This is a genomic window from Actinacidiphila sp. bgisy167, assembly GCF_057707665.1.
The window spans coordinates 1-46,014 of the sequence record NZ_JBYIQP010000054.1 but is presented as its reverse complement, the minus strand read 5'-3'; the positions used below and the strand labels follow the sequence as shown (position 1 = coordinate 46,014).

40 protein-coding genes are annotated in these 46,014 nt (G+C 71.8%); 10 read left to right on the top strand and 30 right to left on the bottom strand.

Features of this window, described 5'->3' with window-relative positions:
* Positions 1–78: 78 nt before the first annotated feature.
* The 4 genes from dnaE to AC3ET4_RS20415 form a co-directional block, all read right to left on the bottom strand.
* Positions 79–3,636: a DNA polymerase III subunit alpha gene (gene dnaE, locus AC3ET4_RS20430; RefSeq protein ID WP_431951410.1), complete on the bottom strand. Its 3,558-nt coding sequence runs from the start codon at positions 3,634–3,636 to the stop codon at positions 79–81.
* A 224-nt stretch (positions 3,637–3,860) separates the two neighbouring features.
* Entirely contained in the window at positions 3,861–4,667 is an 807-nt protein-coding gene (locus tag AC3ET4_RS20425; RefSeq protein WP_431951409.1) for a DsbA family protein, read from the bottom strand.
* A gap of 55 nt (positions 4,668–4,722) precedes the next feature.
* Positions 4,723–5,367 carry a hypothetical protein gene (locus AC3ET4_RS20420; protein WP_431951408.1) on the bottom strand — a complete coding sequence of 215 codons (645 nt, stop codon included), beginning with the start codon at positions 5,365–5,367 and terminating at the stop codon, positions 4,723–4,725.
* A gap of 72 nt (positions 5,368–5,439) precedes the next feature.
* Positions 5,440–6,756, bottom strand: coding sequence for a DUF2252 domain-containing protein (locus AC3ET4_RS20415; RefSeq protein WP_431951406.1), 1,317 nt, complete (start codon positions 6,754–6,756; stop codon positions 5,440–5,442).
* 139 nt (positions 6,757–6,895) lie between these two features.
* On the opposite strand from AC3ET4_RS20415, the gene AC3ET4_RS20410 reads away from it, so the two are divergent.
* From AC3ET4_RS20410 to AC3ET4_RS20400, 3 genes are all read left to right on the top strand, one after another.
* Entirely contained in the window at positions 6,896–7,432 is a 537-nt protein-coding gene (locus AC3ET4_RS20410; protein WP_431951404.1) for a VldE C-terminal domain-containing protein, read from the top strand.
* An 84-nt stretch (positions 7,433–7,516) separates the two neighbouring features.
* Entirely contained in the window at positions 7,517–7,777 is a 261-nt protein-coding gene (locus AC3ET4_RS20405) for a hypothetical protein (RefSeq protein ID WP_431951402.1), read from the top strand.
* 44 nt (positions 7,778–7,821) lie between these two features.
* Positions 7,822–8,229: a hypothetical protein gene (locus tag AC3ET4_RS20400; protein WP_431951400.1), complete on the top strand. Its 408-nt coding sequence runs from the start codon at positions 7,822–7,824 to the stop codon at positions 8,227–8,229.
* On the opposite strand, the gene AC3ET4_RS20395 is transcribed toward AC3ET4_RS20400, so the two are convergent.
* Positions 8,156–8,608, bottom strand: coding sequence for a hypothetical protein (locus tag AC3ET4_RS20395; protein WP_431951398.1), 453 nt, complete (start codon positions 8,606–8,608; stop codon positions 8,156–8,158). The genes AC3ET4_RS20400 and AC3ET4_RS20395 overlap by 74 nt on opposite strands.
* 51 nt (positions 8,609–8,659) lie before the next feature.
* Positions 8,660–9,268: a dienelactone hydrolase family protein gene (locus AC3ET4_RS20390; protein ID WP_431951396.1), complete on the bottom strand. Its 609-nt coding sequence runs from the start codon at positions 9,266–9,268 to the stop codon at positions 8,660–8,662.
* 52 nt (positions 9,269–9,320) lie between these two features.
* On the opposite strand from AC3ET4_RS20390, the gene AC3ET4_RS20385 reads away from it, so the two are divergent.
* Positions 9,321–10,430: a mechanosensitive ion channel family protein gene (locus tag AC3ET4_RS20385; RefSeq protein WP_431951416.1), complete on the top strand. Its 1,110-nt coding sequence runs from the start codon at positions 9,321–9,323 to the stop codon at positions 10,428–10,430.
* 16 nt (positions 10,431–10,446) lie between these two features.
* Here the strand turns inward: AC3ET4_RS20385 and AC3ET4_RS20380 are convergent, their stop codons facing one another.
* The 5 genes from AC3ET4_RS20380 to AC3ET4_RS20360 form a co-directional block, all read right to left on the bottom strand.
* Complete coding sequence (locus AC3ET4_RS20380; protein ID WP_431951394.1) at positions 10,447–12,042, bottom strand: Na+/H+ antiporter; 1,596 nt, start codon at positions 12,040–12,042, stop codon at positions 10,447–10,449.
* Positions 12,043–12,078: 36 nt separating this feature from the next.
* On the bottom strand, positions 12,079–12,519 hold the full coding sequence (locus AC3ET4_RS20375) for a GNAT family N-acetyltransferase (RefSeq protein WP_431951392.1): 441 nt from the start codon (positions 12,517–12,519) through the stop codon (positions 12,079–12,081).
* A complete protein-coding gene (locus AC3ET4_RS20370) occupies positions 12,512–13,447 on the bottom strand; it encodes an RluA family pseudouridine synthase (RefSeq protein WP_431951390.1) in 936 nt (311 codons plus the stop codon). The genes AC3ET4_RS20375 and AC3ET4_RS20370 overlap by 8 nt, the downstream gene beginning before the upstream one ends.
* Before the next feature lie 58 nt (positions 13,448–13,505).
* Positions 13,506–14,066, bottom strand: a complete 561-nt coding sequence (lspA, locus tag AC3ET4_RS20365; RefSeq protein ID WP_431951388.1) for a signal peptidase II — start codon at positions 14,064–14,066, stop codon at positions 13,506–13,508.
* A 167-nt stretch (positions 14,067–14,233) separates the two neighbouring features.
* Entirely contained in the window at positions 14,234–14,728 is a 495-nt protein-coding gene (locus AC3ET4_RS20360; RefSeq protein WP_431951386.1) for a TraR/DksA family transcriptional regulator, read from the bottom strand.
* Positions 14,729–14,732: 4 nt separating this feature from the next.
* Here AC3ET4_RS20360 and AC3ET4_RS20355 point away from each other — a divergent pair, with 4 nt between their 5' ends.
* Positions 14,733–15,557, top strand: a complete 825-nt coding sequence (locus AC3ET4_RS20355) for a hypothetical protein (RefSeq protein WP_431951384.1) — start codon at positions 14,733–14,735, stop codon at positions 15,555–15,557.
* 528 nt (positions 15,558–16,085) lie between these two features.
* Positions 16,086–19,214, top strand: a complete 3,129-nt coding sequence (ileS, locus tag AC3ET4_RS20350) for an isoleucine--tRNA ligase (protein WP_431951382.1) — start codon at positions 16,086–16,088, stop codon at positions 19,212–19,214.
* A gap of 371 nt (positions 19,215–19,585) precedes the next feature.
* On the opposite strand, the gene AC3ET4_RS20345 is transcribed toward ileS, so the two are convergent.
* The 17 genes from AC3ET4_RS20345 to mraZ all read right to left on the bottom strand — a co-directional run bounded on the left by AC3ET4_RS20345 (position 19,586) and on the right by mraZ (position 38,548).
* Positions 19,586–20,758, bottom strand: coding sequence for a DivIVA domain-containing protein (locus AC3ET4_RS20345; protein WP_431951380.1), 1,173 nt, complete (start codon positions 20,756–20,758; stop codon positions 19,586–19,588).
* A gap of 46 nt (positions 20,759–20,804) precedes the next feature.
* Positions 20,805–21,095: a YggT family protein gene (locus AC3ET4_RS20340; RefSeq protein WP_431951378.1), complete on the bottom strand. Its 291-nt coding sequence runs from the start codon at positions 21,093–21,095 to the stop codon at positions 20,805–20,807.
* Positions 21,096–21,157: 62 nt separating this feature from the next.
* Positions 21,158–21,739 carry a cell division protein SepF gene (locus AC3ET4_RS20335; RefSeq protein ID WP_431951376.1) on the bottom strand — a complete coding sequence of 194 codons (582 nt, stop codon included), beginning with the start codon at positions 21,737–21,739 and terminating at the stop codon, positions 21,158–21,160.
* 63 nt (positions 21,740–21,802) lie between these two features.
* Positions 21,803–22,564, bottom strand: a complete 762-nt coding sequence (locus AC3ET4_RS20330; RefSeq protein WP_431951374.1) for a YggS family pyridoxal phosphate-dependent enzyme — start codon at positions 22,562–22,564, stop codon at positions 21,803–21,805.
* The gene (gene pgeF / locus AC3ET4_RS20325) at positions 22,536–23,276 is read right to left on the bottom strand and encodes a peptidoglycan editing factor PgeF (RefSeq protein ID WP_431951414.1); all 741 of its coding nucleotides are present in this window, start codon (positions 23,274–23,276) and stop codon (positions 22,536–22,538) included. The genes AC3ET4_RS20330 and pgeF overlap by 29 nt, the downstream gene beginning before the upstream one ends.
* A gap of 15 nt (positions 23,277–23,291) precedes the next feature.
* Positions 23,292–24,545 (bottom strand): cell division protein FtsZ, encoded by a 1,254-nt coding sequence (gene ftsZ, locus AC3ET4_RS20320; RefSeq protein ID WP_431951372.1) that lies wholly within the window; start codon positions 24,543–24,545, stop codon positions 23,292–23,294.
* Positions 24,546–24,791: 246 nt separating this feature from the next.
* Complete coding sequence (locus AC3ET4_RS20315) at positions 24,792–25,565, bottom strand: cell division protein FtsQ/DivIB (RefSeq protein WP_431951370.1); 774 nt, start codon at positions 25,563–25,565, stop codon at positions 24,792–24,794.
* 179 nt (positions 25,566–25,744) lie between these two features.
* Positions 25,745–26,836 carry an undecaprenyldiphospho-muramoylpentapeptide beta-N-acetylglucosaminyltransferase gene (gene murG / locus AC3ET4_RS20310; protein ID WP_431951368.1) on the bottom strand — a complete coding sequence of 364 codons (1,092 nt, stop codon included), beginning with the start codon at positions 26,834–26,836 and terminating at the stop codon, positions 25,745–25,747.
* A 6-nt stretch (positions 26,837–26,842) separates the two neighbouring features.
* The gene (gene ftsW / locus AC3ET4_RS20305) at positions 26,843–28,243 is read right to left on the bottom strand and encodes a putative lipid II flippase FtsW (RefSeq protein WP_431951366.1); all 1,401 of its coding nucleotides are present in this window, start codon (positions 28,241–28,243) and stop codon (positions 26,843–26,845) included.
* 40 nt (positions 28,244–28,283) lie between these two features.
* Positions 28,284–29,693, bottom strand: a complete 1,410-nt coding sequence (murD, locus tag AC3ET4_RS20300; protein WP_431951412.1) for a UDP-N-acetylmuramoyl-L-alanine--D-glutamate ligase — start codon at positions 29,691–29,693, stop codon at positions 28,284–28,286.
* 80 nt (positions 29,694–29,773) lie between these two features.
* The gene (gene mraY, locus AC3ET4_RS20295) at positions 29,774–30,838 is read right to left on the bottom strand and encodes a phospho-N-acetylmuramoyl-pentapeptide-transferase (RefSeq protein ID WP_431951364.1); all 1,065 of its coding nucleotides are present in this window, start codon (positions 30,836–30,838) and stop codon (positions 29,774–29,776) included.
* Positions 30,838–32,262, bottom strand: a complete 1,425-nt coding sequence (locus AC3ET4_RS20290; RefSeq protein WP_431951362.1) for a UDP-N-acetylmuramoyl-tripeptide--D-alanyl-D-alanine ligase — start codon at positions 32,260–32,262, stop codon at positions 30,838–30,840. The genes mraY and AC3ET4_RS20290 overlap by 1 nt, the downstream gene beginning before the upstream one ends.
* Complete coding sequence (locus tag AC3ET4_RS20285) at positions 32,259–33,854, bottom strand: UDP-N-acetylmuramoyl-L-alanyl-D-glutamate--2,6-diaminopimelate ligase (RefSeq protein ID WP_431951360.1); 1,596 nt, start codon at positions 33,852–33,854, stop codon at positions 32,259–32,261. The genes AC3ET4_RS20290 and AC3ET4_RS20285 overlap by 4 nt, the downstream gene beginning before the upstream one ends.
* Before the next feature lie 169 nt (positions 33,855–34,023).
* A complete protein-coding gene (locus AC3ET4_RS20280; RefSeq protein WP_431951358.1) occupies positions 34,024–35,994 on the bottom strand; it encodes a peptidoglycan D,D-transpeptidase FtsI family protein in 1,971 nt (656 codons plus the stop codon).
* Between the two features lie 517 nt (positions 35,995–36,511).
* Positions 36,512–36,967, bottom strand: coding sequence for a cell division protein FtsL (ftsL, locus tag AC3ET4_RS20275; RefSeq protein WP_431951356.1), 456 nt, complete (start codon positions 36,965–36,967; stop codon positions 36,512–36,514).
* Positions 36,964–37,932, bottom strand: a complete 969-nt coding sequence (gene rsmH, locus AC3ET4_RS20270; RefSeq protein ID WP_431951354.1) for a 16S rRNA (cytosine(1402)-N(4))-methyltransferase RsmH — start codon at positions 37,930–37,932, stop codon at positions 36,964–36,966. The genes ftsL and rsmH overlap by 4 nt, the downstream gene beginning before the upstream one ends.
* Before the next feature lie 154 nt (positions 37,933–38,086).
* Positions 38,087–38,548: a division/cell wall cluster transcriptional repressor MraZ gene (gene mraZ / locus AC3ET4_RS20265; RefSeq protein ID WP_431951352.1), complete on the bottom strand. Its 462-nt coding sequence runs from the start codon at positions 38,546–38,548 to the stop codon at positions 38,087–38,089.
* 203 nt (positions 38,549–38,751) lie between these two features.
* Here mraZ and AC3ET4_RS20260 point away from each other — a divergent pair, with 203 nt between their 5' ends.
* The 4 genes from AC3ET4_RS20260 to AC3ET4_RS20245 all read left to right on the top strand — a co-directional run bounded on the left by AC3ET4_RS20260 (position 38,752) and on the right by AC3ET4_RS20245 (position 44,283).
* Positions 38,752–39,291, top strand: a complete 540-nt coding sequence (locus AC3ET4_RS20260; RefSeq protein ID WP_431951350.1) for a beta-class carbonic anhydrase — start codon at positions 38,752–38,754, stop codon at positions 39,289–39,291.
* 108 nt (positions 39,292–39,399) lie between these two features.
* Positions 39,400–40,377 carry an AAA family ATPase gene (locus AC3ET4_RS20255; protein WP_431951348.1) on the top strand — a complete coding sequence of 326 codons (978 nt, stop codon included), beginning with the start codon at positions 39,400–39,402 and terminating at the stop codon, positions 40,375–40,377.
* A gap of 34 nt (positions 40,378–40,411) precedes the next feature.
* A complete protein-coding gene (locus AC3ET4_RS20250) occupies positions 40,412–41,755 on the top strand; it encodes a DUF58 domain-containing protein (RefSeq protein ID WP_431951346.1) in 1,344 nt (447 codons plus the stop codon).
* Positions 41,752–44,283: a transglutaminase TgpA family protein gene (locus AC3ET4_RS20245; protein ID WP_431951344.1), complete on the top strand. Its 2,532-nt coding sequence runs from the start codon at positions 41,752–41,754 to the stop codon at positions 44,281–44,283. Before AC3ET4_RS20250 ends, AC3ET4_RS20245 begins: the two co-directional genes overlap by 4 nt.
* Before the next feature lie 259 nt (positions 44,284–44,542).
* On the opposite strand, the gene AC3ET4_RS20240 is transcribed toward AC3ET4_RS20245, so the two are convergent.
* Positions 44,543–44,944, bottom strand: coding sequence for a DUF3040 domain-containing protein (locus AC3ET4_RS20240; RefSeq protein ID WP_431951342.1), 402 nt, complete (start codon positions 44,942–44,944; stop codon positions 44,543–44,545).
* 236 nt (positions 44,945–45,180) lie between these two features.
* Positions 45,181–45,951 carry a methyltransferase domain-containing protein gene (locus tag AC3ET4_RS20235; protein ID WP_431951340.1) on the bottom strand — a complete coding sequence of 257 codons (771 nt, stop codon included), beginning with the start codon at positions 45,949–45,951 and terminating at the stop codon, positions 45,181–45,183.
* Between the last annotated feature and the right edge of the window lie 63 nt (positions 45,952–46,014).

Below are 46,014 nucleotides of genomic sequence, written 5' to 3'. Positions count from 1 at the left end.
GGGGGCACCCCTTCCGGATGGGGTGCCACCCTCGGCACATGTCACGGCTCGCGCGGCGAGTGATCGGCGCGGCGGTGATCAGCTCGCCTGCTGCTGGGCGGTGGCGAGGCAGGCGGGGCCGAGGAGGGCCTTGAGGTCGCCGAAGAGCGCCGGGTCGGGAGTGACCCGGTGACGGTCGAGCCTCAGCACCGTCGTCTTGCGGGCGCCCTGCAACCGCACCCGGACCTCGGTGCTCCCCTTGTGGCTGGCGAGGACTTCACCGAGCCGGGCGACCAGCGGCGGCGTCACCTTCACCGTCGGGATGGAGATGGTCACCGGGGCGTTGGTCCCGGCGTCCGTGAGATCGGGGACCATCAGCTCCATGGCCACCAGGCGCGGCACGTCCTCGCGCTTGTCGAGCCGGCCCTTGACGAAGACGACGGCGTCCTCGACGAGCTGGGTCGAGACCAACTGGTAGGCGGCCGGGAAGAACATGCAGTCGATGGAGCCGCCGAGGTCCTCGACGGTGGCGATGGCCCACGCGTTGCCCTGCTTGGTCATCTTCCGCTGCAGACCGGAGATGATGCCGCCGATGGTGACGATCGCGCCGTCGGAGTAGTCGCCGGCCAGGGCCGACACGGAGGCGTCCGCCTTGTCGTCGAGGACGTGCTCGATGCCGAAGAGCGGGTGGTCGGAGACGTACAGTCCGAGCATCTCCCGCTCCTGCGCGAGCAGGTACGTCTTGTCCCACTCGATGTCGGAGAAGGTGACGTCGAGGCCGAAGCCCGGTTCGTCGCCCCCGGTCTCGTCGCCCATGCCGCCGAAGAGGTCGAACTGTCCCTCCGCCTCCTTGCGCTTGACCGCCACCACGTTGTCGATCATCGACTCGTAGTGCTCGGTCAGGCCCCTGCGGGTGTGGCCCATCTCGTCGAACGCGCCGGCCTTGATCAGCGATTCCACGGTGCGCTTGTTGCAGACCACGGCCTCGACCTTGTCCAGGAAGTCCGGGAAGGAGGTGTACTTCCCCTTGGACTTGCGGCAGCGGATGATCGAGTCCACCACGTTCTGGCCGACGTTGCGGACGGCCGTGAGGCCGAACAGGATGACGTCGTCGCCCTGCGCCGTGAAGTTGGCGTCCGACTCGTTCACGTTCGGCGGGAGCACCTTGATGCCCATGCGGCGGCATTCGTTGAGGTAGATCGCCGACTTGTCCTTGTCGTCGCGCACCGAGGTCAGCAGCGCGGCCATGTATTCGGCCGGGTAGTTGGCCTTGAGGTAGGCCGTCCAGTAGGAGACCAGGCCGTAGGCGGCGGAGTGCGCCTTGTTGAACGCGTAGCCGGCGAACGGCACCAGGACGTCCCACAGCGCCTGGATCGACTCGTCGCTGTAGCCATTCTTCCGGGCGCCCTCCTGGAAGATGGTGAAGTTCTTCGCCAGTTCCTCGGGCTTCTTCTTGCCCATGACGCGGCGGAGGATGTCGGCCTCGCCGAGCGAGTACCCGGCGATGATCTGCGCGGCCTTCTGCACCTGCTCCTGGTAGACGATCAGGCCGTAGGTGACGTCGAGGACCTCCTTGAGGGGGGCCTCGAGCTCCGGGTGGATCGGGGTGATGTCCTGCTGCTTGTTCTTGCGCAGCGCGTAGTTGATGTGCGAGTTCATGCCCATCGGGCCCGGCCGGTAGAGGGCCGAGACGGCTGAGATGTCCTCGAAGTTGTCGGGCTTCATCATGCGCAGCAGGGAGCGCATCGGGCCGCCGTCGAACTGGAAGACTCCGAGGGTGTCGCCGCGGGCGAGCAGGTCGAAGGTCTTGGGGTCGTCGAAGGGCAGGGACAGCAGCTCGATGTCGACGCCCTTGTTGGCCTTCACGAGCTTGACCGCGTCGTCCATGATCGTGAGGTTGCGCAGGCCGAGGAAGTCCATCTTCAGCAGGCCGAGCGACTCGCAGCTCGGGTAGTCCCACTGCGTGATGGTCACGCCGTCGGAGTGCCGCACCCAGACCGGGGCGTGGTCGACGATCGGCTCGCTGGACATGATCACGCCCGCGGCGTGCACGCCCATCTGCCGGACCAGGCCCTCCACACCCCGGGCGAGGTCGATGACCTTCTTCGCGTCGGGCTCGTTCTCGTACATCGAGCGGATCTCGCCGGCCTCGCTGTAGCGCGGGTGCGAGGGGTCGGTGATACCGGAGAGCGGGATGCCCTTGCCGAGGACGTCGGCGGGCATCGCCTTGGTGAGGCGGTCGCCGACCGCGTACGGGTAGCCGAGGACGCGGGCCGAGTCCTTGATCGCGTTCTTGGCCTTGATGGTGCCGTAGGTACCGATCATGGCGACCTTGTCGGCGCCGTACTTCTCGGTGACGTACCGGATCACCTCGGCGCGCCGGCGCTCGTCGAAGTCGATGTCGACATCGGGCATGGAGATGCGCTCGGGGTTGAGGAAGCGCTCGAAGATCAGGCCGTGGTCGATCGGGTCGAGGTCGGTGATGCCCATCGCGTACGCGACGATCGAGCCGGCCGCGGAGCCGCGGCCGGGGCCGACGGCGATGCCGTTGTTCTTGGCCCACATGATGAAGTCGGCGACGACCAGGAAGTACCCCGGGAACCCCATCTGGATGATGGTGTCCATCTCGTACTCGACCTGCTTCATCCGGTCGTCCGGGATGCCTCCGGGGTAGCGGCGTTGCATGCCGCGCATGGTCTCCTCGCGGAACCAGGTGACCTCGGTGTAGCCCTCGGGGACGTCGAACTTTGGCATGAGGTCCCGCTTGACGAACATGCCGTCGGTCTCCACCTGCTCCGCCACGAGCAGCGTGGTGTTGCGGCAGCCCTCCAGCCAGGCGTCGGAGGAGTCGACGGCGAGCATCTCGTCGGTCGACTTCAGGTAGTAGCCCGAGCCGTCGAAGCGGAAGCGGTCCGGGTCGGAGATGTTCTTGCCGGTCTGGATGCACAGCAGGGCGTCGTGGGCCTCGGCCTCGTGCGCGTAGGTGTAGTGCGAGTCGTTGGTGACGACCGGGGGGATGCCGAGCTTCTTGCCGATCTCCAGCAGTCCGTCGCGGACCCGGCGCTCGATCTCGATGCCGTGGTCCATCAGCTCCAGGAAGTAGCGCTCCTTGCCGAAGATCTCCTGGTACTCGGCGGCGGCCTTCAGGGCCTCGTCGAACTGGCCGAGGCGGAGCCTGGTCTGCACCTCGCCCGAGGGGCAGCCAGTGGAGGCCATCAGGCCCTCCGACCACTGGGCGATGGTCTCCTTGTCCATGCGCGGGTACTTCGTCAGCCAGCCCTCGGCGTAGGCGTCGGAGGAGAGGCGGAAGAGATTGTGCAGGCCCGTCGCGTTGGCCGCCCAGATGGTCTTGTGCAGGTAGGAGCCGGAGGCCGAGACGTCGTCGCGCTTCTGGTGCGGCTGGCCCCAGGTGACCTTGCGCTTGTTCCGCCGGGACTCCGGCGCCACATAGGCTTCGATGCCGATGATCGGGGTGATCCCGGCGCCCTTGGCCTGGTGGAAGAAGTCGTACGCCCCGTGCAGGTTGCCGTGGTCGGTCATGGCGATGTGCGTCATGCCCATCTCACCGCAGGCCTTGAACATGTCCTTCAGCCGTGCCGCCCCGTCGAGCAGGGAGTACTGGGTGTGGACATGCAGGTGGGTGAACGGCGTGGTCACGGGAAGCGACACCTCCGGCGTCGGTCGTCATCTGGCGGCGTTGGAATCCTACGCCGGGGGTCCGACAGCCGATGCCATTCCGTCCCTCCGGCCGCGTCCGTCCCTCCACCGCCGACGGCCGGCAACCGCGGCGGCCGAACCGGCGGGAGGCGGTCCGGCGCGGTCCGCCCTCCGTTCGGCGGCACTGCGCCGCGCGCCGGAGGACGGAACGCCCCGGGACGGCGCTACCCCTTGCCGATGGCCTGGTCGACGGCGGCTGTGAACTGCTCGGGGGTCATCGCCTGGACGTTCTCGATGGTCTTGCCGTCGAGCTTCACCGTGGGCGTGCCCTGGATGCCGTCGGCGCTGAACTGCTCGTCCATGGTCAGCGCCCACTTGTCGTAGGTGCCGTTGCGGACCGCGTTCTCGAAGGTCTTGTTGCCCTTGAGCGCGTCGACCTTCTGCGCCAGCTCGATCAGCTTGTCGGCGCTGCCGAAGTCGTCCTTGCTCTCCTCGGGGTGGACGTCCTTGGAGTACAGCAGTGTGTGGTACTGGACGAACGCGTCCTTGCTGACGTTCAGGGCGGCGCCCAGCGCGCTCAGCGCCTTCTTCGAGCCCTGGCCCTGGCCGAGGGCGCCGTCGAGGAAGGCGCCCATGGTGTAGTCGATCTTGTACTTGCCGTCCTTGGCGTCCTTCTGGACGGTCTCGCCGGAGGTCTGCTCGAACTGCGCGCAGACCGGGCAGCGCAGGTCCTCGTACACCTTCAGCGTGTGCTTGGCGTTCTCGTCGCCGATGACGATCGACGTGCCGTTCTTGCCCGAGGAGTTGGCGGGCTTCACCAGCGGCTTGTCCGCGGCCTTCTCCCAGTAGCCCGGCGCGTTCATCTTGACGACCGCCACGGCTATGCCGGCGCCGAGCGCCAGCACGCCGAGGACGCTGCCGCCGACGACCAGCTGCCGCCGCAGCCTGTCCCGCTTCGCCTGCCGCTCGCGCTCCGCTCGCAGCCGCTCACGGGCGGCGTTCTTGGCGGCCTGGCTGTTCCGCTTGCTCATGATGGTGTGGTCTCTCCGACTCGTCCGTACGTGGGGAAGGGGTGGTGCGCCGTGCTCAGTGGAAGCCGAGCCGGGCGGGCGGCCCTCGCCGTACGACCGAATACAGGAGCAGGGGCAGCGCCGGGACTGCGGACGCGGAGCCGACCGCGACGGGGCGGACGGCGCCGCGCGGACCGGCCGTCCGGAAGACGGCCACCGCGACGAGCAGCGGCCGGAAGGCGGCGCGCAGCAGGCGGTGCAGGGCGTCCTCACCGCCGCGCAGCAACCCGGCGGCGACCAGGCCGACGCAGATGTGCGCCAGCAGCAGCAGCCACGGAGAGGTGGTGGGGCCGTTCGCCCCCGGCGCCGTGGCGAGCGAGCCGCCGACGTCGCCGTGGCAGACCAGCACCTCGTTGATCGAGCGCCACGAGCCCGTGACGGGACCCCCGCCAGGGCCGTAGCAGGCGTTCTGGCCCGCGGTGAACAGCGTGTCGACGGCCAGTTCCAGCGGGACGAGCAGGGCGGCGATCGGCCGGTAGCCGCGCTCTCGGCCGCCGAGCGCGTACGCCAGCGCGAAGACGCCGGTGAAGGCCCCCGCCGTCGTCGTCATCGGCAGGGGCTCGTGCGAGAGCATGATGTGGGCGGTCGCGGACAGCGTGACGCACAGCGCGGCGAAGCATCCCGCGCGCAGTGCCCTCAGCCGGGGTCCGGTCCCTTCCATGGCGCAGAGTGTGCCATGCCGGTGTGTAAGCAATGCCTAAACCCCGGGAACGGCCAGGCACGAGCGCCCGGATCACAACCCCGGGATGCGGCCGTTGCGGAACAGGTCGACGAAGATCTGGTGGTCGGCGCGGGCCCGGGCGCCATAGGAGTGGGCGAACTCCACCAGCGACTCGGTGAAGCCCTCCTCGTCCCGCGCTATGGCGGCGTCGATGGCGTCCTCCGTGGAGAACGGCACCAGGGAGTGCCCGCTCTCGTCGTCGGCCGCCGCGTGCATGGCGGCGGTGGCCCGGCCGAGATCCGCGACGACGGCCTCGATCTGCTCCGGGTCGTCGATGTCCGCCCAGTCCAGGTCCACAGCGTACGGCGACACCTCGGCGACCAACTGACCGACGCCGTCGAGCTCCGTCCAGCCCAGATACGGGTCGGTGTTCGCCTGCAGAGCGCGCTGCGAGACCACGGTGCGGTGGCCCTCGTGACGGAAGTACTCGCGCACCGAGGGGTCGGTGACGTGCCGGGAGACCGCCGGCGTCTGCCCCTGCTTCAGGTAGATGACGACGTCGTTCTCCAGTGCGTCGGTGTGGCCCTCGAGCAGGAGGTTGTACGAGGGCAGGCCCGCGCTGCCGATGCCCACGCCGCGACGCCCCACGACGTCCTTGACCCGGTGGCTCTCGGGGTTGATCCGGCTGGTCTCCGGCAGCGTGTCCAGGTACCCCTCGAAGGCCCGCAGCACCTTCTCCCGGGTGCCGCCGTCCAGTTCCACCGCACCACCGCCCGCGGTGAAGCGGCGGTCCCAGGCGCGGATCTCCGTCATGGAGTCCAGCAACCCGACCCGGGTCTGCGAGCGGGCGTGGCGCAGCGCGTCCAGCAGCGGGCCCCGCGCGGTGTCCAGCGTCAGCGCCGGGACGGCCTCGCCCTGGGCGAGGGCGCGGACGCGCTCGCGGTAGGCGCTGGCGTAGCTGCGCACCAGAGCGGAGATCACGTCGTCGGCCAGGGCCTTGCTGTAGCCGATCAGCGCCATGGAGGCGGCGAAGCGCCGCAGGTCCCAGGTGAACGGGCCGACGTAGGCCTCGTCGAAGTCGTTGATGTTGAAGATCAGGCGGCCCGTGGCGTCCAGGTAGGTGCCGAAGTTCTCGGCGTGCAGGTCGCCGTGGATCCACACCCGGGACGTGCGCTCGTCCAGGAACGGGCTGCGCTCCTCGGCCTCGGCGAGGTCGGCGTAGTAGAGGCACGCGGTGCCCCGGTAGAAGGCGAACGCCGACGCCGCCATCTTGCGGAACTTGACCCGGAACGCCGCCGGATCCGCCGTCAGCAACTCACCGAACGCGGTGCCGAAGACCTCCAGTATCCGCTCACCGCGCTCTTCGTCCGTCGTCAGGCCTGCGGCCATCGCGCCTCCTCGGCTCGTCCATACCTGACGGGTCAACGCAGGAGCGCGCGCCCGCGTGCCCGGGCCGTGCGGGTTCTGCGCCGCCATGACTCATGGGCTGTCGGGCACTTCCGGCCGCGGCCGCGCGTTCTGGCTTGCGATGAACACCACCAGGGGGCGGGACACCGCGCGCCGTCGCCGGCGGCGCACCATCGTCGGACTGCTGCTGCTCGGCGGCCTCGTGCTGGCCGCCGTGGCGTGGCCCACACTCACGGCACAGGTCCGCGCGGCCAACTGGCCGAAGCAGCAGCCCCGTGGGCCGCAGCACATCACCGCCCGCATGGAGGCCGTCCGCGACGCCGTCGTCGAGGAGTTCGGCCCCCACGGCCTCAAGGGCGCCCCCGGCTGCTACCGCGAGGAAGGCGGCATCGTCGGAGGCGGCGAGCATCCCCTGGGGCGGGCCTGCGACTTCATGCTCATGCCCGCCGGCGAGAAGGCCACCGGCAAGCCCGACGCCCTGGGCGAGGCCATCGTGGCCTGGGTCAGGGAGCACGCGGACGAGTACGGCATCTGGTACGTCATCTACGAGCAGCACATATGGTCGAGCCGACTCCCGCAGCAGGGCTGGAAACTGATGGAGGACCGCGGGTCCATCACGCAGAACCACTTCGACCATGTGCACATATCGGTCTACTGAGGCGCCGCCCAGCCGAGCTGCGGTTTCCGACGGGACGGCCCGCTGGGCACCGTTGACGTCACTGGTTTCAACGTTGGTCACGAGTTGCTTCTGACCCACGACGAGGTGGTTGCGGCGGTCCCCCAGGCCGAGCGGGCCCAGGCTGTCTCCGGCGCCCGGCCGGACGAAGTCCTCTCCCGCGTGGCCGACTGGATGTGCGGCATGGGTGACGCTGCGGGGTTCGACACGGCGGAACTGCTCGACGCCCCTTGCGCGTGCTGCGCCACGCCGCTCGATCCGGCCACGGCGCCGCCGCGTCGTGCCGCTGGTACCGACCCGGTGCTGCCCCAGGCCGCGATCCGCTAGGTTGAACGCGTTCAAAGATGCCTGCGCCAGGGGAGGGGGCGGCCATGAGGGCTGGGACGGGGCGGCCGGAGACACGGACGAGGGTCGGGCGCCTGCAACGGGTGCTCGCGGCGGGGGCGCTGGCCGCTTCGGTGCCCGGACTGCTCTACGGTGTGCACAGCTACTACGGCGGCTTCTTCGTGCTGACCGTGCTCCCGCTGACGCTGCCACCGCTCCTGGGACGGTTCCCCAGGGTCTTCGCCCAGGCCTGCGTCGTCATCGCCCTGGCGCTGCTCGCCTGGTCCGTCGTCGGCGCGCAGATCGCGATGTATGTGTTCCTGCCGTCCGCCGCGCTGCTGCTGCTCGCCGCGGCCGCACGCCCCGCCGGGCCGCCCTCGGTCAGGGGCGTATCCAGCAGTAGAGCCGCCGCCCGTCCGCCGACGCGCGGCCGGCCAACCCGGCGAGCTCCTTGAGGAAGGGCCCGAGGACATCGGGGCCATGCGCCCCGTGCAGGCCGCCGGAGGAGCGGGACCAGCCCATGGCGACGTCGTCCAGCAGATCCGCGTCGAAGGCCGCGAGCGCGTCGCGGAAGGTGTCGGTGAGGGAGACGGCGACCACCCGGCCCTCGCCGGCCACCCCCACCAGGGCTCCGCGGCGTGGATCCGACCGCACCTCCTCCGGTGCGCGGCCGGTGATGAGGACCTCCGCGGGGAGCAGTTCCACGACCGGGTCGATGCCCCGCGTCACGTGCTGGTCGCGGCTGTCCGCCTCGGCACGGCGGAACGCGCGCACCACGGCGCGGGCGGCGTCCTTGTCGTCGGCGGCCGAGTAGTACCCGTAGAGAACACCCATGCTCCGGATGATCGCAGCAGGCACTGACAACGGCCGCCGTCCGCTGCGCCGTTACGCGTCCTGGGCGGCGAGGTCCGCCAGGAAGTCCAGGGCGACCGCCCAGGCCCGCTCGGCCGCCTCCGCGTCGTAGTCGTCGAGGTCCGGGTCGGTGAACAGGTGGCCGGCTCCCCGGTAGCGGTGGACCTCCACGTCGGCGCCCGCCTTGCGCATGCGCAGGTACCAGGCGTTCAGCCAGTCGTCGGGCTCGAAGGGGTCGGGCTCGGCGACGTGCAACTGGACGGGGATGTCGGTGGCCGCGTCCTCGGCGATGTCGGAGGTGCCGTGCAGCAGCAGCAGGCCTCGGGCCTTCTCGTCCGCGAGGGCGAGGTTCTGGGCGATGGAACCGCCCAGTGAGAACCCGGCGTACACCAGGCCGCGTTCGGAGAGCGGGCCTGAGACGGTGACGGCGCGCATCAGCAGTTCGTCACGGCCGATCCCGTCCTTGATGGCCATGCCCTCCTCGACGGTGTCCGCGGTGCGGCCCTCGTAGAGGTCGGGGACGAGGACCTCGTGGCCGGCCGCGCGCAACCGGTCGGCGGCGGCGTGCACGGCGGGACGGAGTCCGTAGGCCGAGTGGAACAGCACGATGGTCAGGCCGGAGCTCACAATGTCACTTCCCATGATCGGCGCACGGTCGGGTAAGGGCTCCATCATGCCCGTTACCGCTGAGGACGTGGATTCCGTCGTACGGCCGCTCGGCGTGGTGGGCGGCTCCCTGGTCGTCACGCTTGCCGTGGGCTGGGCCGTGGACCGCGCGCTGCGCCGGGCGGACGCCCGGCATCCGGAGACCCCGCTGTGGAACCTGCTGCGGCGCGCCCGGCTGCCGCTCCAGGTGGTGGTCTGCGGATCGCTGCTGCGCGTCTCGTACCCGCAGGCGCACCTCGCCCGCGGTCATACCCGCGAGGTCGCGCAGGTGCTGACGCTGGTGCTGATCGGGGCCTGTGCCTGGATGGTCGTCAGGGGCGCGGCGGCCGTCGTGGAGGCGTCCTACACACGGTACGCATCCGTCCACGCGCCCCGTGACGCGGCGCGGGTGCGACGGGTGCGGACCCAGGTGACGCTCATCCAACGGGTGGTCAGCGCGGTCGTCGGGGTGGTGGCGGTGGCGGCCATGCTGCTGACCTTCCCGGCGATGCGCGGCTTCGGCGCCTCCATGCTCGCCTCGGCGGGGCTGATCGGCATCGTCGCGGGCATCGCCGCGCAGGCGACGCTGGGCAACCTCTTCGCGGGACTGCAGATCGCCTTCGGTGACATGGTCCGGATCGGCGACGTGGTGGTCGTGGAGGGCGAGTGGGGGACGGTGGAGGAGATCACGCTGACCTATCTGGTGGTGCGCACCTGGGACGAGCGGCGGATCACCATGCCGGTGTCGTACTTCGCCGGCCGGCCGTTCGAGAACTGGTCCCGCGGCGACGCTCGGATGACCGGCACCGTCTTCTTCCACCTGGACCACGCCGCGCCCATGGACCTGATGCGCGAGCACCTGCACGACGTGCTCGAAGAGTGCGAGCAGTGGGACGGCCGGGCCTGGGGCCTGGTGGTGACGGACACCACGCCGTCGACCATCGAGGTCCGGGCGCTGGTGACGGCGAAGGACGCCGACGACATCTGGACGGTGCGCTGCCTGGTGCGGGAGCGCATGATCGACTGGCTGCGCCGAGAGCACCCGTACGCGCTGCCCCGCGTCAGCACGGCGACCGCCCCCGGCCCGGCCGAGGCCCCGGACCGGCGGCAGACTGTCCCCGGGGCCCGGGACATCGGCCCGGGCCCGGGGTCCCGGTAGGGCGGAACCGCAGCGGCTACCGGGACACCCGCAGGCTGCGCACGTCGAGCTGGCGCAGCACCCGGTCGACGATCTCGGGGTCGTAGCCGGGCTCGCTGCGGGCGGCGAGGACCTCGTGCCGGGCGGCGGAGAACATGTCGCGCTGGACGCGTTCGACGGTCTTGATGCGGCGCACACGGGCGGTGTGCCGCTCGCGCTTCTCGTCGCCGACGATGTCGGGGCAGATCCGGGCCCCCACGTCGAACGCGCGGCGGTGCAGGAGCTCCGAGACCTCCTCGGGGAACTCCTCGGTCGCCTCGAGTTCCTTCAGGCGCTGCTTGGCGGCGGCCATGGCGCGCAGCGCGAGCAGCATCTCCATGTCGTGCTCCATCTGGGTGTCGCTGCTCACCCCAAGCCGCCTGACGACCCACGGGAGGGTGATGCCCTGCAGCACCAGGGTGGCGAGGACGACGGAGAAGGCGATGAAGAGGATCTCGTCGCGCCCTGGGAAGGGCGCGCCGCTCGCCGTGGTGTGCGGGATGGCCAGCGCCAGGGCGACGGACGCCACGCCGCGCATACCGGACCACCACATGACGGCGGTCTCACGCCAGGTCATGGGGATGTCCTCGTCGAGGTCGCGCCTCTTGTGCAGCCGCCGGGTCACCGCGGCGGCCGGCATCAGATAGCCGAGCCGTACGAGGACGACAGCGCCGACGACGATCGCGGCGTGCCCGAACATCGTGCCCCAGCGGCCGGAGCCGGCGCCGAAGACGTTGTGCAGCTCCAGGCCGATGAGGCCGAAGGCCACGCCGGTGACGAGCGTGTCGACGACCTCCCAGAAGGTGGCGCCGACCAGCCGTCCCGTCACGTCGTCCGCGTCGCGGGCGTGTTCCGCGAGGAACAGCGCGGTGGTGAGCACGGCGAGGACGCCGGAGCCGTGGGCCTGGTCGGCGATCGCGTACGAGGCGAAGGGGACGAGCAGGGAGAGCCCGATCTGCAGGGTCGGGTCGCCCACCACCCCCATGAGCTTGGAGGCCGCCCAGCCCAGCACGACACCGACGGCGACCGCGACCACAGCGGACAGCAGCAGCTCGCCGAGCGCCACGGGCCAGGAGAAGGAGCCCGTCACGGCCGCGGCGACGGCCACGTTGTAGACGACGATCGCCGTGACGTCGTTGAACAGCCCTTCGCCCTCCAGGGTCGACACCATGCGGCGGGGCAGGCCCAGGCGCCCGGCCACCGCGGTGGCGGCCACCGGGTCGGGTGGGGCGACCAGCGCGCCCAGCGCCACGGCGGCGGCCAGCGAGACGCCGGGCACGATGACGGCGGCGATGGTGCCGACCACGGCGGTGGTGATCAGCACCAAGGCGACGGCCAGCAGGAAGATGGCCTTTCTGTTGGCGGCGAACTGCCGCCAGGACGTGCGCTGTACGGAGGCGTAGAGCAGTGGCGGCAACACGAGCGGCAGGATGAGCTCGGGGTCGATCCTGACGTTCGGCACGAAGGGCAGGAGGGCCAGCACGACCCCCAGCAGCGTCATCAGCACGGGCGACGGCAGCCCCAGCCGGTCGCCCAGCGGCACTACGACGATGGCCGCAAGCATCAGGGTGAAGAACAGCGCGAGTTGATCCACACCCCTAGCGTGGCATGTAAGCCGCCTTCACCCCGGTCAGAGCACTCGCCTCATCGACAGGTGCGGTATCCCCGCCTCCTCGTACTCCGCGCCGAAGGACGTGTAGCCGAGGCGCTCGTAGAAGCCGACGGCATGGGCCTGCGCGTGCAGTTCGACGGCGGACTGGCCGTGCCGCCGGGCCTCCTCCTCGATGGCGCGCACCAGGGCCACGCCGATGCCGCGCCCGCGGTTGGCGCCGGTCACGGCGAGCCGGCCGAGGATGCCGGTGCCGTCCTCACCGAGGAGCAGCCGTCCCGCGCCGAGCGCGCCGTCCGGGCCGGTGGCCAGGACGTGCACGGCGTCGGCGTCGCGAGCGTCGTACTCGAGGTCCGCGGGGACCCCCTGCTCGATGACGAACACCTCGTGCCGCACCGCGTAGTACGCCTTCAGGTCGTCCGGGTCGGCGGCGACCCGGACCTCGTAGTCGTTCTCAGGCACTGTCGGCTCGCACCGTGTCGAGGGCGTACTGCAGGTCGTCCGGGTAGGGGCTCTCGAACTCCACCCAGCGGCCGTCGTCGGGGTGGGAGAAGCCCAGGCGGACGGCGTGCAGCCACTGGCGGCCGATCTTGAGCCGCTTGGCCAGGGTGGGGTCCGCCCCGTAGGTCAGGTCGCCGACGCAGGGGTGGCGGTGGGCGGCCATGTGGACCCGGATCTGGTGGGTGCGGCCGGTCTCCAGCTTGATGTCGAGCAGAGAGGCCGCGCGGAACGCCTCGACGAGGTCGTAGTGCGTGACGCTGGGCTTGCCGTCGGCGGTCACGGCCCACTTGTAGTCGTGGTTCGGGTGGCGGCCGATCGGGGCGTCGATGGTGCCGCTGAGCGGGTCGGGGTGGCCTTGGACCAGCGCGTGGTAGCGCTTGTCCACGGTGCGCTCGCGGAACTGCTGCTTGAGGTCGCTGTAGGCGATCTCCGACTTGGCGACGACCATCAGCCCCGAGGTGCCGACGTCGAGGCGGTGGACGATGCCCTGGCGCTCGGCGGCACCGGAGGTGGAGATCCGGTAGCCGGCTGCGGCCAGGCCGCCGATGACCGTGGTACCGGTCCAGCCGGGGCTGGGATGCGCGGCCACGCCCACGGGCTTGTCGATCACGACCACGTGGTCGTCGTCGTACACGATGCGCATCCCGGGCACCGGCTCGGCGACGATCTCCACCGGGCGCGGCTGCGCGGGCATCTCGACCTCGAGCCAGGCGCCGCCGGAGACCCGGTCGGACTTGCCGGCCTCACTGCCGTCGATCGTCACCTTCCCGGCGGCGGCCAGCTCGGCCGCCTTGGTCCGCGAGAAACCGAACATGCGGGCGATGGCGGCGTCGACGCGCTCACCCTCGAGGCCTTCGGGGACGGGTAGCGATCGGACTTCGGCAGGCATACTCACCTGATCGAGTATGCCGGATCCGTGGGGCGTCCTTCGCCGCGCTCCCTTCGGCTCAGTCCTTGTGGACGGTTCCGTCCGGGTCGAGACCGCGGAAGGACAGCAGGACGATCAGGATGCCGCCGCAGACGATCGCCGAGTCGGCCAGGTTGAAGACCGCGAAGTGCGTGGGCGCGATGAAGTCGACCACATGCCCCTTGAGAAGGCCCGGAGAGCGGAACACCCGGTCCGTGAGGTTGCCGAAGGCGCCACCCAGCAGCAGCCCCAGCGCGATGGCCCAGGGCACGCTGTGCAGCTTGCGGGCGATCCTCGCGATCACCACGATCACGGTGACCGCGATCACCGTGAAGACGATGGTCATGCCCTGGCCGAAACCGAAGGCCGCGCCGGCGTTGCGCACCGCTTCGAAGCGCAGGTAGCTGCCGAGCACCTCGATGGGCTCGTGCCCCTCGAGCCGGGTCACCACCCAGATCTTGGAGAGCAGGTCGAGGACGTACGCGAGCGCCGCGACGCCGAGCAGCACGGCGATGCGCCGCGGCCCCTTGCCGGTGACCTCGTCCGTACCGCCGGTCGGCTCCTCGGCCGTCTCCGAAGCGGTCTCCTGTGCCTTCGCCATGTGAGTCCTTCAGCCCTGGTCTGCGCCAGTCCGGATCCTGACGCAGACGAGGTTACGGCACGTACGTCCGAACAGCGGGGGCGCGGGCGCGGGCGCAGCGATTCACCGTCTCCGCGGTCGCGCTCCGCATGCTCCGCGGAGGGCGGTCCGCGGCCTGCGGACGGCGGTCAGTGGCGCTCCTGGCGCTGCTTGCAGTCCACGCACAGCGTCGCCCGGGGGAAGGCCTGCATCCGCGCCTTGCCGATCGGCTTGCCGCAGGACTCGCAGCGCCCGTACGTGCCGGAGTCGAGCCGCTCCAAGGCGTGCTCGGTCTGGGCGAGCATCTCGCGGGCGTTGGCCGTCAGAGCCATCTCGTGCTCACGTGTGATGTTCTTGGTACCGGTGTCTGCCTGGTCGTCCCCGGCGCCGTCGCCCGAGTCGCGCAGGAGGCCGGTGATGGCGTCCTCCGAGGTGGTGATCTCGGACCGCAGCCGTTCCATCTCGGCCAGCAGTTCTGCGCGCGCCGCGTCCACCTCCGCCTCGGACCACGGCTCCTCGTCCGGCCGTACGGCCAGGTCACCCGCGGCTACGGCGCCCGGCGCCTGGGCGATGCGGGCCGTGGGGAGCGCCGAAGCCGACGCCTCCGCCGCGGCCGTACCGGCCGCCGTCTTCTTCGCAACCACCTTCTTGGCTCCCGTCGTCGTGGCCTTCGCGGCCTTCGTGGTCTTCGCTGCCCCGCGGGCGGCCGGGCCGCTGCCGACAGTGGCGCCCGTGGCCGTGCTCTTCGCGGGTGCGGCCGCCCTGCCGGTCCTGCCCGTTCCGGAGGTGCCGCCCTCGGCCGTCTTCCGGGCCTTCCCGGCCTTCGGTGCGGGGGCGGTCTTCTTCGCCGGCGGCGCCTTCGCCGCCGTCGCCGCCTTCTTCGCCGGTGCGGCCTTCCCGCCCGCCGCCTTCCTCGTCGTCGCCGCCTTCTTCGCCGCGGTCGGCGCCTTCGCGGGCTTCTCCGCCGCCGTCCCCGTCCTCTTGGCGGGGGGCGCGGTCCTGCCCGCCGTGCGTCCCGTGGTCTTCCGCGTGGACGCCGCCTTGGTCGTCGTCTCCTCCGCCACGGCCGCCTTCTTTCCTGCGGCCTTGGCCGCGGTCTTCCCCGCGGCAGGTGCCGCGGCCTTCTTCGCGGCGGGTGCCGCTTTCCGTACGACAGCCTCTTTCGCGGGCGCCTTCTTCCGGGCCGCGGCCTTCTTCGCGGGGGACCTGGTGGACGTCGCCGCCTTCTCCTCCGCCGCCGGCGTGCGCGCTATCGACCGCTTCCCCTCGGCCGCTCCTTCGCCGGCCACGGCGGTCTTCTTGCGAGTGGGGGACGCGGCCGGGGCCGGGGGCTTGGCCGTCGCCTTGCGCGCGGTGGGCGCGGCCTTCCGCCGGGCCGCGGGGGCGGCCGCCGGTGCCGTCTTCTTCGCCGTCGTCTTCTTCGTGACGGTGGTCTTCTTCCCCACCATGGCCGAGCCCCTTCACATACTGTGATATTGCTCGTGAATCGTTCCGGAACGATAAATCGGCTCCGGACCCGCGGCAACGGGGCTCGCCGCCTGATCCGCCTGCCGCGCCGGGTCGGGAGGCAGGTGTGCCAAAGTGTGCCCAGCTCTCCGCGAGGTAATCCGGAGGCAACGGGTGACAGGGCGCGGACCGGTCCATTCGGGTCACACCGGCCCTTCGCGGAAACCCGGCCGACAGCGCGCCCCGCTGCCCCTTACACTGGGCGGAGCGAAAGGCGTGGAAGGGGACGAGTAGCGCCGCACGCAGCCCATAGCGACCCGGGGACGGTGGAAGCCCGGGGGTGTGCGCGACGTGAAGATCACCCCCGAGCCGCCGGAAGAAAGCCCGCACGGGCGAGTAGACCCGGCAGCGCGACCCCAACGAGGGGGTTGCGGACGAGTCCCGCGAGGGCCGCCCGCAACCAAGGAGGGTGGTACCGCGGGAGCACTCACAGCAGGCGCTCTCGTCCCTCCGACGGAATACGCACGCGCACGTGTCCGCCGGAGGCAGAATCCGATGACGCAGTACCGCCAGGTCCCCGCCCAGGTCGACCTGCCCGCGCTGGAGCACGACGTGCTCGCGTTCTGGCAGGAGAACAAGGTCTTCGCCCGCTCTCTCGAGCAGAGCGAGGGCAAGCCGGAGTGGGTCTTCTACGAGGGCCCGCCGACCGCCAACGGCATGCCCGGCGCGCACCACATCGAGGCTCGCGTCTTCAAGGACGTCTTCCCGCGCTTCAAGACGATGCAGGGCCACCATGTGACCCGCAAGGCCGGCTGGGACTGCCACGGCCTGCCGGTGGAGCTCGCCGTCGAGAAGGAGCTGGGCTTCTCCGGCAAGAAGGACATCGAGGCGTACGGCATCGCCGAGTTCAACGCCAAGTGCCGTGAGTCGGTGACCCGGCACACCGACGCCTTCGCCGAGCTGACCACCCGCATGGGGTACTGGGTGGACCTCGACGACGCCTACCGGACCATGGACCCGGAGTACATCGAGTCCGTCTGGTGGTCGCTCAAGCAGATCTTCGACAAGGGCCTGCTGGTGCGGGACCACCGCGTCGCGCCCTGGTGCCCGCGCTGCGGGACCGGCCTGTCCGACCACGAACTGGCGCAAGGGTACGAGACCGTGGTCGACCCCTCGGTCTACGTGCGCTTCCCGCTCACCTCGGGTCCGCTCGCCGGCGAGGCCGCGCTCCTGGTGTGGACGACCACACCCTGGACGCTGGTCTCCAACACCGCGGTCGCCGCCCACCCTGACGTCACCTATGTCGTCGCGACCGACGGCGAGGAGAAGCTGGTCGTCGCCGAGCCGCTGCTCGGCAAGGCGCTCGGGGAGGGCTGGGCGGCCACCGGGCAGAGCTTCACCGGGCGCGAGATGGAGCGCTGGACCTACCGGCGGCCCTTCGACCTGGTGGAGATCGAGGGCGCGCACTTCGTCGTCAACGCCGAGTACGTGACGACCGAGGACGGCACCGGCCTGGTCCACCAGTCGCCCGCCTTCGGTGAGGACGACCTGAAGACCTGCCGCGCCTACGGCCTGCCCGTCGTCAACCCGGTGCGGCCCGACGGCACCTTCGAGGAGGAGCTGGCGCTCGTCGGCGGTCAGTTCTTCAAGAAGGCCGACGAAGTCCTCGTCGACGACCTGCAGTCGCGCGGGCTGCTCTTCCGGCACCTGCCGTACGAGCACAGCTACCCGCACTGCTGGCGCTGCCACACCGCTCTGATCTACTACGCGCAGCCGTCCTGGTACATCCGCACGACCGCGGTCAAGGACGCCCTGCTCCGCGAGAACGAGCGCACCAACTGGTATCCGGAGGCGGTCAAGCACGGCCGCTTCGGCGACTGGCTCGACAACAACATCGACTGGGCGCTGTCCCGCAACCGCTACTGGGGCACGCCTCTGCCCGTCTGGCGCTGCGAGCAGGACCACCTCACCTGCGTCGGCTCGCTGGCCGAGCTGTCGCAGCTGACCGGCGCCGACCAGACCGGCCTCGACCCGCACCGCCCCTTCATCGACGACGTCACCTTCGCGTGCCCGCAGTGCTCCGCCGAGGCCGTGCGTGTGCCCGAGGTCATCGACGCCTGGTACGACTCCGGCTCCATGCCGTTCGCGCAGTGGGGCTACCCGTACCGCAACAAGGAGCTCTTCGAGGGCACCTACCCGGCGCAGTTCATCTCCGAGGCGATCGACCAGACCCGCGGCTGGTTCTACACGCTGATGGCCGTCGGCACCCTCGTCTTCGACCGGAACGCCTACGAGAACGTGGTCTGCCTCGGCCACATCCTCGCCGAGGACGGCCGGAAGATGTCCAAGCACCTGGGCAACATCCTCGAGCCCATCCCGCTCATGGACCAGCACGGCGCCGACGCCGTGCGCTGGTTCATGGCGGCCGGCGGCTCGCCCTGGGCGGCCCGCCGGGTCGGCCACGGCACGATCCAGGAGGTCGTCCGCAAGACCCTTCTGACGTACTGGAACACCGTCGCCTTCCAGGCCCTTTACGCCCGCACCTCCGGCTGGGCCCCCGGCGAGGCCGATCCGTCCCCGGCCGACCGCCCGCTGCTGGACCGCTGGCTGCTGGGCGAGCTGGGCACCCTGGTGCGGGACGTCACCGACGCGCTGGAGTCCTACGACACCCAGCGCGCGGGCAAGCTGCTCTCGTCCTTCGTCGACGATCTGTCCAACTGGTACGTGCGCCGCTCGCGGCGCCGCTTCTGGCAGGGCGACAAGGCGGCGCTGCGCACCCTGCACGACGTCGTCGAGACGGTGACCCGCCTCATGGCCCCGCTGGTGCCGTTCATCACCGAGCGCGTCTGGCAGGACCTGGTCGTCCCGGTCACTCCGGGCGCCCCCGAGTCGGTGCACCTGGCGAGCTGGCCCACGGTGGACGAGACGCTGATCGACCCCGTCCTGTCCGAACGGATGACACTCGTGCGCCGGCTCGTGGAGCTGGGCCGTGCCACGCGGGCCGAGTCCGGGGTCAAGACCCGTCAGCCGCTCTCGCGGGCCCTGGTCGCCGCGTCGGGCTTCGAGGCGCTCGACGAGGAACTGCGGGCGCAGATCGCCGAGGAGCTCAACGTCGGCTCCCTGGCGTCGCTGAGCGAGGTCGGCGGCTCCCTCGTCGACACCACGGCCAAGGCCAACTTCCGCGCCCTCGGCAAGCGCTTCGGCAAGGGCGTCCAGGCCGTCGCCAAGGCTGTCGCCGCGTGCGACGCGGCGGCGCTGTCGCTGGCGCTGCGCGAGGGCAACGCATCGGTGGTCGTGGACGGCGAGACGGTCGCCCTGACGCCGGAGGAAGTGATCATCACGGAGACCCCGCGCGAGGGCTGGTCCGTCGCGTCCGACTCCGGCGCGACCGTGGCGCTCGACCTCGAGATCACCCCCGAGCTGCGCCGGGCCGGCCTGGCCCGCGACGTCATCCGGCTCGTCCAGGAGGCCCGCAAGAACAGCGGCCTGGACGTGGCCGACCGCATCGCCCTGCGCTGGACCGCGGTCGACCCGGAACTGGCCGAGGCACTCGCCGAGCACGCGCAACTCGTCGCGGACGAGGTCCTGGCGACGGACTTCGCCTCCGGCGCCCCGGAGGAGGGTTACGGCCCGGCCTTCACGGACGAGGTGCTCGGGCTCACGTTCCACCTCCGCAAGCGGTAGCCCCCCGGGCAGACGCTGACGCCCCGCCCACGGGTTCCGTGGGCGGGGCGTCAGCGTTTGGTGCGCACCCCGCGAGGCGGCCACGCCATCGGACCTCACCAGGGCGCTCTGCCCACCGCCGGTGGACCTCACACCGCAACCCGGAGTCACCCCGGACGCCAGCGAGGGTTCAATGGGCACGTGCGGGGCCGCCCCGAAGGCCGCCCCCGACCCACCCACTCACGTGCGCCCCCTACAGTGCCGACCCCAGCGTCACGTGCCCGCCCCCCGCACAGCGCGCGAAAGGGCCGGGCCCCCGAGGGAAGCGATTCCCTGGGGGCCCGGCCCTCTGTGGTGCCGCGATCGCATGAGCGACCGCCGTCGCGCAGCGACTAGTTGTCGTCCTCGTCGATCAGGAACCCACGCATCGGCGTCGGCGCCTGCTGCAGCGGCGCCGGTCCCTGCGGCCGTACCGGTGCCATCGGCTGCGTCATGGCCGGCGACATCTGCTGCTGGCCGCCGTACGTCGGGGTCTGCCCGCCGACGCCGCCCATGCCCTGACCGCCGCCGTAGCTCTGACCGCCACCCATGGTGCCGGCACCGGCCGTGGCCATACCGCCGCCCATCGTGCCGCCCATGCCTCCGGAACCGGAGGAGAGCGACGCTGCCGCGGGGGTGCGCGGCGGGGCGAGCGAGTCGTCGGCCTGGTTCTCCAGCTGGCGCAGCTGGCTCTCCAGGTACGACTTCAGGCGGGTGCGGTACTCGCGTTCGAAGCCGCGCAGATCCTCGACCTTGCGCTCCAGCGTGGCGCGGGCGGACTCCAGGGAGCCCATGGCCACGCGGTGCTTCTCCTGCGCGTCCCGCTCAAGGGCGTCGGCCTTGGCGCGGGCGTCGCGCTCCAGGCCCTCGGCGCGGCTGCGGGCCTCACCAACGATCTTGTTCGCCTCGGAGCGCGCTTCGGCGATCGCCTGGTCGGCCGTCTGCTGGGCGAGCGAGAGCACCCGGGCGGCGCTGTCACCACCGGGGCCCTGCTGCTGCATCGGGTGACCGGGGCCGCCCATGGGGTGCTGGCCCATCGGACCGGGACCCATGGGGCCGCCCTGCATCTGGCCTTGACCCATCGGACCCTGACCCATCGGACCCTGGCCCATCGGACCGGGACCCATGGGGCCGCCCTGCATCGGACCCTGGCCCATCGGACCGGGGCCCTGCTGTGCGCTGGGCCCGGCGGGCAGGGCGAGGCCACTGCCGGGTCCCTGGGGACCGGGGCCGCCCATCTGCTGGGGCGGCACCGGCTGCGGTCCTGATATGGCGGCGGGCACGGGAGCCCCGGGACCGCGGCCGTCCTGCGGCTCGGGCTTGCGCATGCCCTGCTGCTGGTTCTGGGCGGCGGCACGGGTCGCCGCGGCCAGCTTGGCCCGCAGGTCCTCGTTCTCGCGGAGCAGTCGGGTCAGTTCCGCCTCGACCTCGTCGAGGAAGGCGTCCACCTCGTCCTCGTCATAGCCTTCTCGGAGGCGGACGGTGGTGAACTGCTTGTTCCGCACGTCCTCGGGGGTCAGTGGCATCTCTTCACCTCAACGTGATCGTCGACATATCGGGAGCCCGCATCGGTCATCCTCGCAAGCCCCCCACGACGGTGAGCAGGATGTACACGATGATCATCAATACGAAGAAGGACAGGTCGAGCGCCACGCCCCCGAGACGTAGCGGCGGGATGAACCGCCGCAGAAGCTTGAGTGGCGGATCGGTGACAGTGTAGGCGGCCTCCAGAACGACCACCATGGGCTTCCCAGGCTGCCACGATCGGGCGAACTGGAAAACGTAGTCCATCACCAACCGGAAGATCAGGACAAGCAGGAAGCACATCAGCGCGATCCACAGCACCTGGAGTGCGATGTCCATCGCGCTTCCCTCTCCCCTGCCCGGTCATGGGCCTCGCGGCCGGTTTCGTACGGTTGCGTATCTCAGCTCTGATTGAAGAACCCGCCTTCGGCGATGCGGGCCTTGTCCTCCGCCGTGACATCGACGTTAGCAGGCGACAGCAGAAACACCTTCTGCGTCACCCGCTCGATACTGCCGTGCAGACCGAAGACCAACCCGGCGGCAAAGTCGACAAGTCGCTTCGCGTCCGTGTCGTCCATCTCCGTCAGATTCATGATCACCGGCGTGCCCTCACGGAAGTGTTCCCCGATCGTACGGGCTTCGTTGTACGTACGGGGGTGGAGTGTCGTGATCCGGTACGGCTCTCGTTCCGACACGACCTTAGGCATGATCACCGGTGCGTTCTTCTCCAGGCTATGGCGTTCTTGTGTGATAGATGCCACTGAGGCGATCCGGGGCTCCCGGGGGGCCGGAGCGTGCACGATGCGCGCCGGTTCCTCCGGTTGTGTCTGGTGCGGTGGCTGGTGGGACTGGTGCGGGCGGCGGGAGCGCTCCGGCTCGGGTTCGGGTTCGAACTCGTCGTCGGGGTCGAATCCCGGGCCGTCGTACCCGTCGTCCTCCACGAGGCCGAGGTAGACCGCCATCTTGCGCATCGCGCCGGCCATGCTCTGCGTCCTCTCAGCGGGGAAAGACCATATTTTTTGTGTGGTCCGACTTGTTTGGTGACGTTACCCGAGCCCGGTCCGGACTCCGAGTACCGCGCTACCGATGCGTACGTGTGTCGCACCGGCGGCGACGGCCTCTTCGAGGTCCGCGCTCATCCCTGCCGAGACCATGTTTGCAGCCGGATGCGCCGCGCGCAGGCAGGATGAGATTTCCACCAGCCGATCGAAGGCAGCGCGAGGTTGACCGGCGTACGGCCCCGCCAGCGGTGCCACGGTCATCAGCCCGTCGAGGCGGAGCCCGGGGGCGGCGGCGACGGCCTCGGCGATCCCTTCGACGGCATCGGGTGCGATGCCGCCGCGGGCGCCCTGCGAGCCGGACTCGGCGTCCAACGCGACCTGCACCAGGCAGCCGAGCTCGCGGTCGGCCCGCTCGGACTTCACGACGGCCGCGGAGAGCGCGTCGACCAGCCGGAGGCGGTCGACCGAGTGCACGACATCCGCGTAACGGACCACCGAGCGCACCTTGTTCGTCTGCAACTGGCCCACGAAGTGCCAGGTCAACGGGAGGTCGGCGCAAGCCTCGGCCTTGGGGGCCGCGTCCTGGTCGCGGTTCTCCGCCACTTCGCGGACGCCCAGCCCCGACAGGAGCCGCACGTCACGGGCCGGATAGGTCTTGGTGACCACGACCAAGGTCACCTCGCCCCGTGCCCGGCCGGCCGCCGCGCAGGCCGTCGCGATGCGCTCCTCGACCGCGGTCAGGTTCGCCGCCAGCTCGGCCCTTCGCTCTTGCGTACGATCAGTCACTCGGTCCGTCCAACCAGACATATCCCGCGAGTCGCCCGGTCGTCCGCTCGCGGCGATAGGAGAAGTGATCCCCGGACTCCATCGTACAAATATGGGATTTCTCACCCATGGGTACACCCAGTCGGGCGAGTTGGGCGTGCACTCCGCTGACGATGTCCAGGGAGGGGGTGCCCCAGCTCGTGGTGGCCCGGGCCTCGGGGACGGCGGTGGCGACCTCCTCCCGCATGGCCTCGGGAACCTCGTAGCAGGAGCCGCAGACCGCGGGCCCGGTCATCGCGATGATCCGCTCGGCGCGGGCGCCGAGGCCGACCATGGCCTCCACCGCCGCCGGGACGACTCCCGCCAGCAGACCCGGACGGCCGGCGTGGGCCGCGGCCGCCACCCCGGCGTGCGGGTCGGCCATCAGGACCGGGACGCAGTCCGCGGTCAGCACCGCGAGGGCGAGCCCGGGGCGGGTGGTGACGACGGCGTCCACCTCCGGGACCCGGCCGTCGGCCCAGGGGGCGGCGACGACGGCGACGTCGTTGCCGTGCACCTGGTTCATCCACACCACGCGGGCGGGGTCGACTCCCAGTTCACGCGCGGCGAGGTCGCGGTTGGACCGGACGGCGGCCGGATCGTCGCCGACCGCGCCGCCGAGATTGAGGCTGTCGTACGGAGCGGCGCTCACCCCGCCCCACCTGTCGGTGAAAGCGAAGTGGGCGCCGCCCGGACGTTCGAGGTTGAGCGTTATCACGTGTGGCTGTGCTTACTTCAGGAAGTCGGGTACGTCGAGTTCCTCGGCGGTGGTGTCCTGGTACGGACGCGCCGGGGGAACCTGCGGGGCGATCGGCTGGGCCGGCACTTCGGCGACCGGCTCTCCCCCGGCCTGGCGGCCGGAGGAGGCGGCCGGGGGCTCTTCCTCACGCTGGGTGACACTGCCCAGGCCGCTGAAGGCCGGGCGGACCGGCTCGGCGGGCGGGGTGGCCGGGCGAGCCGGGGCCGGGGAGGCGCTCTCCTCGCGGGAGGGGGAGGAGTACGAGCCGAGCACCTTGTCGCGGTTGCGGGTCGGCGGCTGCCCGCCGTCGAAGCCCGCCGCGATGACGGTGACCCGGACCTCGTCGCCCAGGGCGTCGTCGATGACCGCGCCGAAGATGATGTTGGCCTCGGGGTGGGCGGCCTCGCTGACCAGCTGGGCCGACTCGTTGATCTCGAACAGACCGAGGTCCGAGCCGCCGGAGATGGAGAGCAGCACGCCCCGGGCGCCGTCGATCGACGCCTCCAGCAGCGGCGAGGAGATGGCCATCTCCGCGGCGGCGACCGCGCGGTCGTCCCCGCGGGCGGAGCCGATGCCCATCAGGGCCGAACCCGCCTCGGACATGACGGACTTCACGTCGGCGAAGTCGAGGTTGATCAGGCCCGGAGTGGTGATCAGGTCGGTGATGCCCTGGACACCCGAGAGCAGCACCTGGTCCGCGGAGCGGAAGGCGTCCAGCACGCTCACCTGGCGGTCCGAGATGGACAGCAGGCGGTCGTTGGGGATCACGATGAGGGTGTCGACCTCGTCGCGCAGCCCGGCGATGCCGTCCTCGGCCTGGTTGGCCCGGCGGCGGCCCTCGAAGGTGAACGGGCGGGTGACCACACCGATGGTCAGGGCACCCAGCGAGCGGGCGATGTTGGCGACCACGGGCGCGCCGCCGGTGCCGGTGCCGCCGCCCTCGCCCGCGGTGACGAAGACCATGTCGGCGCCCTTGAGCACCTCTTCGATCTCCTCGCGGTGGTCCTCGGCGGCCTTGCGGCCGACATCGGGGTTGGCGCCGGCGCCGAGTCCACGAGTGAGCTCCCGGCCGACGTCCAGCTTGACGTCGGCGTCGCTCATGAGCAGGGCCTGTGCATCGGTGTTGATCGCGATGAACTCGACGCCCTTGAGACCGACCTCGATCATCCTGTTGATGGCGTTCACGCCACCGCCGCCGATGCCGACGACCTTGATGACTGCGAGGTAGTTCTGCGGTGCTGCCACGTCGAAGGCCTCTCGCCTCGAGTTACGTATACCTGTGGGGACGGTCGGGAAGGCCGGCCGATCCGAACCCTAACCCTGAGGTTTAGGGTTACCAGTATGTCTGTCCCGCACTGTCTTTGGGACAGGACACTAAATCGACAAGCGGTTCGCGTTCAACGAACACGCCGAACCTCCCGCTTTTCTTTTGACCCTATGTGATCACGCCAGAGCCGGACCAGTCAGGGTGTCGAACAGAAGACGGAGGCGTCAACCGTCCGATGCGGCAGGGGATGTTGGGGCGCTCACATCGAAGAACTCGGCATCACGCTCGACTTTCATCAGCGCCGCGAGGGCGACCGCCTTCTCCGCGCCCTGTTCCGCGCTCCCCCACATCACCACACGACCACCGGCCAGTTGGACCGTAATGTCGTCATATGAGCGCACCTCGATGAGCTGCGCGTCCCGGTATGCGGCCTTCGGCAGGTCCGCCGCCACCCGAACCGCCGCCGCCAGAAGGCGTTTTGCCCCGAAAAGTCGATAGCTCGCGGAGTCGCGGTCGGGCTGCAATTCGATGATGGGCACACCCTTGAGAGGGGTCTCACGCTCGGCGAACCGGAAGCCGTCCGCGTCGACTTCGGCGAAGTAACCGTCACCTTTCACAAGGGCGGCAGGAGTTCGTTCCGTCACTTTCAGTGTGACCGTGTGCGGCCATGAACGCTCCACCTCCACTGCGGAGATGCGCGGCAGCCGCGCCTTGAGCCGGCGGGCGATCTCGCCCGTGTCCACGGAAACCAGCGGCCCGTTGAGCGGGACCTGCGCCGCGTCGCGCACCTCGTCGGGGTAGAGAACCTCGGCGCCCGCCACGCGGACATGCGTCGCGCGCAGCCAGGAGGAGCCGTAGAGCAGCCAGGCGCCGGCGCCGCCCAGCACGGTGGCCGCGGCGAGCGCCGCGAGGACGATGACGCGCCGGCTCCGCCGCGGCGGGCCGTGGAGCCCGTCGTCCTGGTCGCCGGCCGCCTCGACGGTCGTCGGTACGGCCACGTTCGCCTCCGGGGTCGTCGCAACTGCCTTCGCTTCCGGGCAGGCTAGTCGTCGTGCTGGATGCCCGGGCGGCCGCGCGCCGCCGGGCGGGCCGGGCCCCCTCCCCCGTGACCCCAACGGAGCACGGGTCGCCCCCGCGGCGTCCGCGGGGTGCCGGAGGTGCCCGGCCGGCGCCGGGTTCAGCGGCGTCGGGCGGCGATCGCCTCGTGGACCATGGCGACGAGCAGTTCGTCCGCGTGCGGGCGGCCGAACTCGGCCGCGGCACGCGACATCTCGTACAGACGGTGCGGATCGGTCATGACCGGCAGCACGTTGCCGAGCACCCAGTCCGCGCTCAGGTCCGCGTCGTCGACGATGAAGCCGCCGCCTGCCTTGACCACCGGCTGCGCGTTCAGCCGCTGCTCGCCGTTGCCGATCGGCAGCGGGACGTAGGCGGCCGGCAGGCCCACGGCGGACAGTTCGGCGACGGTCATGGCGCCGGCCCGGCAGAGCATCATGTCCGCGGCCGCATAGGCGAGGTCCATCCGGTCCAGGTAGGAGACGGGGATGTACGGCGGCATGCCGGGCATGTTGTCGGAGCGCGGGAGCTCGTTCTTCGGGCCGACCGCGTGCAGGATCTGGATGCCGGACTGCTGCAGGCGCGGGGCGACGGAGGTGATCACCTCGTTGAGCCGCCGGGCACCCTGGGAGCCGCCCGAGACCAGCAGGGTCGGCAGGCCCTGGTCGAGGCCGAAGGCGGCACGCGCCTGGGCGCGGACCGCGGCCCGGTCGAGGGTCGCGATGGACCGGCGCAGCGGGATGCCGACGTAGCGGGAGTGCCGGAGCTTGCTGTCCGGGGTGCTCACGGCCACGAAGTCGGTGTAACGGGAGCCGATCTTGTTGGCGAGGCCCGGGCGGGCGTTGGCCTCGTGCACCACGATCGGCACGCCGAGCCGCTTGGCGGCCAGATAGCCGGGCAGGGCGACGTAGCCGCCGAACCCGACGAGCGCGTCGGCCTTGGTGCGCTCCAGGACCTGCTCGGCCGCCTTGATGGTGCCGCGCAACCGCCCGGGGACGGTGATCAGCTCAGGGGTGGGCTTGCGCGGCAGCGGAACGGCGGGGATGAGCGCCAGCTCGTAGCCGCGTTCTGGCACCAGCCGGGTCTCCAGGCCCCGCTCGGTGCCGAGTGCCGTGATCCCCACGGTCGGGTCCTGCCTGCGCAGGGCGTCGGCGAGCGCGAGCGCGGGCTCGATGTGGCCGGCGGTCCCCCCACCGGCGAGTACGACATGCACCGAAATTCACCGCTCTCCGGACGGCCGCCGTCTGACGAACCGCCTCATCGTCCGTGTCATTGCCCCCGGCCAGTAGCCGGGCCCCCGCGCGTTGAGCGCCGCTCGCGCGGCGGGCTCGCTCCTCGCGAAGGCGATGAGCAACCCGATCGCGAACATGGTCGGCAGGAGGGCCGAGCCCCCGTAGGAGAACAGCGGGAGCGGGACACCGGCGATCGGCAGCAGGCCGAGCACCGCACCGATGTTGACCACGAACTGCGCCGTGATCCACGTCGTCACGCCTCCCGCGGCAAACCTGACGAAGGGATCCTCCGTTCGACCGGCCACGCGGATACCCGCATAGCCTAGAGCCGCGAAGAGGGCGAGCACCGACAGCGTGCCCGTCAGCCCCAGTTCCTCCCCGGTCACGGCGAAGATGAAGTCGTTGTGCGGTTCGGGTAGTTGGCCCCATTTCTCCACACTCGCCCCGAGCCCGGATCCGAACCACCCGCCCGAGGCCAGGGCGTAGATGCCGTGCACCGCCTGCCAGCAGCCGCCACTGGGAGTGACCTCGGTGGCGCCGATGCACTGCAGCCGCTCCATGCGGTTGCCGCTGGTCTTGATCAGCAGGAAACCGATCGCCCCCGCGACGGCGAGCACGCCCGCGAACAGCCGGGTGGGGGCGCCGGCGATCCACAGCAGGCCGAACAGGATCGCCGTGAGGATGATGGCGGTGCCCATGTCACCGCCGAGCATGATCAGGCCCAGCAGCAGGAAGGCCACCGGCACCAGCGGGATCAGCAGGTGCTTCCACTGGGCGAGCAGCTTCAGGTCCTCCTTGCGGGCCAGCAGGTCCGCGCCCCACAGCACGAGCGCGAGCTTGCCGAACTCGCTGGGCTGCAACTGGAACGGGCCGCCGAGGCGCAGCCAGTTCTGGTTGCCGTTGACGGACTCCCCTATCCCCGGCACCTGGACGAGCGCCATGAGGAACACCGAGCCGACGAGCAGCGGGTAGGACAGGGCGCGATGCAGCCGTACCGGCACCCGCGTGGCGGCGATGAGCAGGCCGGTGCCGAGCACGGCGGCGAACAGCTGCTTGCGGAAGTAGTACGTGGACGGCAGTCCGTCCTCCAGCGCCTTGATCTGCGAGGCGGAGAAGACCATCACCAGGCCGAGCACGGTGATCAGCAGGCTGCTGCCGAGGATGACGTAGTAGGCGGTCAGCGGGCGGTCCCAGGCCCGCCTGGCGCGGTCCAGGACGACCCTGGTGCCGCGCAGCGCGCTGCCCCGCGGCGTCTTTCCGTCGGACGTGCGCGCCTTGGGGGCGGTCGCCCTGGGGCGGGGCGGCGCCGGCCGCGGCGGGCGGGCCGGCGCCTTCAGCGCGTTGCGGGAACGAGAACCGGAGGCGCCACCTTGTTCGGCTGCCGTCATGTCCCCTCCTAGGTCGCGGTGCGGGCCGGAGCGGCTGCGGCTACTGCCCGGCGCCGGGCGCCCGCAGATCCCGTACGGCCTCCGCGAAGGCGTTTCCGCGAGCCTTGTAGTTCGCGAACATGTCCATCGACGCGCAGGCCGGTGCCAGGAGCACCGTGTCCCCCGGGTGGGCGAGGCGCCGCGCCGCGTGGACGGCCGCCGCCATCGCCCCAGTGTCGGTGCGGTCGAGGTCGACGACCGGGACCTCGGGGGCGTGTCGCGCGAGCGCTTCACGGATGAGGGCGCGGTCGGCCCCCATCAGCACGACGCCGCACAACCGCTTGCCCGCGGCCTTGACCAGGTCGTCGAACTCCGCGCCCTTGGCGAGGCCGCCGCCGATCCAGACGATGTGCTCGTACGCGGCCAGGGAGGCCTCTGCGGCGTGGGTGTTGGTGGCCTTGGAGTCGTCGACGTAGTCCACGTCGTCGATCCGGTCCACGTGGGCGATGCGGTGGGCGTCCGGCCGGAAGGCACGCAATCCGTCCCGGACGGCGGCCGGAGGGACGCCGAACGCGCGGGCGAGCGCCGCCGCCGCCAGGGCGTTGGCGATGTTGTGCGGCGCCGGCGGGTGCACGTCGGAGACCTCGGCCAGCTCCTGGGCGTTCTTGTGCCGTTCGGGCGCGAAGGCCCGGTCGAGAAGGATGCCGTCGACGACCCCGAGCTCCGAGGGACGGGGGCTGCCGAGGCCGAAGCCGATCGCACGGCAGCCCTCCTCGACGTCGGCCTCGCGCACCAGCGCCTCGGTGGCCGGGTCCGCGAGGTTGTAGACGCAGGCGACCTTGTTGCCCTCGTAGATGCGGCCCTTGTCGGCGGCGTAGGCCGCCATGGAGCCGTGCCAGTCGAGGTGGTCGGGGGCGAGGTTGAGGACCGCGGCCGAGTGCGGACGGACCGAGGGGGCCCAGTGCAGCTGGTAACTGGACAGCTCCACGGCGAGGACGTCGTACTCCTCGCCGGACAGGACGACCTCCAGGACCGGCGTGCCGATGTTGCCGACCGCCGCGGTGCGCAGGCCCGCCGCGGTCAGGATCGAGGCCAGCATCTGCACGGTGGTGGTCTTGCCGTTGGTGCCGGTGACCGCGAGCCAGGGCGCCGCCCCGGGACCGCGCAGCCGCCAGGCCAGCTCCACGTCGCCCCACACGGGCACGCCCGCGGCCTCGGCGGCCACGAACAGGGGGCTGGCGGGCGGCCAGCCCGGCGAGGTGACGATCAGCTCGGTGCTCTCGGGCAGGGTACGGCCGTCCCCGAGCCGCACGGTGACGCCGAGCGCCTCCAGTTCGGCGGCCTGGGTCCGGGCCCCCGCGTCGTCGCCGTCGTTGACGACCGTCACGCGGGCGCCGAGGGCGTGCAGCGCCTTGGCGGCGGGCACGCCGGAGACGCCGAGGCCGGCGACGGTGACCCGGCGGCCCGGCAGGCCGAGCCGCCCGGCCGCCTCGACAGCGGCCGGCGGGAGTCCGCCTCGACGGGAGCCGGGTTCCTGCCCGGGGACCGAGGTCACTGCGCCGCCACCCAGCCCGCGTAGAAGAGACCGAGGCCGACAGCCATGCACATGCCCTGGATGATCCAGAAGCGGACCACGACCAGGACCTCGCTCCAGCCCTTGAGCTCGAAGTGGTGCTGCAGCGGCGCCATGCGGAAGACCCGCTTGCCGGTCAGGCGGAAGGAGCCGACCTGGATCACGACGGAGAGGGTGATCAGGACGAAGAGGCCGCCCAGGATCGCCAGCAGCAGCTCGGTGCGGGAGCAGATGGCCAGGCCGGCCAGGGCACCGCCGAGCGCGAGGGAGCCGGTGTCACCCATGAAGATCTTGGCCGGCGAGGTGTTCCACCACAGGAAGCCGAAGCACGCGCCCATGAGCGCGGCCGCCACGACCGCGAGGTCGAGCGGGTGCGGTACGTCGTAGCAGCCGGGCCCCGCGGTGATGACGTTCGAGCAGGACTGGCCGTACTGCCACACACCGATGACGGTGTAGGAGGCGAAGACCATCACCGAGGCGCCGGTGGCGAGTCCGTCGAGGCCGTCGGTCAGGTTCACGCCGTTCGACATCGCCAGGATCATGAACAGCGCCCATATCACGAAGATCACGGGGCCGAGCGACCAGCCGAAGTCCTGGGTGAAGGAAAGCCGCGTGGAGGCCGGGGTGACGCCGCGGGAGTCGGCGAACTGCAGCGACAGCACGGCGAAGGCGATGCCGACGATGAGCTGGCCGGCCATCTTCGCCTTGGCCCGCAGACCCAGGCTGCGCTGCTTGACGATCTTGATGTAGTCGTCGAGGAAGCCGACCACGCCCAGGCCCGTGAAGAGGAAGAGCACGAGCACGCCGGAGACCGTCGGGCGCTCCGAGGTGATGACCTTGGTGAGCGCGTAGGCGACGAGCGTGGCCAGGATGAAGGCGATGCCGCCCATGGTGGGCGTACCGCGCTTGCTGTGGTGCTCCTTCGGGCCGTCGTCGCGGATGAACTGCCCGTAGCCCTTGCGGGCCAGCAGTTTGATCAGCATCGGGGTGCCGATGAGGGACAGGAACAGCCCGAGCACGCCCGAGACCAGGATCTGGTTCATTACCGAGCGCCCCCGCCCTCGACGCCGTCGAGCAGCGCGAGTGCGACCCGCTCCAGGCCGACCGCTCTCGATGCCTTCACCAGCACGACGTCCCCCGGACGCAGTTCCCTGCGCAACAGGTCGATCGCCGCCTCAGCGTCGGACACGTGCACCGACTCCTCACCCCACGAACCCTCGTTGTAGGCGCCCATTTGCACCCAGGCGGCCGCCTGGCCGCCGACTGCCACGAGCTTGCTGACGTTGAGCCGGACGGCGAGCCGTCCGACAGCGTCGTGCTCCGCGAGGGCCTCCTCGCCGAGCTCCGCCATCTCGCCCAGCACCGCCCACGTGCGTCCCCCGCGTGCCTCGGCGGCACGCCCCATGGCCGCGAGCGCGCGCAGGGCGGCTCGCACGGAATCGGGGTTCGCGTTGTAGGCGTCGTTCACGACCGTCACGCCGTCCGGCCGTTCGACGACCTCCATGCGCCAGCGGGACAGCGTCCCCGCCTCGGAGAGCGCGGTGGCGATCTCGTCGACGGGCATGCCGAGTTCACGGGCTACGGCGGCCGCGGCAAGCGCGTTCGACACGTGGTGCTCACCGTACAGGCGCAAGGTCACTTCCCTGCACCCGGAGGGTGTTGTGAGCGTGAAGACGGCCTGACCTCGGTCGTTGAGACGGACGTTCTCGGCGCGCACATCGGCGTCGGCGGACTCGCCGAACAGTACGACGCGCGCCTTGGTGCGGGATGACATGGCGCGTACGAGGGGATCGTCCGCGTTCAGCACCGCGATGCCGCCTTCGGCGGCCTCCGGCAGCGCCTCGACCAGCTCGCCCTTGGCCTGGGCGATCTGCTCGCGGCCGCCGAACTCGCCGATGTGAGCGGTGCCCACGTTGAGGACGACGCCGATGCGCGGCGGGGTCAGGTCGGTGAGGTAGCGGATGTGGCCGATGCCGCGGGCGCCCATCTCCAGCACCAGGTGCCGCGTGGAGGCGTCGGCGCGCAGCGCGGTCAGGGGCAGGCCGATCTCGTTGTTGAGGGAACCAGGCGTCCAGACGGTGGGAGCCAGCCGCTTGAGCACCTGGGCGGTCAGGTCCTTGGTGCTGGTCTTGCCCGCCGACCCGGTCAGCGCCACAAGGGTGGCGCCGAGCCGTTCGATGACGTGCGCGGCCAGTGCGCCGAGGGCGAGCTGCACGTCGTCCACGACGACCGCGGGGACGCCGACCGGGCGGGAGGCCAGCACGGCCACTGCTCCGGCGGCGACGGCCTGCTCCGCGTAGTCGTGGCCGTCCACGCGCTCGCCCTGGAAGGCGACGAAGAGGCCCCCCGGCGTCACCTTGCGGGAGTCGATCTCCACGGACCCGGTGACGGGCACCGTCGGATCCGATATGTCGTGAATGCTCCCGCCGACCGCTTGGGCGACCTCGGCGAGGGTGAGTGGGATCACAGCTGGTCCTGGTCCTTCTCCTGCGCTGGTGTGGCGGCGGCCCGTTCGATGGCCGCACGCAGCACTTCTCGGTCGTCGAAGGGGCGTACCACTCCGGCGATGTCCTGACCCTGCTCATGGCCCTTGCCGGCCACCAGTACGGTGTCGTCCGGCCGGGCCAGCGCCACGGCGGTCGCGATGGCCGCCGCCCGGTCGGGTTCGACGACGACATGGCCCCGTTCGTGCGCGGGCACCCCGGCCGCCCCGGCCAGCATCGCGGTGAGGATCGCGAGCGGGTCCTCGGAGCGGGGGTTGTCGGAGGTCAGCACGGCCGTGTCGGCCAGCCGTGCCGCGGCGGCGCCCATCGGGCCGCGTTTGGTCTGGTCGCGGTCCCCGCCGCAGCCGAGGACGATGTGCAGGCTGCCCTTGGTGACCTTGCGCAGGGCCCGCAGCACCGATTCCACCGCGTCGGTCTTGTGGGCGTAGTCCACGACCGCGAGGTACGGCTGTCCCGCGTCGACGCGCTCCAGCCGGCCCGGCACACCAGGGATGGCGGCGACGCCCTGGGCGGCCGTCTGCGGGTCGATCCCGGCCACCGCCAGGGCGGTGATCGCGGCGAGCGCGTTGGCGACGTTGAAGGGCCCCGGAAGGGGCGAGGCGGCCTCGATCCGCACGCCGCCCGGGCCCACCACGGTGAAGGTGGAGCGCTGCGGCCCCGTCACGACGTGCTCGGCGCGCCAGTCGGCCTCCGGCCGGCCGTCGGTCGAGAAGGTGGTGACCGGTACCTGGGCCTCGCGCGCCAGGCGGCGGCCGTACTCGTCGTCGATGTTGACCACCCCGGCCCTGCTGCGGCGCGGGGTGAACAGCTGCGCCTTGGCCTGGAAGTAGTCCTCCATGCCCGAGTGGAACTCCATGTGCTCGGGACTGAGGTTGTTGAAGACGGCGACGTCGAAGACCGCGCCGTCGACCCGGCCCAGCACCAGCGCGTGGCTGGAGACCTCCATGACCAGGGCCTCGATCCGGCGCTCGCGCATCACCGCGAAGAGCGCCTGCAGGTCCGTGGCCTCGGGCGTCGTCCGCTCGCTCTTGAGCCGCTCGTCGCCGATCCGGGACTCGACCGTGCCGATCAGTCCCGTCCTGGCCTCGTGGACGGCCCTCAGACCGCCCTCGATGAGGTAGGCGGTGGTGGTCTTGCCGGACGTGCCGGTGATGCCGATCTGCAGCAGGCCCTCGCCCGGGCGGCCGTAGATCTCGGCGGCCAGGTCGCCCATCCGGGAACGGGGGTCCTCGACCGTCAGCACCGGCAGGCCGGTGGCGGCGGCGCGCTCGGCGCCCGCGGGGTCGGTGAGGATCGCCGCGGCCCCCAGCTCGGCCGCCTGCTGCGCGAAGTCGGCGCCGTGGAAGCGGGCGCCGGGCAGCGCGGCGTACAGGTCACCGGGACGGACGGCACGCGAGTCGTGTGTGATCCCGGTGACCGCGGCGGCACCGGCAGCGGGCGGCTGCCCGCCCAGCCGCGCGGCCAGCTCCGCGAGCGGTACGGGCCGGACCTGGGTGGGACGGGGTGCGCCCGGCCGCCTGCGCTCAGGGCCGGGGGACTGATCGGCGAGTGACACGGCGGTGAGATTACCCGCCGGTCCGGGCTCCCGGCCAAAAGCCCGTCGCCAGGCGCCCGGCCTGCCGCTTCCCTCCGTACGTTCCGCGTCCGCGGGGCTACCTTCCGTGCCCGCCGCTGCGGGGTCATGTCCGTTCACGGCCGCCGTTCCTTCCTCCCCGGCTCGCCGCTCACGGCTTGGCGGGGTCCCACTCGACCGGCAGGTTCGGTGTCTTGGCTCCGCTCGGCGCCACCTGCAGGGACTTCAGGGCGAACTCCATGACCCGCTTGAACACCGGGCCGCAGATCTGCCCACCGAAATAACTGCCGCGGGTCGGGTTCTGGATCACACACGAGACGGTCAGTCGCGGGTTGTCGGCGGGAGCGAACCCCATGAAGGAGGCCGTGTACCCACTGTAGGTGCCCGTTTCCGGGTCCACCCGGTTGGCCGTGCCGGTCTTGCCCGCCACGCGGTACCCCGCGATCCGGGCCTTGGTGCCGGTGCCCTGCTCGTCGCCGACCACCGACTCCAGCATGGTGGAGAGCGTCTTGGCGGTCTTCGTGCTGACCACCCGGGTCCGGGCCGGCTCCGGGGACGGGACGAAGCGGCCGTCCGGGCCGGTCGTGCCGCGTACCAGGCTCGGCGCGACCCGTACCCCGCCGTTGGCGATCGTCGAATACACCGAGGTGGCCTGAAGCGCGTTGACCGACAGGCCCTGCCCGAAGGGGATGGTGTACTGCTGGGACGCGTTCCACCGCTCCGGCTTCGCCAGGATGCCGGGTGTCTCGCCGGGGAAACCCGTCCCCGTGGATTGTCCGATGCCGAATTTCCGCAGATATGAGTACAGGACGCGGTTGGCCTGCTTCTGGTTCTCGCCGAGCTGCTCGGTGGCCAGGATCGTGCCGATGTTGCTGGACTTGGCGAGCACGCCGTTCAGGGTCAGGTGCCAGGTGCCGTGGTCCACATCGTCGTGGAAGACGCGGTCGGCGCGCGGCAGGGTGCCGGGCACCGTCACGTGGGTTTCGGGGGTGGCCACACCCTCGTCGATGACCGCCGCCATCGACATCAGCTTGCTGACACTCCCGGGCTCGTACGCGTCCTGCAGGGCGGCGTTGCCGAGCGCGGTGGGGTCGGCACGGCCCAGGTCGTTGGGGTCAAAGCCGGGGGCGTTGGCCATGGCGAGCACCTGGCCGGTGCGGGTGTCCTGGACGATCACGTAGCCGCGGTCGGCGTCGGACGCCTGCACCTGCCGGGTGATCGCCCGCTGGGCGGCCCACTGGATGTCCCGGTCCAGCGTCAGCTGCACGTCGGTGCCGGGCTCCGCGGCGCGCTCCTGCACGCTGGCCGTCGGCACGCGGCGGCCGTTGGACTGGGCGTAGGTGAGGGTGCCGTCCTTCCCCGCGAGCTCCTTGTCCAGACGGCTCTCGAGGCCGCCGCCGCCCGCCCCGTCGGCGTTCACCCAGCCGATCAGGCCGGCCGCGAGGTCGTGTGCGGGGTAGACGCGCTTGGCGTGCCGGAGCCGGAAGATCCCGGCGAGGAAGTTGCCGTCGTCGCCCTTCCCGGCCCGGTCCTCGAGCGCGCGCTGCAGGTCCTTGATCTGGTTCCAGACCTGCGGCGGTTGCTGGCGGGCGATGATCTCGTTGCGTGACGCCGGGTAGTTGGCGAGCTGCCGGGCGATCTTCTTCTCGTCCCCGTCGACGATCGGCGCGAGCAGCTCGGCGGCGCGCGCCGGGGCGTCCTCGACCTTCGCGTACTCGGGGGTGAAGAGCATCGGGTCGGCCGTGATGTCGTACGCGTCCACGGTGGTGGCCAGGTCGACGCCGTTGCGGTCGGTGATCGTGCCGCGCTCCGCGGCGAGGGTCACCTTGACGTTGCGGTTGGCCTCGGCCTTGGCCGCGTACGTCGCGGCGTCCACGGCCTGCACCTGGAAGAGCCGGATCACGAAGGTCAGCATCACCAGGGTCAGCCCGACGCTGACCAGCCGCAGGCGGGGACGCGGCCGGCCCAGCCGCAGCAGCGGGGCACCGGCCGCGGTGACCGGGCGCGGGCTCCTGCGCCGCGGCGGCGCGGCCGCGCGGCCGGACCGGTCCCGGGCGGCCCTGGCGTCGCGGGCTCCCGCGCCGGCCGGCCTGCGCGCGCCGGGAGTGCGTCCGTGCGTCACGCCGGCGCCTGATCCCTCCGAGCGGGGGGTGGACCTGCGAGCGCCTGCGGCGCGGCCCGGCTCGCGGGCGGCGCGGGGGGGCTCGTCGCGTGTCCGGGCGGTGCGGGCGGCGGGCCTGCGCGGTCCGGCCTGCTGACCGGGCGCCGTCCTGCGGCGGGGCTCACCGGCCTCGCCGCCGCGTGCGACCGCTCCGGCGTCGCCTTCCCGTCCGCGGGGCACCTGCCGGCGCCGGGGCGCGGCTCCGCCGCCGTCGCCGCGCTCGCCGCGGGCCTGGGCGTCGCGCCCGGTGCGGCCGGCGCCCCTGTCGCGGGCCGCGCCTCTGTCCCGGGCGGCGCCTTTGTCGCGGGCGCTGTCACGGGCGGCGCCTTTGTCGCGGTCGGCCCCGGGGGCCCGGTCCCGCCGCTCGCCCCGCTCGCGCGGCGGCTCCCCGTCTCGGGTCACCACGCCCTGGCACCTTCCCGGCCGGCCGGGCGGGCGGAGCGGGGCGGACGGGGGGCACGGGGCCCCGCAGCTGCGGTCACGGGGTCTCCTTCGGGCTCGTGCTGGGCGTGAGGGAGGGTGTCGGTCCCAGGGAGGCGGCGGGTGTCGGTCCCAGGGAGGCGGCCGCGGAGCCGCTGGGCCTGACGGTGGCCGGCGCCGTGCTCGGGCTGGGAGCCGGCACGTACGGCGCGGCGCCGGGGCTGCCGAGGACGGTGCCGTCCGGGGCGAGGAAGGCCGGGTTGCCGCCGGGGACCATGCCCAGCTCGCGGGCCTGCTCGTCCAGCGCGTCCGGCTCCGCGTAGCGGTCGACCTCCTGCTGCAGCGCCTGCTCCTCGTCGGTGTACTGGGTGGTCTTCCTCTGCAGGTCGCTGAGCTTGAAGGAGTCCCGGTTGACCGCCGAGTTCAGCAGCAGCAGGGTGATCAGGCCGCCGCCCAGCAGCAGCACGATCAGCAGGACGAAGGGCGAGCGTGCCGCCGAGCTGCGCCGCCTCACGCCAGGGCCTCGCGGATCCGCTGGGCGCCGCGCAGGCGGGCGGGGGCGGCCCGGCGGTTGGCGGCGATCTCCTCCTCCGTGGGCAGTTCGGCGCCGCGTGTGAGGAGCTTGAGGCGCGGCTGGTACTGCTCCGGCACGACCGGCAGCCCGGGCGGTGCGGTGGTGGCGGCGCCGGCCGCGAAGACGCCCTTGACGAGGCGGTCCTCCAGGGAGTGGTACGAGAGCACGGCGATCCGGCCGCCCACGGCGAGCGCGGCGACGGCCGCCGGGATGGCCCGCTCGAGCACCGTCAGCTCCCCGTTGACCTCGATGCGCAGCGCCTGGAAGGTGCGTTTGGCCGGGTTGCCGCCGGTCCGCTTGGCGGCCTGCGGCAGCGCCTCGCGGATCAGCTCGACCAGTCGGGCGCTGGTGGTGAAGGGCTCGCGGGCCCGCTCCCGGACGATCGCCTCCACGATCTTCCGGGCGAACTTCTCCTCACCGTAGTCGCGCAGCACGCGCACCAGCTCGCCCGGCGGGTAGGTGTTGAGGACCTCGGCGGCGCTGATGCCCGCGGTCTGGTTCATGCGCATGTCCAGCGGCGCGTCCTGGGCGTAGGCGAAGCCGCGGTCGGCCTCGTCCAGCTGCATGGAGGAGACGCCGAGGTCGAACAGGACGCCCTGCACCTTGGGGACGCCGAGCCGCCGCAGCACCTCGGGGATCTCGTCGTAGACCGCGTGCACGAGGGTGGCCCGGTCCCCGTAGGGCGCGAGCCGCTCACCGGCCAGCTCGAGTGCGGCGGGGTCGCGGTCGACGGCGACCAGCCGGACTTCGGGGAAGCGCCGCAGCAGGGCCTCGCTGTGTCCGCCGAGGCCGAGGGTGGCGTCCACGACCACGGCGCCCGGCGTGCCGATGGCGGGGGCCAGCATGTCCAGGCAGCGGTCCAGCATGACCGGGACGTGGCGTGGCTCGGACGGGGTGGTGCTCATGAAGCCCTTCTCATCTGTCGCGGGGACGTACCACTGGGTCCCCGCCCGCTCGCGGGCGGCCGTCTGGCACCGGGGAAGGAGCGCCAGCGGACCGGGAGCGGGAGGAGGCCGAGCGTCACGTACTCGTACGTGAGTCATCAGGCTACGGGCGGGGTCACAGTAAGCCGGGAGGCACCTCCTGGGACAGCGCCGAAAAGGCGTCTTCCTGACCCGCCAGATAGTCCTCCCAGGCCGCCGCGTCCCACACCTCCACCCGGGTGTTGGCGCCGATCACCGCGCAGTCGCGGCGCAGTCCGGCGTAGTCGCGCAGGGGGTGCGGGAGGGTGACCCGGCCCTGTCTGTCGGGGACCTCGTCATGGGCGCCGGCGAAGAGCACCCGCATGTAGTCGCGCGCCGCCTTGGAGGTGAGCGGGGCGCGGCGGAGCTCCTCGGTGACGGCCCGGAAGCCCTCGCCCGGCCATACGTACAGGCAGCGCTCCTGCCCCTTGGTGATGACCAGGCCGTCCGCGAGCTGCTCGCGGAACTTCGCGGGCAGGACCAGCCGGCTCTTGTCGTCCAGCCGCGGCGCGTACGTCCCGAGGAACATCCGCACCTCCCGCGCTCGGCTGTGACCCACTTCGCGCCACTTTACTCCACCCTCCCCCACGGTCAACGAGGTTCGGGGGCGCCCGCGGCGTCTCCAGGAGAGCCGGCACCCGAATCACCCGCACGGGCGAGCTCGCGCGACGCCTGTGGGTTACCTCACAGGGCACCGGTTTGACCAGGATTCGCCGGCCGTTCCGGCGGGTCGGAGGAGACCGCGCCCTCTACGGTCGTGTCATGTCGACAAACGCCCACCACTCCGCGACTCCCCCCACCGGCACGGCGTCCGTCACCGACCGGCTGGTCGAGGCGAACCGGCGCTACGCGGAGCAGTTCCGCGATCCCGGCATGGACGCGCACCCCGTGCTCAAGGTGGCCGTGGTCGCCTGCATGGACGCCCGACTCGACCTGCACATGGCACTGGGGCTGGAGCTCGGCGACTGCCACACCATCCGCAACGCCGGAGGCGTGGTCACCGACGACACCATCCGCTCGCTGACCATCAGCCAGCGCGCCCTCGGCACCCGCTCGGTCGTGCTGATCCACCACACCGGCTGCGGCCTGGAGTCGCTGACCGAGGAGTTCCGCACCGAGCTGGAGCAGGAGGTGGGCCAGCGTCCCACCTGGGCGGTGGAGTCCTTCCGCGACGTGGACCAGGACGTGCGGCAGTCGATGCAGCGGGTCCGGACGTCCCCGTTTCTGGCCCACACCGACGACGTGCGGGGGTTCGTGTTCGACGTGCACACCGGATTGCTGCGCGAAATCACGAACGAGTAACGGAAGCGGAGTGACGAAGGGCCTGGTGGAAGGAGAGAATGCTCCGTATAACGGGGAGGGCCGGTCCGGGGATGACCGCGTCCTGAGGAACGGGCCGAGGAGAACCGGGTGACGACCTATGACGCACAAGCGAGCCTCAGTGATCTGACCGCCACGGCGGACCGCGTACGCCGGTCGGTGGAGAACGTGATCGAGGGCAAGCCCGAGGTCGTACGGATCGCGCTGACGGTACTGCTCGCCGAGGGACACCTGCTGATCGAGGACGTCCCCGGCGTCGGCAAGACGATGCTCTCCAAGGCGCTGGCCCGGTCGATCGACTGTTCGGTGCGGCGCATCCAGTTCACTCCGGACCTGCTGCCGTCGGACATCACCGGGGTCAGCGTCTTCGACCAGCAGCGCCGCGACTTCGAGTTCAAGCCGGGCGCGGTCTTCGCCCAGATCGTCGTGGGCGACGAGATCAACCGCGCGTCGCCGAAGACGCAGTCCGCGCTGCTGGAGTCGATGGAGGAGCGGCAGGTCACCATCGACGGCAGCACCTACCCGCTGCCGAGCCCCTTCATGGTCATCGCCACCCAGAACCCGGTGGAGATGGAGGGCACGTATCCGCTGCCGGAGGCGCAGCGGGACCGCTTCATGGCGAGGGTCTCCATCGGCTACCCCAGCATGGAGGCCGAGTTGCAGATGCTCGACGTGCACGCGGGCGTCAGCCCGCTGGACGACCTGCAGCCGGTCGCACACGCGCACGAGATCGTCAAGCTGGTCGAGGCGGTACGGACGGTGCACGTGTCCGCGGCCGTGCGGCACTACGCGGTGAGCCTGGTCTCGGCCACCCGGGACCACCCGGACCTGAGGCTCGGCGCCTCCCCGCGTGCCACGCTGCACCTGGTGCGCGCGGCACGCGCGACAGCGGCCCTGGACGGCCGTGACTTCGTGCTCCCCGACGACGTCCAGTCGTTGGCCGCGGCCGTGCTGGCGCACCGTCTGCTGCCGACCGCGCAGGCCCAGTTGAACCGGCGCACCCCGGAGCAGGTTGTCGCGGAGATCGTGCAGCGCACCCCGGTCCCCGACCCGTACGGCAGCCGATGACCCGGACCGCGGACGGGGGCGCTGGAGGTGCCGCGTGACCGAGCGTGAAAGCGGCTTCCGGGCCGCCCTGGGGGGCCTCACCACGCGGGGCCGTTCGTTCCTCGCCGCGGGGATCGCGGCGACCGCCTGCGCCTACGTGCTGGGGCAGTCGGACCTGCTGCGGGTGGGCCTGCTGCTGGCCGTGCTGCCGCTGGTGTGCGTGGCGGTCCTGTACCGCACCCGGTACCGCGTCGCGGGCAGCCGCCGGCTGTCGCCCTCGCGTGTGCCGGCGGCTTCCGAAGCGCGGGTGCACCTGAGGGTGGACAACGTGTCGCGGCTGCCCACCGGACTGCTGATGCTGCAGGACCGGGTGCCGTACGTGCTGGGGCCCCGGCCCCGCTTCATCCTGGACAGGGTCGAGCCCGGGGGGCACCGCGAGGTGTCCTACCGGGTCCGCTCCGACCTGCGCGGCCGCTATCCGCTGGGCCCGCTGCAACTGCGGCTGACCGACCCCTTCGGCCTCTGCGAGCTGACCCGCGCCTTCAGCGCGTACGACACCCTGACCGTGGTGCCCCGGGTGGAGCCGCTTCCGCCGGTCAGGCTCGGGGGCGACTCCTCCGGCTACGGGGAGAGCCGCACCCGGGCGCTGGCCCTGGCGGGCGAGGACGATGTGATCCCGCGCGGCTACCGCCACGGCGACGACCTGCGCCGTGTGCACTGGCGCTCGACCGCCAAGTACGGCGAGCTCATGGTGCGGCGCGAGGAGCAGCCGCACCGCGCCCGGTGCACGGTGCTGCTGGACACCCGGGCCGGGGCGTACTTCGGCGCCGGGCCGGACTCGGCCTTCGAGTGGGCGGTGTCCGGGGCGGCGTCGGTGGCCGTGCACATGCTGGAGCGCGGGTACTCCGTGCGGCTGCTCACCGACACCGGAAGCACGGTGCCCGGGGCGGAGGGCTTCGGCGGCGCCGACTCCTCGGACACGGCCGGCGCCCTGCTGGACACTTTGGCCGTGGTCGACCACTCGGACGGCGCAGGGCTCTCCCGTGCGCTCGACGTGCTGCGCAAGGGCACCGAGGGCCTGCTGGTGGCCTTCTTCGGCGACCTGGACGAGGAGCAGGCCGCGATGGCGGGGCGGATGCGGCAGCGGGCGGGGGCGGCCGTCGCCTTCGTGCTGGACAGCGCGGCATGGGGGGCCCTGGACGAGGAAGGGGCGGTTCGGAGCCAGGCCGTACGCGAGGACACCGCCTCGAATCCGCCCGAGGCCGCCTCGGCCCGCGTCGTGCGGACGCTGCACGAGGCGGGCTGGACGGTGCTCCCGGCTGCCGCCGGCGACGGACTGCCGGACCTGTGGCGGCGCGCCGACCGGCACCGGTCTCGCGAGGAGGCGGGGACACGATGATGAGCGGACGGGGCCGGCTCGCGCTCTGCGCGGCGGCGGCGACCCTGATGACCGCCTGCTCGCTGCTGCCGCTGGCGGCGCCGGACTCCTGGATCCTCCTGGCCGTCCTCCTGGTGCTGCTGCAGACCTGGGTGGGGGCGCTGACCCGGCGGATGCCGCTGGCCCGGCCGCTGACGGTGCTCGCGCAGGCGGTGTTCTCGCTGCTGGTGCTCACCTTGCTGTTCGCGAGGGAGCAGGCCCTGTTCGGGTTCCTGCCCGGGCCCGCCGCATACACCCGGTTCGGCGACCTGCTGACGGCCGCGACGCAGGACGTGACCCAGTTCGCGATTCCGGCCCCGGTGACGCCGGGCATCCGGCTGCTGCTGCTCGGCGGGGTGCTGCTGATCGGGCTGGCCGTGGACGCTCTGGCGGTGACGTACGGCAGCGCGGCCCCCGCCGGGCTGCCGCTGCTGGCCCTCTACACGATCGCGGCGGCCCTGGCGAGGGGGGACGGCACCCGATGGCCGTACTTCCTCATGGCAGCCGTCGGCTATCTGCTGCTCCTGCTGGCCGAGGGCCGCGACCGGATCTCCCGCTGGGGCCGGGTCTTCGGCGGCGCCGGCTCCGGGGCGCGCGCCGGTCACGGAGGAGCGGCGGCCCCGGTCCGTACCGGGCGCCGCATCGGGGCCGTGGCGCTCGGCATCGCCTTGGTCGCGCCGGCCGCGCTGCCCTCCATGGGCGTGGGGTTGCTGCCGACAGGGGGTTCCGGCGCGGGCAGCGGGCGCGGCGGCGGCACGATCTCCGCTGTCAACCCCGTCGTCGCGCTCCAGGACAACCTCAACCAGCCCGACAACCGGGTGGTGCTCCGCTACCGGACGAACGCCGCCTCCAATGCGGACATGTACCTGCGGATCGTGGCGCTCGACCGCTTCACGGGCGACAAGTGGGAGCCCGCCCAGCGCGCCCTGACCAGTCTGTCCGAGGAGCTGCCCGCCCCGCAGGGGCTCGCCCCCACCGTGAAGGCGACGGAGGTCGCCACCGCGGTCGCGGCGGACAAGAGCTACGTCCAGACGTGGCTGCCGCTGCCGTACCCGGCCACCCGGGTGCAGGTCGACGGGCGCTGGCGCTACGAGCCCATGGGCCGCACCGTCATCGGTGACCGGGGGCAGACCACCTCCGGCACCCGGTACCAGGTCGACAGTCTGGACATCGAGCCCACGGCGCGGCAGCTGGCGAGCGCCCCTCCTGCCGACGCCCAGATGCGGGCCGAGTACACGAAGGTACCGGCCTTGCTGCCCAAGGTGGTGGAGCGCACGGCCCGGGACGTCACCGAGGACGCGGACAACGACTACGAGCGGGCCGTCGCACTGCAGCGGTGGTTCACCTCCGGCGACTTCTCGTACGACACCTCGGTGCACTCCGGCACCGGCGTCCAGGCGATCACCCGCTTCCTGGAGGAGAAGAAGGGGTTCTGCATCCACTTCGCCTTCACCATGGCGGCGATGGCGCGGACCCTCGGCATTCCGGCGCGGGTGGCGGTCGGTTTCACTCCGGGCACCGCGGAGTCGGACGGCACGCACGCGGTGGGGCTGAACGACGCGCACGCCTGGCCCGAGCTGTACTTCGAGGGTGTCGGCTGGACACGGTTCGAGCCCACGCCCGATCGCGGCACCGAGCCCAGCTACACCCGGGAGGAGGTCACCTCCGACAGCGGGCCCTCGGCGCCGGACACCCCGGAGCGGCCCGCCGCGGGCGCAGCGGAGACCGCCCCGACGGCCACCCCGACCTGCACGGGCAGGGACGCCCAGCTCGGCAACTGCGACCTCGCGGGGCAGGTCTCGGGCGCCGGCGCAGAGGACAAGTCACTGATCCCCCGGATCTTCTCGTCGGCGCTGCTCCTCCTGGCCTGGGCCGTGGTGCCGCTCATGGTGCTCGTCCTGCTGCTGCCGCTGCTCCTGCGGCGCAGGCAGCGCTTCCAGCGCCTGCGGGGCGGCCAGGACCCGGTTGCCCTGGCCGCGTGGCTGGAGCTCACCGGAGGCGGTCGTGACGCGGCGGGGGACGACGCGGAAGGGCGGAGCGGCGCTTCCCCGACCCGCGCGGAGCGGCACGCCCTGGGCGCCCAGGACGGCGCCCGGACCCTGGCGGCCTGGCTGGAGCTGATCGACACCGCGTGGGACTACGGGCTGCGGCCCGACGAGTCAGAGACCCCGCGTCGGGTCGCGGGACGCCTCATCCACGACGGCGGCCTGGAAGGGCCCGCGGCGGAGGCGGCGCAGCGCCTGGCCACCGCCGTGGAGCAGGCCCTTTTCTCTCCGCGGCCGCCGAGCACCGCGGGTTCGGCGGGGGACGTCCGGCTGGTGCGGGAGGGGCTGCGCGGGAAGGCGGACGTCATGACGCGGATTCGCGCCGTGGTGCTGCCGCGCTCCACGATCCGGGTCGTCTGGCGGTCCGCGGAGCGCTACTCCGCGGCCTCGGCCCGCCTCTCGGCCCGGCTGCGGGGTGCAGGCGACGCCGTCATGCGTCCACTGCGGCGGCGCCGCACTTCCTGAAGGGACGGCCGTACTTCCTGAAGGGACGGCCGGCCGGGTGCCCGGCCCGCGCGCGGGCCGCTCGCCGTGCGCGGCACCGATACCGGCCCTCCGCAGTACCCACGCGTAGGGCGTTCGCGGTACGCGCTTACGCCGCATGACGGAGCCCGTACGGCGACGGAACGGCGACCGACGGCGATCGGATGGGGACGCGGCGCGGACATGGCGAAGGGGGCGGGGTTCCGCCGGAACCCCGCCCCCTTGCTTCTGCGTCTGTGTGTCAGCGGCCCTGTTCGTCGCGGCGCCGCTGCCAGCGCTCCTCGATGCGGTCCATCATCTTGCGCCGCGGCTGACCGCCCCGGCCGCGGCCTGCGGCCCCCGGCTGGGAGTGCCCGGTGGCAGCGCCGGGTTTGGCGGCTCGGCGCCAGCCGGCGACCGCGAGAACGGCACAACCGAGCATCACGAGGAAGCCCACGACGCTGATCCAGGGCTGCTGGGCGATCATGCCGCCCATCAGCAGCCCGATGCCCACCAGGAAGCCCGCCACAGCCAGGTAGACGCGCCGCCTGGTGTAGGTGCGCAGCCCGCTTCCCTCAAGCGCCGACGCGAACTTGGGATCTTCGGCGTACAGCGCTCGCTCCATCTGCTCGAGCATGCGCTGCTCGTGCTCCGAGAGCGGCACGGAGTCCTCCTCCTCGTCGGTCGCGGGGGAGCGACCGGTACGACCCTTCCAGGATAGGCAGGGAATCGCCCCCGTGAAACCCGCCCCACTACGCCAATCCGACGGGGGGTGTTTTCCCCGTCGAACGCCACGTCATGCCAGCATACGGCCCTGAAGCGGGAATCGGGGGGCCTGTGACGGACTCCTCCCGCCGGGTGACCGGAAGAGGCGGGGGTGGCCTCGCCCCGGGCGCGGGCTCAGCCGCGCTCGGCCAGCACGTGCAACTGAGTCGCCACGGCATGGAAGGCGGGCTGCTCGGCGGCGGCCAGTTCCAGCCTCAGGAGGGCGTCCTTCGCGCCCGGTTCGGCGTCCACCAGGACGCCGGGGACCAGGTCGGAGAAGACGCGGACGCCGTGCACCGAACCGACCCGCAGCCCGGCGTCGGCGACCAGGGCCGTGAGCTCCTCGGCCGTGAAGCGGCGGGGCACCGGATCCCCGTCGCCCCAGCGGCCGTCAGGGTCGTCCAGGGTGTGCCGAGCCTCACCGAAGTGGCCGGCGAGCGCCCGGGCGAGCACCGCTCCGTGGCGGCTGGCGGCGAGCAGGCTGAGCGCTCCGGCTGAGCGCAGGGTGCCGGCGGCGTTGCGCACGCCCTCGGCCGGGTCGTCCACGTACTCCAGCACACCGTGGCAGAGCACGACGTCGTGGCTGCCGGCCGGCACGACGTCGAGCAGCCCGTGGGCGTCGCCCTGCACCCCGCGCACTCGATCGGTGACGCCCGCCTCCGCCGCACGGCGTTCCAGCGCGAAGAGCGCGTCGGGGCTCGGATCGACCACCGTCACCCGGTGGCCCAGACTGGCCACGGGCACCGCGAAGTTGCCGGTGCCGCCACCGGTGTCGAGCACGTCGAGGACGTCCCGTCCGGCGGCCTTGGCCTGCCGGTCCAGCGCATCGCGCAGGACCTCCCAGACCACGGCGGTACGCAGGGCTGCGCGGGGCCGCAGCGGTTCGGCCCCTCCTGGACGGGACATGCGGGCGGCTCCTCGCGGACGGACGGGGCGTGCAGGGACCGGTCGGCCCAGCCTGGCACCCAC

What these genes read in the sequence shown, in the direction of transcription:
- AC3ET4_RS20260 (WP_431951350.1), top strand. Translation starts at nt 38,752, where the DNA reads ATGTCGACAAACGCCCACCACTCCGCGACTCCCCCCACCGGCACGGCG.
- AC3ET4_RS20400 (WP_431951400.1), top strand. Translation starts at nt 7,822, where the DNA reads ATGAGGGCTGGGACGGGGCGGCCGGAGACACGGACGAGGGTCGGGCGC.
- AC3ET4_RS20395 (WP_431951398.1), bottom strand. Translation starts at nt 8,608, where the DNA reads ATGGGTGTTCTCTACGGGTACTACTCGGCCGCCGACGACAAGGACGCC.
- AC3ET4_RS20410 (WP_431951404.1), top strand. Translation starts at nt 6,896, where the DNA reads ATGAACACCACCAGGGGGCGGGACACCGCGCGCCGTCGCCGGCGGCGC.
- AC3ET4_RS20340 (WP_431951378.1), bottom strand. Translation starts at nt 21,095, where the DNA reads ATGGACATCGCACTCCAGGTGCTGTGGATCGCGCTGATGTGCTTCCTG.
- lspA (WP_431951388.1), bottom strand. Translation starts at nt 14,066, where the DNA reads ATGGCGAAGGCACAGGAGACCGCTTCGGAGACGGCCGAGGAGCCGACC.
- AC3ET4_RS20420 (WP_431951408.1), bottom strand. Translation starts at nt 5,367, where the DNA reads ATGGAAGGGACCGGACCCCGGCTGAGGGCACTGCGCGCGGGATGCTTC.
- AC3ET4_RS20370 (WP_431951390.1), bottom strand. Translation starts at nt 13,447, where the DNA reads ATGCCTGCCGAAGTCCGATCGCTACCCGTCCCCGAAGGCCTCGAGGGT.
- AC3ET4_RS20335 (WP_431951376.1), bottom strand. Translation starts at nt 21,739, where the DNA reads ATGGCCGGCGCGATGCGCAAGATGGCGGTCTACCTCGGCCTCGTGGAG.
- mraY (WP_431951364.1), bottom strand. Translation starts at nt 30,838, where the DNA reads ATGAACCAGATCCTGGTCTCGGGCGTGCTCGGGCTGTTCCTGTCCCTC.
- ileS (WP_431951382.1), top strand. Translation starts at nt 16,086, where the DNA reads ATGACGCAGTACCGCCAGGTCCCCGCCCAGGTCGACCTGCCCGCGCTG.
- AC3ET4_RS20345 (WP_431951380.1), bottom strand. Translation starts at nt 20,758, where the DNA reads ATGCCACTGACCCCCGAGGACGTGCGGAACAAGCAGTTCACCACCGTC.
- AC3ET4_RS20235 (WP_431951340.1), bottom strand. Translation starts at nt 45,951, where the DNA reads ATGTCCCGTCCAGGAGGGGCCGAACCGCTGCGGCCCCGCGCAGCCCTG.
- AC3ET4_RS20330 (WP_431951374.1), bottom strand. Translation starts at nt 22,564, where the DNA reads ATGTCTGGTTGGACGGACCGAGTGACTGATCGTACGCAAGAGCGAAGG.
- AC3ET4_RS20415 (WP_431951406.1), bottom strand. Translation starts at nt 6,756, where the DNA reads ATGGCCGCAGGCCTGACGACGGACGAAGAGCGCGGTGAGCGGATACTG.
- ftsW (WP_431951366.1), bottom strand. Translation starts at nt 28,243, where the DNA reads ATGACGGCAGCCGAACAAGGTGGCGCCTCCGGTTCTCGTTCCCGCAAC.
- rsmH (WP_431951354.1), bottom strand. Translation starts at nt 37,932, where the DNA reads ATGAGCACCACCCCGTCCGAGCCACGCCACGTCCCGGTCATGCTGGAC.
- AC3ET4_RS20425 (WP_431951409.1), bottom strand. Translation starts at nt 4,667, where the DNA reads ATGAGCAAGCGGAACAGCCAGGCCGCCAAGAACGCCGCCCGTGAGCGG.
- AC3ET4_RS20245 (WP_431951344.1), top strand. Translation starts at nt 41,752, where the DNA reads ATGATGAGCGGACGGGGCCGGCTCGCGCTCTGCGCGGCGGCGGCGACC.
- AC3ET4_RS20390 (WP_431951396.1), bottom strand. Translation starts at nt 9,268, where the DNA reads ATGGGAAGTGACATTGTGAGCTCCGGCCTGACCATCGTGCTGTTCCAC.